The sequence below is a fragment of the Halomonas sp. 111 genome (assembly GCF_052379685.1).
GTDB classification, from domain to species: Bacteria; Pseudomonadota; Gammaproteobacteria; order Pseudomonadales; family Halomonadaceae; genus Vreelandella; species Vreelandella citrativorans.
Window position 1 is genome coordinate 57,672 of sequence record NZ_JBQSYV010000009.1, and the last position, 57,671, is coordinate 115,342.

56 protein-coding genes (2 of these 56 cut by a window edge) are annotated in these 57,671 nt (G+C 50.1%); 13 read left to right on the forward strand and 43 right to left on the reverse strand.

All coding sequences use genetic code 11. The features are described from left to right. The 5 genes in view from ACT3T7_RS08505 to ACT3T7_RS08525 are tightly spaced (at most 30 nt apart) and all read left to right on the forward strand, a layout consistent with a single transcriptional unit that may run on beyond the window. A protein-coding gene (locus ACT3T7_RS08505) for a TonB C-terminal domain-containing protein (RefSeq protein WP_444630697.1) crosses the window boundary here: on the forward strand, window positions 1-1,026 show its 3' portion. 252 nt of this gene lie to the left of the window's left edge; only the last 1,026 of its 1,278 coding nucleotides appear in the window; its start codon lies beyond the left edge, outside the window; the stop codon is at window positions 1,024-1,026. 5 nt (window positions 1,027-1,031) lie between these two features. Continuing rightward, window positions 1,032-1,652, forward strand: coding sequence for a TonB family protein (locus tag ACT3T7_RS08510; RefSeq protein ID WP_444630698.1), 621 nt, complete (start codon window positions 1,032-1,034; stop codon window positions 1,650-1,652). Continuing rightward, window positions 1,652-2,389, forward strand: coding sequence for a TonB C-terminal domain-containing protein (locus ACT3T7_RS08515; RefSeq protein WP_444630699.1), 738 nt, complete (start codon window positions 1,652-1,654; stop codon window positions 2,387-2,389). Before ACT3T7_RS08510 ends, ACT3T7_RS08515 begins: the two co-directional genes overlap by 1 nt. Beyond that, the gene (locus tag ACT3T7_RS08520) at window positions 2,390-4,594 is read left to right on the forward strand and encodes a DNA topoisomerase 3 (protein WP_444630700.1); all 2,205 of its coding nucleotides are present in this window, start codon (window positions 2,390-2,392) and stop codon (window positions 4,592-4,594) included. 30 nt (window positions 4,595-4,624) lie between these two features. Then, a complete protein-coding gene (locus tag ACT3T7_RS08525; protein WP_444630701.1) occupies window positions 4,625-5,656 on the forward strand; it encodes a S49 family peptidase in 1,032 nt (343 codons plus the stop codon). An 82-nt stretch (window positions 5,657-5,738) separates the two neighbouring features. Here ACT3T7_RS08525 and ACT3T7_RS08530 read toward each other — a convergent pair whose 3' ends face one another. From ACT3T7_RS08530 to ACT3T7_RS08565, 8 genes are all read right to left on the reverse strand, one after another. Then, the gene (locus ACT3T7_RS08530; RefSeq protein WP_444630703.1) at window positions 5,739-6,542 is read right to left on the reverse strand and encodes a hypothetical protein; all 804 of its coding nucleotides are present in this window, start codon (window positions 6,540-6,542) and stop codon (window positions 5,739-5,741) included. Window positions 6,543-6,652: 110 nt separating this feature from the next. Next, window positions 6,653-6,934, reverse strand: a complete 282-nt coding sequence (locus tag ACT3T7_RS08535) for a helix-turn-helix domain-containing protein (RefSeq protein ID WP_444630704.1) — start codon at window positions 6,932-6,934, stop codon at window positions 6,653-6,655. A gap of 40 nt (window positions 6,935-6,974) precedes the next feature. Then, complete coding sequence (locus tag ACT3T7_RS08540) at window positions 6,975-8,291, reverse strand: ParB/RepB/Spo0J family partition protein (RefSeq protein WP_444630705.1); 1,317 nt, start codon at window positions 8,289-8,291, stop codon at window positions 6,975-6,977. After that, window positions 8,278-9,060, reverse strand: a complete 783-nt coding sequence (locus ACT3T7_RS08545; protein WP_444630706.1) for a ParA family protein — start codon at window positions 9,058-9,060, stop codon at window positions 8,278-8,280. Before ACT3T7_RS08545 ends, ACT3T7_RS08540 begins: the two co-directional genes overlap by 14 nt. Before the next feature lie 771 nt (window positions 9,061-9,831). Beyond that, complete coding sequence (locus tag ACT3T7_RS08550) at window positions 9,832-10,119, reverse strand: hypothetical protein (RefSeq protein WP_444630707.1); 288 nt, start codon at window positions 10,117-10,119, stop codon at window positions 9,832-9,834. 11 nt (window positions 10,120-10,130) lie between these two features. Further along, the gene (locus ACT3T7_RS08555; RefSeq protein ID WP_444630708.1) at window positions 10,131-13,262 is read right to left on the reverse strand and encodes a helicase-related protein; all 3,132 of its coding nucleotides are present in this window, start codon (window positions 13,260-13,262) and stop codon (window positions 10,131-10,133) included. 113 nt (window positions 13,263-13,375) lie between these two features. After that, window positions 13,376-14,269 carry a hypothetical protein gene (locus tag ACT3T7_RS08560; RefSeq protein WP_444630709.1) on the reverse strand — a complete coding sequence of 298 codons (894 nt, stop codon included), beginning with the start codon at window positions 14,267-14,269 and terminating at the stop codon, window positions 13,376-13,378. A 628-nt stretch (window positions 14,270-14,897) separates the two neighbouring features. Beyond that, entirely contained in the window at window positions 14,898-15,323 is a 426-nt protein-coding gene (locus ACT3T7_RS08565) for a hypothetical protein (protein WP_444630710.1), read from the reverse strand. A gap of 1,431 nt (window positions 15,324-16,754) precedes the next feature. Here ACT3T7_RS08565 and ACT3T7_RS08570 point away from each other — a divergent pair. Beyond that, window positions 16,755-17,858, forward strand: a complete 1,104-nt coding sequence (locus ACT3T7_RS08570; RefSeq protein WP_444630712.1) for a replication protein RepA — start codon at window positions 16,755-16,757, stop codon at window positions 17,856-17,858. 1,588 nt (window positions 17,859-19,446) lie between these two features. Further along, window positions 19,447-20,562, forward strand: coding sequence for a hypothetical protein (locus tag ACT3T7_RS08575; RefSeq protein ID WP_444630713.1), 1,116 nt, complete (start codon window positions 19,447-19,449; stop codon window positions 20,560-20,562). A gap of 790 nt (window positions 20,563-21,352) precedes the next feature. On the opposite strand, the gene ACT3T7_RS08580 is transcribed toward ACT3T7_RS08575, so the two are convergent. Continuing rightward, the gene (locus ACT3T7_RS08580) at window positions 21,353-22,813 is read right to left on the reverse strand and encodes a DNA cytosine methyltransferase (protein ID WP_444630714.1); all 1,461 of its coding nucleotides are present in this window, start codon (window positions 22,811-22,813) and stop codon (window positions 21,353-21,355) included. Window positions 22,814-23,121: 308 nt separating this feature from the next. Further along, window positions 23,122-23,895, reverse strand: coding sequence for a hypothetical protein (locus tag ACT3T7_RS08585; protein WP_444630715.1), 774 nt, complete (start codon window positions 23,893-23,895; stop codon window positions 23,122-23,124). Between the two features lie 136 nt (window positions 23,896-24,031). Between ACT3T7_RS08585 and ACT3T7_RS08590 the strand changes: the two genes are divergently transcribed. Beyond that, on the forward strand, window positions 24,032-24,391 hold the full coding sequence (locus ACT3T7_RS08590) for a hypothetical protein (protein ID WP_444630716.1): 360 nt from the start codon (window positions 24,032-24,034) through the stop codon (window positions 24,389-24,391). A 13-nt stretch (window positions 24,392-24,404) separates the two neighbouring features. On the opposite strand, the gene ACT3T7_RS08595 is transcribed toward ACT3T7_RS08590, so the two are convergent. Next, window positions 24,405-24,908, reverse strand: coding sequence for a M48 family metalloprotease (locus tag ACT3T7_RS08595; RefSeq protein ID WP_444630805.1), 504 nt, complete (start codon window positions 24,906-24,908; stop codon window positions 24,405-24,407). Between ACT3T7_RS08595 and ACT3T7_RS08600 the strand changes: the two genes are divergently transcribed. Then, window positions 24,813-25,133: a hypothetical protein gene (locus tag ACT3T7_RS08600; RefSeq protein ID WP_444630806.1), complete on the forward strand. Its 321-nt coding sequence runs from the start codon at window positions 24,813-24,815 to the stop codon at window positions 25,131-25,133. The genes ACT3T7_RS08595 and ACT3T7_RS08600 overlap by 96 nt on opposite strands. 19 nt (window positions 25,134-25,152) lie before the next feature. Here the strand turns inward: ACT3T7_RS08600 and ACT3T7_RS08605 are convergent, their stop codons facing one another. Next, on the reverse strand, window positions 25,153-25,308 hold the full coding sequence (locus tag ACT3T7_RS08605; RefSeq protein WP_444630807.1) for a hypothetical protein: 156 nt from the start codon (window positions 25,306-25,308) through the stop codon (window positions 25,153-25,155). Window positions 25,309-25,488: 180 nt separating this feature from the next. Between ACT3T7_RS08605 and ACT3T7_RS08610 the strand changes: the two genes are divergently transcribed. Together ACT3T7_RS08610 and ACT3T7_RS08615 are read left to right on the forward strand one after the other, a co-directional pair. Further along, on the forward strand, window positions 25,489-25,947 hold the full coding sequence (locus ACT3T7_RS08610) for a hypothetical protein (RefSeq protein WP_444630717.1): 459 nt from the start codon (window positions 25,489-25,491) through the stop codon (window positions 25,945-25,947). A gap of 71 nt (window positions 25,948-26,018) precedes the next feature. After that, entirely contained in the window at window positions 26,019-26,453 is a 435-nt protein-coding gene (locus tag ACT3T7_RS08615; RefSeq protein ID WP_444630718.1) for a hypothetical protein, read from the forward strand. An 82-nt stretch (window positions 26,454-26,535) separates the two neighbouring features. On the opposite strand, the gene ACT3T7_RS08620 is transcribed toward ACT3T7_RS08615, so the two are convergent. The 11 genes from ACT3T7_RS08620 to ACT3T7_RS08670 form a co-directional block, all read right to left on the reverse strand. Then, on the reverse strand, window positions 26,536-27,276 hold the full coding sequence (locus tag ACT3T7_RS08620; RefSeq protein WP_444630719.1) for a hypothetical protein: 741 nt from the start codon (window positions 27,274-27,276) through the stop codon (window positions 26,536-26,538). 306 nt (window positions 27,277-27,582) lie between these two features. Continuing rightward, a complete protein-coding gene (locus tag ACT3T7_RS08625) occupies window positions 27,583-27,936 on the reverse strand; it encodes a hypothetical protein (protein WP_444630720.1) in 354 nt (117 codons plus the stop codon). 52 nt (window positions 27,937-27,988) lie between these two features. Then, window positions 27,989-28,183 (reverse strand): hypothetical protein, encoded by a 195-nt coding sequence (locus ACT3T7_RS08630; RefSeq protein ID WP_444630721.1) that lies wholly within the window; start codon window positions 28,181-28,183, stop codon window positions 27,989-27,991. Between the two features lie 158 nt (window positions 28,184-28,341). After that, window positions 28,342-28,665: a hypothetical protein gene (locus ACT3T7_RS08635; RefSeq protein WP_444630722.1), complete on the reverse strand. Its 324-nt coding sequence runs from the start codon at window positions 28,663-28,665 to the stop codon at window positions 28,342-28,344. A gap of 18 nt (window positions 28,666-28,683) precedes the next feature. After that, window positions 28,684-30,003 carry a hypothetical protein gene (locus ACT3T7_RS08640; RefSeq protein WP_444630723.1) on the reverse strand — a complete coding sequence of 440 codons (1,320 nt, stop codon included), beginning with the start codon at window positions 30,001-30,003 and terminating at the stop codon, window positions 28,684-28,686. A gap of 7 nt (window positions 30,004-30,010) precedes the next feature. Next, window positions 30,011-30,409: a hypothetical protein gene (locus tag ACT3T7_RS08645; protein WP_444630724.1), complete on the reverse strand. Its 399-nt coding sequence runs from the start codon at window positions 30,407-30,409 to the stop codon at window positions 30,011-30,013. Further along, complete coding sequence (locus ACT3T7_RS08650; RefSeq protein ID WP_444630725.1) at window positions 30,406-31,059, reverse strand: hypothetical protein; 654 nt, start codon at window positions 31,057-31,059, stop codon at window positions 30,406-30,408. The genes ACT3T7_RS08645 and ACT3T7_RS08650 overlap by 4 nt, the downstream gene beginning before the upstream one ends. Window positions 31,060-31,077: 18 nt before the next feature. After that, a complete protein-coding gene (locus ACT3T7_RS08655; RefSeq protein ID WP_444630726.1) occupies window positions 31,078-31,281 on the reverse strand; it encodes a hypothetical protein in 204 nt (67 codons plus the stop codon). A 300-nt stretch (window positions 31,282-31,581) separates the two neighbouring features. Then, complete coding sequence (locus ACT3T7_RS08660) at window positions 31,582-31,881, reverse strand: hypothetical protein (RefSeq protein WP_444630727.1); 300 nt, start codon at window positions 31,879-31,881, stop codon at window positions 31,582-31,584. 229 nt (window positions 31,882-32,110) lie between these two features. Further along, window positions 32,111-33,031, reverse strand: coding sequence for a hypothetical protein (locus tag ACT3T7_RS08665; protein WP_444630729.1), 921 nt, complete (start codon window positions 33,029-33,031; stop codon window positions 32,111-32,113). A gap of 252 nt (window positions 33,032-33,283) precedes the next feature. After that, window positions 33,284-33,796, reverse strand: coding sequence for a hypothetical protein (locus ACT3T7_RS08670; protein ID WP_444630730.1), 513 nt, complete (start codon window positions 33,794-33,796; stop codon window positions 33,284-33,286). A gap of 620 nt (window positions 33,797-34,416) precedes the next feature. On the opposite strand from ACT3T7_RS08670, the gene ACT3T7_RS08675 reads away from it, so the two are divergent. Beyond that, entirely contained in the window at window positions 34,417-35,391 is a 975-nt protein-coding gene (locus ACT3T7_RS08675) for a ParB/RepB/Spo0J family partition protein (protein ID WP_444630732.1), read from the forward strand. A 316-nt stretch (window positions 35,392-35,707) separates the two neighbouring features. Here ACT3T7_RS08675 and ACT3T7_RS08680 read toward each other — a convergent pair whose 3' ends face one another. The 18 genes from ACT3T7_RS08680 to ACT3T7_RS08765 all read right to left on the reverse strand — a co-directional run bounded on the left by ACT3T7_RS08680 (window position 35,708) and on the right by ACT3T7_RS08765 (window position 52,032). Beyond that, complete coding sequence (locus tag ACT3T7_RS08680; protein ID WP_444630733.1) at window positions 35,708-36,181, reverse strand: hypothetical protein; 474 nt, start codon at window positions 36,179-36,181, stop codon at window positions 35,708-35,710. 430 nt (window positions 36,182-36,611) lie between these two features. After that, window positions 36,612-36,833, reverse strand: coding sequence for a hypothetical protein (locus ACT3T7_RS08685; protein ID WP_444630735.1), 222 nt, complete (start codon window positions 36,831-36,833; stop codon window positions 36,612-36,614). Between the two features lie 186 nt (window positions 36,834-37,019). Then, a complete protein-coding gene (locus tag ACT3T7_RS08690; RefSeq protein ID WP_444630736.1) occupies window positions 37,020-37,982 on the reverse strand; it encodes a hypothetical protein in 963 nt (320 codons plus the stop codon). A gap of 29 nt (window positions 37,983-38,011) precedes the next feature. Further along, window positions 38,012-38,968 (reverse strand): hypothetical protein, encoded by a 957-nt coding sequence (locus ACT3T7_RS08695; protein WP_444630737.1) that lies wholly within the window; start codon window positions 38,966-38,968, stop codon window positions 38,012-38,014. Between the two features lie 77 nt (window positions 38,969-39,045). Further along, window positions 39,046-40,242: a toxic anion resistance protein gene (locus ACT3T7_RS08700; RefSeq protein WP_444630738.1), complete on the reverse strand. Its 1,197-nt coding sequence runs from the start codon at window positions 40,240-40,242 to the stop codon at window positions 39,046-39,048. Between the two features lie 39 nt (window positions 40,243-40,281). Further along, window positions 40,282-41,091 (reverse strand): toxic anion resistance protein, encoded by an 810-nt coding sequence (locus ACT3T7_RS08705; protein WP_444630739.1) that lies wholly within the window; start codon window positions 41,089-41,091, stop codon window positions 40,282-40,284. Between the two features lie 479 nt (window positions 41,092-41,570). Next, window positions 41,571-41,999: a DUF350 domain-containing protein gene (locus ACT3T7_RS08710; RefSeq protein WP_444630740.1), complete on the reverse strand. Its 429-nt coding sequence runs from the start codon at window positions 41,997-41,999 to the stop codon at window positions 41,571-41,573. Between the two features lie 127 nt (window positions 42,000-42,126). Further along, complete coding sequence (locus ACT3T7_RS08715) at window positions 42,127-42,870, reverse strand: DUF2726 domain-containing protein (protein ID WP_444630741.1); 744 nt, start codon at window positions 42,868-42,870, stop codon at window positions 42,127-42,129. Between the two features lie 280 nt (window positions 42,871-43,150). Next, on the reverse strand, window positions 43,151-44,422 hold the full coding sequence (locus ACT3T7_RS08720; protein ID WP_444630742.1) for a Y-family DNA polymerase: 1,272 nt from the start codon (window positions 44,420-44,422) through the stop codon (window positions 43,151-43,153). Further along, the gene (gene umuD / locus ACT3T7_RS08725) at window positions 44,419-44,865 is read right to left on the reverse strand and encodes a translesion error-prone DNA polymerase V autoproteolytic subunit (RefSeq protein WP_444630743.1); all 447 of its coding nucleotides are present in this window, start codon (window positions 44,863-44,865) and stop codon (window positions 44,419-44,421) included. The genes ACT3T7_RS08720 and umuD overlap by 4 nt, the downstream gene beginning before the upstream one ends. A gap of 74 nt (window positions 44,866-44,939) precedes the next feature. Then, window positions 44,940-45,461: a hypothetical protein gene (locus tag ACT3T7_RS08730; RefSeq protein ID WP_444630744.1), complete on the reverse strand. Its 522-nt coding sequence runs from the start codon at window positions 45,459-45,461 to the stop codon at window positions 44,940-44,942. A gap of 344 nt (window positions 45,462-45,805) precedes the next feature. Then, window positions 45,806-46,618, reverse strand: a complete 813-nt coding sequence (locus ACT3T7_RS08735) for a DsbA family protein (RefSeq protein WP_444630745.1) — start codon at window positions 46,616-46,618, stop codon at window positions 45,806-45,808. 272 nt (window positions 46,619-46,890) lie between these two features. Beyond that, a complete protein-coding gene (locus ACT3T7_RS08740; protein ID WP_444630746.1) occupies window positions 46,891-47,292 on the reverse strand; it encodes a hypothetical protein in 402 nt (133 codons plus the stop codon). Between the two features lie 92 nt (window positions 47,293-47,384). Beyond that, on the reverse strand, window positions 47,385-47,996 hold the full coding sequence (locus ACT3T7_RS08745; protein ID WP_444630747.1) for a hypothetical protein: 612 nt from the start codon (window positions 47,994-47,996) through the stop codon (window positions 47,385-47,387). Beyond that, the gene (gene mobI, locus ACT3T7_RS08750) at window positions 47,963-48,469 is read right to left on the reverse strand and encodes a conjugative transfer protein MobI(A/C) (protein WP_444630748.1); all 507 of its coding nucleotides are present in this window, start codon (window positions 48,467-48,469) and stop codon (window positions 47,963-47,965) included. Before mobI ends, ACT3T7_RS08745 begins: the two co-directional genes overlap by 34 nt. A 211-nt stretch (window positions 48,470-48,680) precedes the next feature. After that, complete coding sequence (locus ACT3T7_RS08755; RefSeq protein WP_444630749.1) at window positions 48,681-49,367, reverse strand: hypothetical protein; 687 nt, start codon at window positions 49,365-49,367, stop codon at window positions 48,681-48,683. Window positions 49,368-49,421: 54 nt separating this feature from the next. After that, a complete protein-coding gene (locus ACT3T7_RS08760; protein WP_444630750.1) occupies window positions 49,422-50,492 on the reverse strand; it encodes a ParM/StbA family protein in 1,071 nt (356 codons plus the stop codon). A gap of 997 nt (window positions 50,493-51,489) precedes the next feature. Further along, the gene (locus tag ACT3T7_RS08765) at window positions 51,490-52,032 is read right to left on the reverse strand and encodes a hypothetical protein (protein WP_444630751.1); all 543 of its coding nucleotides are present in this window, start codon (window positions 52,030-52,032) and stop codon (window positions 51,490-51,492) included. A gap of 777 nt (window positions 52,033-52,809) precedes the next feature. Here ACT3T7_RS08765 and ACT3T7_RS08770 point away from each other — a divergent pair. Continuing rightward, window positions 52,810-53,340, forward strand: a complete 531-nt coding sequence (locus tag ACT3T7_RS08770) for a hypothetical protein (protein ID WP_444630752.1) — start codon at window positions 52,810-52,812, stop codon at window positions 53,338-53,340. Window positions 53,341-53,393: 53 nt separating this feature from the next. Here the strand turns inward: ACT3T7_RS08770 and ACT3T7_RS08775 are convergent, their stop codons facing one another. Further along, the gene (locus ACT3T7_RS08775) at window positions 53,394-57,467 is read right to left on the reverse strand and encodes a conjugal transfer protein TraG N-terminal domain-containing protein (protein WP_444630753.1); all 4,074 of its coding nucleotides are present in this window, start codon (window positions 57,465-57,467) and stop codon (window positions 53,394-53,396) included. After that, a protein-coding gene (locus tag ACT3T7_RS08780) for a conjugal transfer protein TraH (RefSeq protein WP_444630754.1) crosses the window boundary here: on the reverse strand, window positions 57,467-57,671 show its end. Its footprint extends 1,229 nt past the window's final position; the window shows 205 of its 1,434 coding nt (coding positions 1,230-1,434); its start codon lies beyond the right edge, outside the window; the stop codon is at window positions 57,467-57,469. The genes ACT3T7_RS08775 and ACT3T7_RS08780 overlap by 1 nt, the downstream gene beginning before the upstream one ends.

The following is a 57,671-nucleotide window of genomic DNA, read 5'->3' on the forward strand; positions in this document are numbered from 1 at the left end:
GCGAATACCTCCCTTGATGATTACAACCCCTCACAGTTATGGATGAATGAAACGGCTTCCACCGCATCAGAAAGCCCCCAAGACGACAGCGGAAGCAACCAGGAGCACGGCGAGCAAGGGGCCTATCCTCTCCCTCCTTCCACGCAGCCGGACAATCCACCCGGCTCTGAAACAGCGCTGGGTAATGACCCATGGCCGAGCACCGGCTCAGCTAACCGCACAGAAGCGCTGGGTTCAGTGCTCGATGAGGATTTCTCCGATCAAGTTAAGCAGCTCGCCAAAACGCGCCAACGTCTTGAGCAGCAAGTTCGTCGTGGTCAAATCCCCCCCTCAGAACGGGATCAAATACTGAGTTCGAAAGATTTCAATGCTGTCATTCAATCCATCGGACGTCGTGTGGGTGAGGCCTGGCACTACGAAGGCGATGACTACGCAGAGCAAGGGGCTATACTTCGCATTGAGCTACTTGATAACGGCGATATCAAGCAGTCTCGCATTGATCGCTCCTCTGGAAATGAACTTTTCAACCAAAGCGTACTTCAAGCGGCCAGTGCAAGCGCTCCCTTCTTGGAAGTCATGGACCTCTCAACCAGTGCACAAGTTCTACTCAACCCCTTCTCCTTAACGTTTGGGAATATGGAGGCTATAGAGAACTACGAGGCTACATGGGAGCCGGCACAACCCATCGACGCTCCAGATACAGATACAGATATTCAGACCAGTAATACGGCTGCAGCGGGCACCCTGTCAGGTATCAAGAGACAGATGCGCCAGCACTGGCCTGAGGATTTAGGAACGGGTCTGGAGCATGACATCACTTTACAGATCACGCTGGCGGTACCTATGGGTAACGTGGCAGATATAGTGTTCCTACGTCCCAGCAATGACGTAGATTTGAACGATCGTATCTATCGGCACATACGCGACATGCCCCCTTTCTCCGGTATTAGTGAGCTCCCATTACGAGATCAAGACGAAGTGCGCCAATTCAACCTGTACATTACGCCAGACGGCAGGTTGAGGTAACCGTAATGTCGAGCATACGCACATTGTTAATTGGGTCCTTCGTCATTGGCGGTTTCTGGCTTGCCTACTTGCTGTTCAGTATGACCTTCCTACGCGAAGCCGTAACGCCACAACCCATAAAAGAAACGGCTAAACATCAGATACCAGCTGAATATGGATGCATAACCGTGGACTGCTGGGGCTACCTGGAAGAAGTACTTCTCTGCGCCAGCGGAGAACACAATAACCGCTACCTCAATGATGACAAAACCGCGCATTGCCGTCTCGAAACGTATGTGTGCATGGCTCAAGACTGTACCGCAGAAAGGGACATACGCGCTCGCCAAGAGTACCAGGAGATCATTCAAAGCATCGGTCAGCGTGTTTGGCATAGCTGGTCAAATAGGTCACCGGATGACCTGAGCGCGCAAATCATGGTTCACATTAAAGATAACGGTAGCGTCGCTCATGCCGATGTACTGGAATCTTCTGGAAGTTCTGAATTCGACTCCCAAGCAACTGAAGCGATTTATGAGGCACAGCCATTCAATGAAATTCGTGCGGCAGAGCCAGAAATCAGGGCGCTTCTATCAAGAGTTGTGCTTAGTTTTGGCGGTGTGAACGTGCAATCTATGGGGGCACGGTAGTGGCGAGCGAATCCAGTAATGTACCGGTAACGACCTTTATTGCTCTGGGACTCATTGCTGGGTTGTTTATCGTTTTTCAGTCAACGCGTGATCCCGATCAGCCTGATCAAGACACAACACCAGATAACGACGTTCGCCCCCATGTCGAGCTGAGAGAAACTGACCTCCCGGTCCCACGCCGGCTGCAGAGTAAAAGCGCTGAGCAATCGGTCGGACGCTCGCCTCAGGGCGAACCTGAGCGCACCACGCACAAGGATGACGGCGTTTGGCGATCCCCTCGCGAAGGGGTGTACTGCTTGACCGAGGACTGTACCAGTCAGCGAATCAGTGCTGGCGCTACGCTGCCATGCCAAGACGACGATTGCCATCAGGCTCGTGATGGCCACATTTGTATCGAAGATGACTGTCGCACCTTTGAGGAGATCCAGGGCAGCCCCGATTTTGCGCCGGCCTCTCGACGGCTTTCGCAACGTGTCCAAGACCACATCACCTATGAGGGGGCTTTGCCGACCGAGACCATCACTATTGAGCTGATGATGAATGGCGCCGGGCGCGTGGGTCGCTTCCGTACGGTGAAGAGCTCTGGAAGTGAATCCTACGATGAAGCTGTACGCCAGGCCGTTTACGTCGCCTCACCGTTTTTGGAGCTTGCTGGCACCCTCCCGCATACCCAACGCCTTTTGCAGCTCGTGCATTTGCGCATAGATCCCACTACCAACTCGAACAGGGGATATTGAATGGAGCTTTATATTTGCGAAAAACCTAACCAGGCCAATGACCTTGCGGCGGTTATGGGCGTATCGGGGCGCGGAAACGGGTATATCGGAGAAGGTGAACGCATCGTGACGTGGGCGTTTGGGCACCTGCTTGAGCTCTATATGCCCCATGAATATGACGAGAAGTATAAAAGCTGGAATATGGACCTCTTACCCATTGCGCCGGATACATGGCGATTGAAGGTAAAAAAGTCAGCTTCCAAGCAGTTCAACATTATCAAAGGCCTTATTAAAAAAGCAAAAACAGTAGTAATATCAACAGATTGGGATCGCGAAGGTGAGGCTATCGCTCGCAATATACTGGAGCATGCAGGTTATCGCGGCGATATCAAACGCCTGAGGCTGTCTTCGCTTGACCCGGTCAGCATAAAAAAGGCGTTAGCCGATGTGCGGCCGGGGCCGGAGTCCATTCCCTACTTCCATGCGTCACTGGCCAGACAGCGAGCCGACTGGTTGATAGGCATGAACATGTCGAGGCTTTACTCCAAACTGGCGGAGAAAGCCGGGTACCGCCAAACTCTTCACGTAGGCCGTGTACTGACCCCCACCGTGAACCTGGTGTGCCTTCGAGATCAGGCAATCGCCAATTTCAAAGCCTCGCCCTATTACGTGCTCACCGCCAGTGCGGTCGTTCAACAAGGCTCCTTCGAAGCTAAATGGGTACCGCCTGAGGAGGTTTGTGACGAGCAAGGCCGGTGTTTGAATAAAGCCTATGCTGACCAAGTCGCCCGACAGATCAGAGGTAAGTATGGGGTAATTGAACACGCCGAAACGAAGCGGGGTAAGGAGTCTCCCCCTTTGCCGTTCTCAATCACCAGCTTACAGCAATATGCCAACCGTCAATGGGGATACTCCGCCCAGCAGGTTCTTGATAGTGCTCAGGCCCTTTATGAAACACATAAGGCGACAACCTATCCGCGCGCGGACACCGGCTATCTTCCAGTTTCTCAACAGAGTGAGGTTTCCCAGGTACTGCAGTGCCTGGTGCTGTCCGATCAGTCGATCAGTGGGCTTGTGGCTGGCGCAGACCCCGAACGAAAGTGTCGGGCTTTCAACGACAAGAAAGTAAAAGCTCACCACGCGATCATTCCTACTCTGGTGCAGACGGACATCAGCAAAATGTCCGAGATCGAGTTCAATCTTTACGATGCGATACGCCGGCGCTATATCGCAAATTTTTATGCCCCTTACGAGTTCGATAAAACGAACGTCACCCTTTTGGTCGAAGGCCACACCTTCAACACATCAGGGGCGGTGCCGGTCCGGCAGGGGTGGAAAATAATCATGGATAGCCACCAGACAACCACCGACGAACAACCGGATACTGAAGACGAGGAGAAAGAAAACAAGCAGCTTCCCCCGATCCATCAAGGCGAGCCCGCTGGAATTTCTAGCGCTACCCTAGCTGACAAGCAGACCCGACCGCCCTCTCACTTCACCGAAGACCTTTTATTGGGCGCCATGGAACATATTGCCCAGTACGTCGATGAGCCCAAATTCAAGGAGATTCTAAAGGACTCTGAGGGAATAGGCACTGGCGCTACTCGTGCCGGCATCATTGAGGGCGCAGTAGAGCGCGGTTACTTGAAGCGTAAAGTCCTTCGCAAGAGGAAGGTGCTTGTGGCCACTGACAAGGCCTTTGCACTGGTGGCCATACTACCCCCGGCGCTAAAATCTGCTGGTCTCACCGCCATGTGGGAGCAACAGCTTGAGGCTATCGTCGATGGCCGACTTGAGCTTGAGACGTTCATGGGACACATGGAGAATTGGGTCATTAAAATAGTGAACCAAGTACGCGAGAACAGCGAGCAAATAGCCAACTCCAGTCCGGCCTTGGCCGAAGCTTTGGAAAAGGCAAAAGAACCGGTTCATGGCTGCTTTACGTGTGGTAGCCCTCTCAAGCGTATTAAAGGGAAGCATGGCTTTTTTTGGCCCTGCACCAGCACCACCTGCAATGCATCATTCTCCGATAAGAGCGGAAAGCCCGTCCCTAGCCAAGCGCACATCGATGCCAGTGCCCCCACGTGCCCAGAATGTGGTAAGCCTATGCGCGAAAAAATGGGGCTCAAACCAGGAGCGAAACGTAAAACCAAATTTTTTGCATGCTCAGATCGCGCTAACTGTAGTGTCACCCTCTCACCCGCCGAAGCCAAAAAACGAATGTAGGTTAAACTTGTGATCAAGAAAATTTTAAGAATGTTCAGTACAAAACCGAGCCCGGACCGCCCTACCGGAGCGCCGCGACCAATCACTACGGCGGATAACTCCGATACTGAGCAGCGAGAGTGGGAAAGAGGGATGTTTCATTGGTGGCTAAACGAGACGTTCAAAGAACAGCGCCGCTCTCGGCGTTGGAAAGTCTTCTTTCGTTTTGGGTTTCTGTCACTGTTGGCTCTCTCACTGGGACACACTATCTACATCTTCAACTTTGCTGGAGGGCCCGAGGAGAAAACCGCTCCCCACTTGGCAGTAGTGGACGTCAAAGGTGTTATCGATGCGAACGAAGAAGCCTCAGCCTCACGCATAAACGCGGGGCTACGTGCTGCATATGAAGGTATAAACGTCGAGGCGGTAGTGCTTCGAATCAACTCGCCGGGCGGAAGCCCAGTCCAGTCTCAGGCTGTATACGAGGAAATACGGCACCTGTCTCAGGAACATCCCGATATTCCAGTTTATAGCTGGGTTGAGGATATCGGCGCCAGCGGTGCTTACTACATTGCAGCAGCTACCAACGAAATTTACGCCGCGCCGGCTAGTCTAGTGGGGTCGATCGGTGTAATCAGCTCAGGCTTCGGCTTCAGTGAAGCCATGGATCGGGTGGGAGTCGAGCGAAGAACGTTCACCTCGGGAGAAAACAAGGCTTTCCTGGACCCATTTAGCAAAGTCAGTGATCAGCAGCGAGCGTTTTGGGAATCAGTGCTCGGTAGTACACACGAACAGTTCATCGAAGCTGTCCGCAACGGACGGGGTGATCGGCTGATTGAAAACGATATGACTTTCTCGGGTCTCGTATGGACAGGGGAGCAGGCAGTAGAACTAGGCTTGATTGATGGCGTTATGACGCTCGAACAGCTATCACGCGAGCTCGTTGGCGACGTTGAAATGGAAAACTACACCCCGCGGCTCTCTGCGCTTGAAAGACTAACCGGCAAGCTAGGGCCGCGTGTAGCTAGCACGCTGGGAATCGATCTCAGTACTGGTATTCGCTACCAACTGCCAGGCTTCTGATACCCTCCCACCTAACGAAAGCCCCCAAAAAGGTAATTGGGGGGTTTCGTATAGGCTATTCGCATCAAGCCGCCTCAAACATTCAGTCACGAAGTAAATTCCCACATTCTTCGCTCATTGGTCCTACTTGATCATCACGCTTATACTGAACCAGTGTGCCGTGCTCCGTGCCCGGTGGGCGATGATTGAACTCCAGCGCCAGCCTCACTTGATCTGATGTCAAACAGTGCCAAAAACGCCACAGGGACCACGTTGGTATGGCTTTTAATTGGTCAATGTCCTCAGCCCGACGCAAGTGGATTCGTAGCATGACATCAGAGGTGATAATCCCCGACTCTTCGATAGCGTTGAAGATTAACGACGCCTCATAGGGGCTCACCACACCATCTTTAGAGTACTGAATTAACGCGTGCGCTAGGGGTTCGTTGTTGCTTACCATCGCCTCCACCACACACCGGGCAATTGCCTCTTGGTTGACCAAGTTCTGGACTAGTGAGCGCAGATATGACTTGACGCTAGCTGGCGCTACTTCTTGGTCGCGATCGTAAATCGGGATGTTTAACCACAGTAAGGCCTGCAGCCCTACCCATAGCTTACTGCCGTTACGTGAATTTCTAATGTGGAACGCAAACCTGAGCTTTTCTTTACTCAAAGCACATACCGCGATACGGCTTTCCATATTTTGACAGAGGCCATCATGTCTCCATTCATGCAATGCGTGACGGAATTCATCGCTTACCGAATTTGAAACCAGCTCCTCTCTCGCTTCTTTACATGACTTCACACGCAATACCTCATCAAAATTCCCTACTTTTTTATAGCTTGAGAGACTGGTGGCTTCTACAGTGTGGCCCCTTTTTGAGTTGTCTCTTTCTGCCTTCCCCAAGGTTATAACCTCGGGGTAAGCGTGCTCATCGGCTCTATTTTACCTCCTGCTAAGGGAATATTGTGAAGGAGATAGCTACTACTTATGTAAAATCTCCCAACAATTTTGTACTAGGTGGGCCGGCTATTTTGAAGCGGGGCACATTTCGCAATGTTACCCTTGAAAAACACCTGATCCAGGACGCCCCAGCGCTCAATTTTGTAATAGCCTTTGCTCGTTTTGGACGTTGAAACGACCGTTTTAACGTAACAAATATCCATGCCAAACTCGACCCTTAAACTCTTCATCAGTCGTGCCAATGTCGGCTTGGGTATGCCAGTCGTGGCCGATAGCTGAGACAGGTCCAGCTTTTGATACGCGATCGCGGTGATCACGGTATATCGACGTCGCATAAGCGGGCTCAGCTTCTTCCACTCAAAATCGCCCATGCGGCTACCTCTCAACTACCGGCTGCATGCACGAAAATGTAATGGCTGAAATCGAAACTCGTTGAGGTTTCTCCTCATTGTCAAGTTTCACCCATACAATATCGGGGTCATCATCCAGATGCGTTGTTAGTAACGACCCTTCTCGTCCTTCAACGCTCAATCGCAAGTCAAGTTGACCATGACGATAAACCTGGTAACCCTCATGATTTACGGGACCTTCATCTGGGAGGGCTCTTTCATCAGGTGAGGTCTTAGGCGCTTCTGTCTCTAGTGCACCATTTGAACCTTCCTGTTGCGGCATGTGCTCCAGAAGGTCTTTTTGCTCTTCGTCCCTTTTTTCGGGTTTCGGCGTTGAGGGCTTTTTCTCGGATGACTTACCAGTACTTTCCTCCACGGCGGTGTTCGTGTCCGCTGTAGCCTCCTCATAGCCAGGGCTTTGGTGGGTATCCAGCATCGTGCCGACGCCAACCCCTTTACCAGGACGATCACTCCCTTGGTGCTCTTCCCTTTCGCTTTTGGGGTTATCTCCAGCCATACCCTTGGTAGCAGGTAGGGATTGTGGTTCTATATCGCTCACGCCAGGCTGATAGCTCAAAATGCTCTGACCCTTGGGAACGGCCACTTTCGCCCACTTATACCAACGGGCAAGCTGGGAACGCGACATCCCCTCTTGCTCGCGTATTTGCGCCAGCAGACCAGACTCGCTAGAGGGGTCTAACTCCACCAGCTGAGTGATTATTTTTAACGAAACTGACTCTGTCACCAAGCCATCATAGCTAAGCGAGCGCGCATCTTCAGAAAGTTTGTTCAGCGCCAAGTGTTTATGGACGTAGTCTTTGTTCTTACCCAGCTGTTTGGCTATTGGCCGGATCGTCCAACCCTCGTCTATAAAACGCTTTAGAGCCTCGGCAATTTCCAGAGGCTCCAATTCATCACGCTGAATATTCTCAACCAGCTGGCTCGCGTGAAGATCCATTGCAGAGCCATGCTTGTTATTGACTACCGCCGCAACCTTGGTACCCAGTAATTTGCAGGCTTCCAGTCGTCGCTGGCCCTTCTCAAGGGTGTACTGATTACGTCCCGTTAGGCGCACGATGATAGGTTGCTGCTGCGAATTCGCGCTAATACTATCGGCCAGTTCCTGTATGTTCTTTAATTTCTTTCTGACCTGAGGAAGGACCTCAATGGTATTGGGGTCAAGCGCCAGCACTGCCTGACCATTTAACAGCGAGTCATCACTTTGCAGTGACTGGGAGATGGCCGAAAGGCTCTTTCGCTGCCTTGAATTCTGGTTTTTTCTCTTCTGATCAATCGTTGTCATATAGCCTCTCCACCAATTCAGTTACAAATGCCTTCACTTCCTTATCCGCTACGTGGGCATAGCCTAGATCGGCCAAGGTACCGCCAATATCCTGGACAGTATCAATGGGCAGTCTTCGATATATCATGCTTGTGAATACCAGGTTACCTAACTCACGGCGTATTTCTTGGGCGTTCATATCCAAGCGATCGGACCGTTCCATCAGATTGATGAAACACCCAAGGAACTTCAGATTTGGATTGTCACGCGAGCGTACTTCAGCGATGGTTTTCAGAATTCCGTTCAAACCACCCAAACCATGGCCATTAATCTTGATAGGACATAGCACGTAATCGGCCATCATCAGCGCAGCCGTTGTCGTAACCGAGTAGTTCGGGGGGCAGTCGATCAGGACGATATCGTACTTGGCGCAAAGATCCTTAAGGTTATCCGCGAAGATCCAGCGATCTTCAAGAGACACGATCAGCTGCCTAAAAATATCGCAATTTGGGGGGGTAGGTATCAAGTCGATGCCGGAATGGCAATGCAATGGTTCGATGTCCGCAATCGAGCAATGCGGGCTATAAAGGCGCGCGGTAATCGTGTCACTAATTTCTACTTCAGTGCCATCGGCATTAAGTGTTAATGCACTCGAAGCATTTCCCTGAGGATCATTATCGATCACACAGGTCTTAAATCCTCTCTTTGAAAGTTCGGCCGCGGTCATAACGGTCGAACTGGTTTTACCGACTCCCCCTTTATGAGCCGCAACAGCAATGATTTTTGTCACGTAGGACTCCATTTTGTTTGGAGTCGACTGCCATTCACCGACCCCCATGGTCAATTTTTATGTACCCTATCATGCAAAGTCGCGTTATCACATAGCGATTTATTAACATCATTATATGAGGTTAGCAGATACTTGAAAAGGACATGAATAACGAAGAGGGAATGTTCGTTATCATGTGCAGAATGTAGCCGATCCTGCACATGGTGGGGGGCGTTGATGAATTGATGGGGTACTGCGGTGCTTGGCTAAATAGATAACAGTGTGGCTGTATCGTTGCTTGCCGATTTCAGGGCATACAAAGTCGGCCAGGCAGCAAGGGCTGTGCCATGACGCGCTTAAGCTGCTCGATCTTGATAAAGAACGTCATTCTCACGCCAAATCAGTGCCCTGCTGGCCAGATGAGGGACCACCAACCCCACCCCCATGCTCTCGTGGGTCTGACGATAGAGCAGAGTGACTTGGCGATCAGATAGTTGGTACGTCTCAGTTTCTCCGCCAGGCTTCCTAAACTCCAATATCAAACATGTACCGTTAGCACCGTCGGCAACTAGAACATCACACGTCACATTCATTTTGGTCATTCGCGAGACGGTGTGTTTCTTCACCTCCTGAGTAAAGGGTTGGTGAGAAAAGGTGAATCCTGCAATCATGCTGTACATTCAAACCCCTAATTGATTTCATCGTAGGCGTGCCCCTCAGATCGGGGCCACGGCATTTCCTTTTGGCTCGGCAATTGGTAATTGTTTGCCGACTTCCAGTAACTGGCAAGCGTTAGAGGTCACCAAACGTCATTTCAGTTGCAAAACAGCCCACCAGAGCAACATATCCCCTATCAACAGTCTGCCCCGCTACGTCCAGCTTCAGGTTGAAAGAATTTTCGTGATCACGATGGATTAACCGGTCCAGACAAACGTAGGTGATTCGTCCTTCATCATCACGCTTAACATCCAGCGCCTTCGCTATTATTCGTTGCGAGGTTCCCTGCATCCGCAGGGTGACATCGTTGGTATCTGAAAGATTAAACTGCCGGATGGTCCGATTCGTTACAGGTGTAGTCACTTTTTGCTCTCCTATGCCGCTACAGCTGACGGTAGATTATTTCGTAGTGCTTCAAGGCGTGCTTTCAGGTCGGGCACAGTATTAATGAAGCGCTGCAAAATGGCATCGAAATGGACAAACTCCGTATCGTCGTCAACACCCTCCCCGTAATCTAGCCCGGATTCGCTCGCTAGCTCTTTCCACTCGACCAACTGGCCCATATAGTCGTCCAGGCTCCCCGCCAAGTGCAGAAAGTAGCCGTGCACTTCAGCTTTCTGTAGGGCCCTGAGTAATCGGTAGATCGCCTGGAACTCTTCACGCGACTTAAAGCTACGGTTATAGAAAATGAAGGTATTCAGCTCAGGTAAGTTTAGTCCGTCCTGCGTCACCCCCAAAGACGCCAACATTACCTGAGTATGCCCATCACGGATTTGATCGTTAAGTCGCTTGGTCCGTTTCTTGATCGGCTCCCTGCCGGTAAATACCAGTGAACTGATACCCCGGTCGGTAAGCATCTTGTGCAAACGATCCAGAACAGAAGGGTTTCGCGCAAATACAACGGGGCGCCGTCCGGCTTCTACTTCTCGGATCACAAGCTCAATGCACCGGACCTGTTTACTAGTGGTGTTCGTGTAAGGATCGACAACTCCGCTCAGCGTATGGGGGGCGTTAGTCGCCTTGAAACAGGCTTCCAGCCGCTGAAGTATGATGGTTAGGTTTAGGCTTTTCCCTTGTTCGTACTGGTCCGCGTAGTAATTTCTGTACCAATCGGCGAAGTCTTCAACGGTCCTCACGTAGGTAGACAAGTGATCAATATCCCACTCGATATTCTCGGGCGGGTGAATCACCGGTACCGGAAACGTTACGTTTTTGGCCACGGCCGGTTCTTGCTGTACCCGGCGCTTGACTAACGGGCTCAACCACTGGCGGAACAGAGGTAGACTGGCAGAGGGTATCTTGGGAATCTCACGCTTGGCCCCTACTCCGGTATCGTTAAATTCGTTCGTCGCCCACTTGATGGTTACAAATCGGTCAAAGAAGGCCTGGCGCCCCGTTGGTTGCTCTTTCGCACTATTGAACAACTCCGGATACACGTACCCGCCCCCGCTATGGGCACTATAGGGCTGATAGCTGCGCTCAGCACCAACACACCATGCCACTACGGGGAGTAAATCGCGGGGATAGTTAGCCATAGGCGTTCCGTCAAAGACAAAGCGCCTGTCTCCACCGAGCATATTAATGGCCTGTGACTGCTGGGTATGGCTGTTCGATAACAAGCCCCCTTCATCGCAAAAGATATTCTTAAAGCGTTTTTTCATGCGCTTGGCCATCGTTACCTTTGGCCATCGGGCATCGAGTGGGCGCCGGATAGCCTCGTAACTGACGATGTTAATTTTAGTCAGGGCGTCGAGCGAAGCGGTGCTGGTGATGCACTGATGATACTCACAGCCTAGCGCCAACGAGGTTAATTCGCGCTGCAGCTCATCAACAAGACGGGCTTTAACAACGATTAGCGAGGGCCCCGGTAACAGAAGTGAAAGGGCCAGAATGAGCCGGGTTTTGCCCAGCGCCATTTGCCAGCCACACACTCCCCCTTTGGGGCGGAAGGCGAGCTCCAGGAGATCTTCCATCTGGAAGTCCCAGGAGAGCCATTTGTTGAGCCCTAGCTCAATTGCCTGGTTCTCCAACTGAGCAATTCGCTGAGGATAGCTATCCCGTATTGGAGGGTAAACGTCCTGCCAGTAGCCCGCCTGCGCTGCTGACTCCTCAATATCGAAACGTCCAAAAAAGTCGTCGTGTGGCATCGTGAACACACCACGCGACGTTGTAATCTCGAACCCATTCTCCACGCGCAGGGCTTTGACCTCCTCGCCCATTGCCACGACAGATCGCGGTTGCGAACGATCAATCATACCCATGTTTCGGGCAGTCGCAGAAAAGCTTGGCGTTCCTTTTCGGTAGACGGTGCGGCCGTACGGAACCGTCATTTGTTGATGCTCTTTTATTAGCGACCTGAGGCCATCGTGTAGTTGGCGGGTAACCTCGGGGAGCCCTCCTGCAGCTGCTATCGTTTGGACTACCTCTTTCAAGGCAGCGAAGGGGTCAGCTTGAAGTACGATGGCATCAAGTGATAGCTGATATTGACCAGCGAAATTCGTCTTGCTTGGGTATCGGTGCAGGGTGTTTGAACGCAGCCGCTGACGCCATAGTGCGTTTTTAACCTTCACCTCTGTTGCCGCATCGAAGAAACGAAGCGCTATGTTACGGCCGGCTCGGGTCAGTATAACGCGGCGATCCTGAGTAACTGGAAGCGTTACAGCCGGCTTGCTATGGCTGATATGCAACGCCCGGAGTGGCCGAGTGCCTAGCTCGCGCTCAGAGCGACACATAAGGCCAAGATCGGGTAAGGGGGTTAGCGTATCACTCTGTTTAATGGTTTTCTCGTAGACGGTTCGACATACCGTCTGGCGATTGCCGAAGACAAGAAGATCAGTACTGACTGACACGACATTCTCTTGTGCGAATGTGTTTGCTGGTAGCTTTAATACCGCCACGAGCCGTTGCTTGAGCCTCTGGCCCAATATTCCAGCCTGCAGGCGTTTAGTAGTGGAATTGGGCAACACTGCGGCCACCAAGTCGGCCTTCTCCAGTGCCTGGGCCAGGGCATACTCATGGGACAAGGCCGAGGTATCGGGACCATGCTTACCGTAGCAAGTGATACCCTCGTAAGGGGTCAGGTGAGGACTTGATAAGGTAATCGAAAATGGGGGATTTATAAGGGCTGCTGAATACTCGCCTAAAATAGCCTCTTCCATCCCCATAGCTTGCAAGTCACATTCAAAGCCAGCGTCATCTAGCTTCTCAGTGATATTTGTAATCAGCTCTTTATCAATATCGAAACCGTGTAATGTATGCCGTGTTGGGTCAGCAAAACGAAACATACTTGCCGCACCAACGGAGTTATCCAGTAGCCGGTAGTGGTCGTTGTGATCAAATGCTCTACTAACCAAACTCCAGGCTAACTTCACCACCCAAGAAGGTGTAAAAAATTGGGAAAGCGTTTCCCCGCGTTTTTGATGTAAATCAGCCATCCGGACTACTTTAGTCGCTTTACTCCCCCGAGAGTTTAAGCTATCCAGTGCAGACCAGTCAAAAGAGCTCATATCGCTTCCTAAATATTACTTTAAAGGTTTGATTGTTATTATACGTACCAAATAAAAAGACCCTAATTAATTAAGGGTCTATGAATAAAGTCGCCCGTTCGCTCTTTTACAAATTAAGCTGCGTTTTTCTTATCATAACAACGCATAATATCATCAACTTGCTTCTCGGTACCGTAAAGCATGGTTGCTGCCTGAATAGCTTCTAATACATCATGGCTAACAATTATCTTTATTTTATCTGTAAAGACTGTTAGATCAATGGCTTTACCTTTACCAAATCGAGTTCGTACCGGCACCCTTTCAAAAACGCCTACTTCTCTAAGTGCCTCTGCTAATTGTGGCAGGGCGTCACCAGTTTCGACCGCGGCTTCATTCGCGATTGGTGATAAGGCCTCCATGAATTTGATCACGTCGTCACTGGTCTCCCGAGCCCTAATGGAGCAGCTGGGGTAGTAAGCTTCCGTCATCAGCCCCTTATTGGTGACCTTGGGTTCGCCATATCCGCCCAACCTTAAGAACTTATGGGCGCACGCTACAGCCTGCTTCATACCTGCATCTTTAATATTGATACACTGGCTATCGAAATCGGCCTTGATATCCTCCCAAGGCATACCGTGGATAAATTGTTCCAAGCGTTGCGTTATTTTTTGAGGGGAACTTGTTTGCTCCCCAAACCGCAAAATTTCAAAGTAGTGATCGTGATTCAAATAACTATCAGTCTGTTCACTTTTGTAGCGGCTATATTCAAATGTGTAGAACTCTTCTTTGGTCGTCACTTCAACCGGGTATTCGTTGGCATATTGGGCAGTTAATTTCTTCTCGACCTGATTAAACCGATTACGAAGTAGAGATTCAAGGCTTCTTGGCAGACAGTCCAAGGAGCTGTAGGAAATACGGCTGCCGAGATAACTTAAGGTGTCAACTGCTGCCTTGTACTCAGCACGCGCTAACGTTAGACGTGCTACATCGTCAAGAAGCGAAACCTTAAAGGACTGAATATCAAACATTCTTAACTCTCCTAATCGTTTGTGTCGATTATAAATGAAGAGTTTAAACATCAAAATTTAATACCTAGAAAGGTTGCTCTATCTAGGGCGCATAGAATTTGTAATGTCAGTACAAACTGAGTTTCCATCTAGTTTACATTCTTACTCTAAAAAATTTATGGAATGTTCGAAAATGTGCTATAACTGTCTATGTGATATTAAAGCGATGATGTGATAACCAAGGAATCAGGACATTATGAAATTACCCAAGCTACTATCTCATTATTCGGTAGATAACTACCCATTCTGCTCATTGCCTCAATTTATTATGTCCCTTTCCGGGGCAATTATTACCGTATTGGCCGCCGTAACATTATCGTTCTCTTTGCTCGTGCCCGCTATATTCCTATTAGGTTTTACCTACCTATCAGCTTTACCCCAAATGAAGAACCAGCTAACTAAATGAACCTATCGTACTATCTGTTTTCTCGACACCTACCAGCACCATTCCCACAGCCTGCAGCGGCTGATCTCTAACGAGCCAAACTTCTTGCCAAAGGCCTAAGCGCCTTCAATTTAATATAGCTAATAGCTATTGGTGGCTAACCAGCTCTGTTTTCTACAAGCCGGCAGCCCCACAAGCTTTATATTAGTGACCTAGCGGGTCAAAATTCACTATCTGGCCAATTATTGCTTCCTTGTCAAGATAAGTAGCGGGGAGCTCAGAGGTAGCCCGGACATTCCATTGATTGACTGTTGCGCACCACTGGACCTGGGCAATACTCACGGATTCGGAGCTTTCTACTACCAGGACAATATCACCATCATTGAAGGTTCCCACTTTGAGGGCCGAATAATCCCCTAGGCCTTCATAAAGATCTTTTTCCTGGTCTGACACCTCAATAGCGAAATCGTACTGATCCGTAGATCCACTGCCAGCAAACTCGATGACGGGAATTGGTAGCGTGTCTCTCTGTGAGTTAATCCACCAGTTAGCCACCTGTTTACGGCCCAATAGCGGGACGGTGTGAGGCATCTTGATATCAGTTGTTGCCTGATCATAGTCGTTTAGCATGTTAAATCTCCCGGCTTACTTTTTATGTGTAATATCGATAATACGGATATTATCGGTTGATCTTATAGTAGCTATGACATCGGCGTTAGGTCCGCGATCGTGCAGTCAAGCTTCGCGGTCCGGTCCAAACTGATGAGTACTGTGCTGCTGGATTGGAGCAAGTGTTCTTCTGGTGTATGCCTAACGATACAAGGCCTACCTTCATGAGTAGCCTTACTCCCTATGCCAAATTCAACCTGAGACTCGCATAGGCGATGCAGCTTCGCAGCTGAAAAGCAGTTGTACATGGCCTGGCAGTTGAAAGCGGCTGAAAGGGAACCAGGTGTTGTGCCCGTGGCTACGCTATGCCAGCGTTCGCCCTTGATTTTGCTTGGGCCGTAGAAAAAACCTCTATCCATAATGAACGGGTAAGTTGTGAACTCGTAAGGCAACCACCATGGCGACTCCATCCCGGTATGGCTCAAGGGTTTACACAAATAACGCGGTAGCGCTTCTTGTCGCTTGTGTGGTGTCGCTTTGAGTAGTTGTAGCCAAGACTCGGCTTCACCTTCGTCTGTAAACCGGGCGATGGGCCGTTTGTACCGATCTACTAAATGAATCCCTTTACCATCCAGGGTCTTTGTCTCGCTAGGCATTATATTTAACCGAGTATCCGAGACAATTGGCAGCGTCGATGCAATGACCTTCAAACTCCAGAGCTGTATAACCTCTTTGAGTGAGTCGCCATACCACTCAACGCCCGATTGTGTCCCACGATAGGCCCACAAATTTGGGGGCCTATCGTCATGCTGCAGATCCAAAACTACGTTACCCGCTTCAGTGACCAATACTGGATCTATCTCCACGGTTTCTTGATAACCGATTAGGCTTAGGTGCGCCATCAATAACCCTTAATTCAAACCGATATTTTTAAGCATAATACTGTTTGTATTATCGCATTGCTTAATTAGGTTCCCCATGCACTGAGAAGCCCTTAAGAGTACTCAATACGATTCCTGAACATTTAGAGTTCTACCAGTATCAATTACCTATAATAAATTTATAAGATTTCCGTAATTCTACCCGTTATTTATATTCAAAAGAACACATATTCTTATTGTTAATATAACTTTACACAGTCATGTTAAGACATTCCTTTTAGTTGCTATTGAGGTTTGTCCTTATGTGGCAATTTCCCTTATTTAAGTTCCAATTAAATATTATTACTTAATGAACTTGCATTCTTTGAATTGGGTATTAGCATGGCTCCCCCTGCAGATGGCTATGTCGAGGTTTTCAAGCACATAAGAACCTCAGCCAACCCTGAAGATAATCGCGAAAAAGTTCCTGAACATGCCCTTAAGGGCGCCTCCAGCCCCCTAGCTAGGTAAGGGCTGGCGCTTAGAATGGCGTATTTTCAGCTTCACAACCCCTAACCGCGGTGTTCAGTACATGTCTCAAATGTTTGACGCACAGATAGCAGCCAAGGCCCTTGAAATGGACGCGCTGATGCGCGAGAACGGCATTGCTTCCGATCTGGCCCTGGAGCTGGTACGAAAAAGCCTTGGGGATGTCGCAGCAGAGTTGGTGCAAAGTCAGCGTAAGGGAAACTCCCAGCCTCAAGTTACTGAACCTGCATCGCCTGAGGTAAACAAAGAAAACTTACCCTTAGACCCTACTTTGCCAGCCTCGTTGGTTGCGTTTGCTAAGGATATTCGTTCGGGGTTACCTGATGTCGACGATATTGCATTTATGCATACCGTGCTGTGTCAGTTAGGTTTGCCCCGGAGCAAGACTGACGCCTTTAGGCATTCAAGGGTGTGCGATAGCGTTGCGATCCAGGTCGATGCAGGTTCTCTCTGGGACGGTGAGAAGTTTGTAGATCAGCCCCTTCCTTACGGTGCCTTTCCACGGCTCATTCTCGCTCAGCTCAACAGCGAAGCTTTGCGCCAAAAATCACCCTGTGTGAATGTTGGCCCTAGCGCCTCTGCATTTCTCAGAACACTGGGCATCACCCCTACGGGTGGAGTAAATGGCTCTTACACCATGTTCAAGAAGCAGGTCCAAAGCCTGGCTGCATGTCGTCTTACCCTTGGTTATAGTGTTAAAGATAGGGCTTATACGTTGAAGGGCGATATCATCGAAGGGTTCGAAGCATGGACCACCAAGACCACAGGTAGTAGAGAAATGTGGCCTGAAACTGTCATATTCAGTGATCGTTATTATGAAAACCTTTCAGAGCATGCCGTTCCCGTAGATATGAGGGCATTGCATGCCCTGAAAGGGTCCGCTTTATCCCTGGACCTGTATATGATGTTAACTGAGCGTCTGCATCGCCTTAAGGGCTCACATTCCATTTTACGTTGGCATCAACTCCACGCTCAGTTTGGTACTGAATATACCGGGGAGGCTGGTATACGCAATTTTAAGCGGGCATTCCTCAAAGCACTAAGTCGGGTACTGGCTGTCTATCCCAAAGCTGATGTGACTGTAGTGAAAACCGGAGTTAAATTGAAACGCTCTCCCCCACCTGTACCGTACAAGGTGAAATCTTGATCTCACGTGCTATTGATCGAATTACTGAGAAAGGGCTGGACTATCTGGCTCTTGAGTAAAAACCGAAGGATAAAAAGAAAAAGAACAAAAAGAAGGTTGCTCGTAGTCAATTGATTATTAATGGATTAATGGCCTTAAATGTGAGTGATAACAACCACCTAATGCTACCTATAACCACCACTTTATCCTTTATTCTCCTCTGGGCCTTCTTGTAATGCGACCTTGAACCACCACCTTTTTTAGGTAATGTGAGCGGCAACCACCACTAGAAATCGCTGATGTGACCGCGAACCACCACTTAAGACTGTTCTGTCTGTGGATAAGTATCCCATTAACTGGATAGATAACCATGCTTATATGCTATTGCGAGTCATAACCACCACCTAATGCGAGCAATAACCACCACTCCAAATATCTTGACATATCAAAACAGTTTCTAGCGTGGTCTATTAATATCCGTAATTAGGCGCTATCTAGTAAGTCAGCGTTAATCGCCTCCCAACACTACACGCCAGATGGTTGCCCACCAACCCTTAATACTAATGTGAGTGTTAGCCACCACCCTGCAGTGCCTGCTGGGCCTAAAGTGAGTAGCAACCACCACTTTCCCCACGAGTAACTGACCTGAGGTGAGCAACAGCTACCACTGAGCAGTGACAAGCCAGGCCTAAGGTGATTGTTGCCAACCACCACGCCTGGATGGGTCTACCAAGGCTAATGTGAGCGCCAGCTACCAGCTATCGGCGGGCAATCCAGATCTATTGTGACCGTCGACCACCACTCTAGGCAGAACAACCCTTTCTAATGTGAGCGCCAGCTACCACTACTCTGCGGCTGGAAAGGCAGCCTAATGTGAGCGCCAGCTACCACCCCGCGGCTGGAAAAGCAGTCTAATGTGAGCGCCAGCTACCACCCCGCGGCTGGAAAAGCAGTCTAATGTGAGCGCCAGCTACCACCCAGCGGCGGGAAAGTAGCCTAACGTGAGCGCCAGCTACCACCCCGCGGCTGGAAAAAAAAGCAGCCTAACGTGAGCGCCAGCTACCACCCTGCGGCGGGAAAGTAGCCTAATGCGAGCGCCAGCTACCACCCTGCGGCGGGAAAGCAGCCTAATGCGAGCGCCAGCTACCACCCTGCGGCGGGAAAGTAGCCTAATGCGAGCGTCAGCTACCACCCCGCGGCTGGAAAAGCAGCCTAATGTGAGCGCCAGCTACCACCCCTTGGTGGGCGGAGCGGGCCTGATGTGAGTATCAGCTACCACCCCTTGGCGAGCAAAGCAGGTCTAATGTGACCGCCAGCAACCAGTATAACACTGCATGGTTGGGCCTCAGGGTGCTTTGATTACCAGCTGGACCTAGGCTCACGGCCCAAATGTGCGCGTTATCCATCACCTTGATCGTGGCTATTAGCTAATGTGAGCGCCAACCACCACTCTTAAAATAGGATGATCACCACCTACTAGAGGGTTCTCAGGCCACTTTGGAAAAAATACAGAGATTTTTCTATTTTGGGTCTGTAATGTGAGCGCCAGCAACCACCCTTTGCTATCAGTATGCTATACGGTGGTTTGATTCAAATCGGGAGGCTTAGCATGTCTCAAAAACAACGAACGCCTTTATACGGACCAGATGAACAGGTTCTGATACGTGACAATGTACCCAAAGACCAGATAGCCCTGGCAACCTATCAGGCGTTTTTGTACAACCAATCCACCGATCGCATATCCATATCGAACGCCATAGCCTTCTGGGATTGGTTGCCCAAATATGCGAATGAGACCGTCAACAGCGAGAAAAAACTGCCCACCGCTGTTAAGTCAAAATTTAGTTATGGCGGTCAACGTTTCGATTTTACTCAGTTCCCTGGTACTTGCCGGGATCATACGAAACCAGAAGCTCCATGGGTCGTAAGATATCCAGGCATCAAAGAACAGGCCGTAGAGCTCGCGTTGATGAAGCTCTCTGCGGAATCGGGGGGCTTTTGTCAGGTTGAGAAAGGTACACGAGAATACGGCGTTGTATTTTCAATTCGACAATTGCGGCGGGAGCTCGAAGCGATGGGCCACTCGTATAACCATTATCAAGTGGTAGCCTCGCTAGACCTTTTGACTTCTTCGACGTTCCTGCTGGAATCCGAGAGCGGTAACCAAGCAGCTAAAAGCCGTATCATCAGCGAGTATCAAGCGGCCTCAAATGAAGATAACGCGAGGCATGCCCCTGAGGCTCGCTGGCGCGTGTTTTTCCATCGCGTCGTGGCCAACGCAATAGAAAGTGCTCAATATCGTCAGTATGACATGACCCGGCTTTACGCTCGTCGGAGTTGTGGTGTAACACTGGTAAAACGTTTGATCTTTGCGACTAATCTAGCTCCTCACGCACCATTGCGGATCAGGTTTACAGATATCAGGGAGACGACTTCTGGACTGAATTATGCTCGACTAACTGATGGGGTTAACTCATTGGAGAAAGAAATCAAAAGGCTTCAGAAGGACGGGACAATTGACCGGTACGATAAACAATTGATTAAGAAGCGCTCCACAGATACAGGCCGTCTTTTCCTGGAAGATGCTGAGTTTTATCTGTACCCGAGCAATGATCTTATATCGGAAATCAAAGCCGCGAATGTACGGCAGTCGAATGCCGAGCGTGAGCTTAGCTTGTCTCCCCGCACTCGTGAACAACGTCAGATTGCCCTAACGTTGGCCTGAGGCCATTTAAAGCGTTCACCCTACCCTACGTAACTAGAAAAGCCCTTAATTGCCCTGAGCGGGTTTTTAAGGGCTTTTCTGTTGAAGGTCTATGGGGGTGGGTACAACCAAATCCTTATCAATCGAACTAACGCCTATGTGCCTTAGTATTCTACCTGCTCCCCTTCCCGGTTGCTTGGATCACAGGGTAATGACATTTCCACTGACCAATCCGCATAAAGGCAATCTAAACAATATAGCGGTGTGACCTGCTGTTTAACGCTTGTTCTCCCCTGGTCATCCACCAGCATCTTATCTACCAGTGTCGATAACCCAGTAGCTGTATTTTCGTTAATCCAACCCTAGATTGTATTACCCGATTGACCGTTTAGATGTCTATTGAGGCATGACAGCGTCAGATTCCATGGAATGAGAAAACTTATCCCCGTTTCTCTTGGACTCGTACAGGGGAAACCCCGTTTTCATATTTAAAGGTCTTTAACCCCACTTATAGGTTAAGCGTATAGCCTACAGCGTATAGGTTTAGGGGGGGGGCAATTATGCATGGGTTCGATACCGTTTATGCGTATTCCGATCCTGATTATGCGTAGACCGATACCGATTATGCATGCCTTTCCGATACCGATTATGCATGAAAAGCGATACTGATTATGCATGCCAAAATTAGCTTCCACAGGCTTAGTAACAGCCTTATACACAGCTATTGTGGATAACTATCGTCAAAGATGAGCTGGGTACGCTTCCCACCATAGAGATATTGAGAACATCCATGCCCCAGGTTAGGACAAACCTAAGCGGCTAATGTGGCTTGCATTTTACGTTCATGGCCAAAGTTACTCTCGACTATGGCCCGAGCAACTGGAGGGCAAACGCTATTTCCGATTAGCCTGACTTGCTTCTTTTTGGATATTTTTTTGCCATCGAAACCGTCAAAACGGTAATGGGTAGGAAACCCCTGAGCTGCGGCCAGTTCATGAGGTTGGAGCATACGCATCGTGATATCGAAGATGACGTACAGCTCGCCGTCGATAAAGACCGTTGATAGGGGAGCCGGGGCACCCGTCGTTAGTCCAGACTCAAGGCTTTGTTCGGCCGAGTCGTGGTTGAGGTATGGGGCCAGTAACACCCCGACAAGGTAGGCATGCGTCGAGCCTGCACAAATAGTGCTCAACGGGTCCGTAATGTCTCGTGCTTGGCGATTTATGCCCTTCATATTCAGCATAAAACAGCTCACAAGCGCATTGTGATCTGTTGCGGTAACCGTGGGTAGCGGTCTTCTTAGATCGGCTCCAACGACACCTGTGTAATGCTTTGCGAGAAACGACGCTACCAAGACTCGGTTCTCGGGTCGTGGGTGGTTGGTAATACCCGATAACTGTCCGGCCGCCTCTTGTAGGTTGAGAATGAACGGCGTTTCACTTTGCACGACATAGCGAGCGGTACCCTTCGCGATACGCTCCAGGGTAGCAGGCACCAGTGATTTCTTTCGGTTGAATATCGACTTACCTGGTACCGACCAGTCAATGCAGCTAGCAGCCGAAGGATACGGCAGCAGCTTGTTCTGTTTGACCAGCAAGCTCGCGGCAGGCCCATGAGTGGGCTTGGGGAATTTAATAGGACGGCCGTCTCGACGTGCAATGATATAAAGCCGTTTTCTTATAGTTGGAGCCCCAAAATCACACGACTGCAACACTTTCCAGTCGATATCATAGCCATGTCGTTCGAGCGCTCTAATGAAGCCTTTGAACGTTTGCCCCTTACGATCGGGGCATGGGCGTGTCTTGCCGTCGGGGCCCTTCACCAACGGCCCCCACTCCTCCATTTCAGGTACATTTTCTATAACAATACACCGTGGCTTGGTGACCGCGGCCCACCGCACCGCCACCCAAGCTAATCCTCGCACCGACTTTGAGACTGGCCGACTGCCCTTTGCGCGTGAGTGATGCCGACAGTCGGGGCTAAACCACGCTAAACCCACGGTTTGGCCATTGACGGCTTCGCTCGGTTTGACATCCCAGACATCCGCGACGCTATGGGCTGATTCGGGATGATTGAGCTCATGTACCGCCAGGGCGATGGGGTCATGGTTAATAGCCAGATCAATGGGACGCCCGAGGGCTTGCTCCATACCCGCTGAGGCGCCCCCACCTCCGGCGAAATTGTCGATGACCAGCTCATGGCCGAAAAGACCATAGGTGAAGCTTGGCTCTATGACAGCCGCTTTCTCGAAGGATTGGTTGAGGTTTGTCATCGTAGCGCGATCCTGTGCCAGTCCTCGGAGGTTACCTCTCGTAAGAGGCGCCGTTGGGAGATACAGCGCAGTAGGTCATTGCTAGCGTCATTTATCCATTCCCGATACTTGCCGCTGAGACTGAAGCCGGTAATAAGGAGCAGTTTACTGAGCGTGTCTTTGTCGAGAGAACGGAGATACCGCAGCGCTGCTTTACCATCACCGGCCTCTACATGTTGCTTCAGTTGATCAACGGGTGTGACCGTGCATGCTTGAGCCGACACATCTAGGCACACTTGGGGGGCGTCAAATAAGTTCATGGTCTTTCCTTAATGATCCGTTGGCCAGCAGTCCATGCATTTGTGCAGAGGCATGTAGACGGGCTCTTTGCCGCATATTTCGCAAGGTTCCCATAGCTGCCCATTGGGTTTCGGTACAGAGAGCTTCGGTGCTGGCGCTGTGCTGTCCATAGCTTGTTCCAACTCGCCCTTGATCCCGTTTCGGCGCCGGCCTGCCAGTACTTGGGCAACCACTACTTCGTTGCTGTATTGCGGGAATCGAAAGTCGCCCCACCCTTTCAGGCAGTACTCGTCGGTGAATGCTTGAACGCCCAGTTCCTGGCATGATTGCTCGTACTCAGCACGGGAAAGCTTGCATGGATAGGCATAGGCCTCCTGGAAGCGGCGATCAGCCTCATCGTATTGTGCGATGATCGAATCGATAAAGCGCAGGTCAACGTGCTTGAGGGCTTCGTCAATCCACGGCTTTAGATCGTCGACGCCTTCATCGAAACGCTTTGACCAGGCGGTGAGCATGGCGGGATGGCCGCTTTGTCTATGGCCGGCAAAGCCATCAAGGTGCAACGTTGCGTATTTACCCTGCCCCACCTTGCTGCTTTCTGAGTAGGTCAAAATAAAGTGAGGTTTATTCCTCGTTGTTTCACCCTTATCATTAACCGCCACTGGGTACTGACCAACGGAACGAATTAAAACAGGCATTCCGTCTATAACTCGCAGACCTTCTAAATGGTTGTTGTAGTTTTTCTTATTGGGATCGTTTTCGTGTACCCATACCGTAGAATCTGAAACATTTTGGGGGCTCATAATGATGCCTTTTGGTTAACGGTTTAATACCCATATTTTAACCGATATGCTGGCATCACCAAATTTAATTAAATGGTGTTATTGTCTATAAATTAAGTAGGTCAACTATGTATTAACCCAACAAAGGAGAGAGACATTGTTCATATTTAAAAATAATGGTGCAAAGATTGTCGAAACCAACTATTGGACTTCAGGGCATGCCAAGAAAGGATTTATATATCTTTCTTCTAATGCCGGTATCTGGAGATTGCTAATCCCAAGCAGTGTGCATTCCTATGTCGAAGAAATACAGACTGCAATACGCGTTGAGATCGAATCTTCGCAAATCCATCCAGAGGCCTGGGATATCGTATTTGAGGACGGTACCGACCGTCCTTTTGTGATTACGTTGGATAAGCGGCAAGTAGATCGTGCGATGACACCAGGCGACACTCGCTTGACTGTCTGGACCGAGGCTGGCGAGCAGGCTGACTTACCCTGCACCGTTATTCAATGACCCGACCTCGGGCTTATGCGTTCTGCCCTTTGATGTAGGCGCTGTTCTGGATGGCCTCGTAGCGTTTGTCATGCGGCGGGTGAGTTGCGAGTAGATCGAAACTCGGCTCGAAATGACCGACGAGGTGCTCAAACAAAAACAAGCCGGGGCTGGCACCTACCGTTTCCACAGCAAAGAGGTCAGCACGATACTCCATTCGCCGGCTTACCCACCGATCAGCTACCAAAAAAATCAACCGGCCTAACCATCGCCCTATCCGCCCCACCACAACCAGGCCGCGGAATAGCCAGTAAGTTGGGAAGGTTACCAGCCTCAAGACCGGTAGGAAGGCAATCAGTCGTAATATCAGGTTCATCAACATTATCCGTAGCCGGCTAAAAAGGTTGATACTTTTGAACGCGGTTAGCCAGAGTGTTGTGCTGTGCGTATCCCCAAAGTGTATGTGTGCAACTTCGTGCGCCAATACCCACTTGACGACAGCGTCTGGCTGAGACAGCAGTCCATCGGATATAACGATCGCATGGCGATTGCCTGGGGTGCTGAGTGCAAACGCTGCGATGCCTTCGATCGGAAATCGACGGACCTGGATTCCCCCGATGTTGTAGCGTGTACAAAGCCCATCTACGAAGCACTGATGTGGATGTTCTCCCAATGGGTACCCAGCGTGGCCACACACGGTCTTTATGCGATGTCGCAAGGGAAGGAAGAGGGTAAGCACAGAAATCAGGCTGACGGCACCTAAAAGGATCATTACGGCGTATTCAAGAAATGCCACGGTGGTAGGTGGCGCGGGCATCACCTGGCCAGCGAGGCTGAAGGGGGGATATTCCAAAACTGGCCATGGTGGTAAGTCCGCCGCTGGATACTGCCAACCCAACCACTCCCCCAAGTACCACCAGCTTTGTTGTATCAGCCAAAAGGGCAACATAATGACAGTGGTTAGCGCCACCAGAATACCCAGCAATGCCGCAATGGTGCGAATCAGACCTAATGGCATAGAGAAACCTCTGACATAGAACGTGCCTTGGTAGAACACTTAACTTTGAATTCTTCGCTTCAGCTGTAAGATGATCTCCAGACTTGATACCGGAGCCATTATGATCACTACCGTGCGAACCCGTCATATCACAGGTCTACCCCGACCTCGCCAAAGCCTTCTGAATACCCGTGGTCGAATGAGCCGTGATTCCAAACAAGTTTACCTCAAAGAGTCGTGCCAAGCGGTAGCAGCAAAGCTTAAGGTATACGCTGGACAGGATGTTTTTGTGGATCTAAGCGGCGCTGGGATTCTAATCGATACCCATAACTGTCGGATGCAACTAGCTCCCAAGGAAGAGCGAGTGGCGGTTACGGAGCACTTGGTCCAGCAGTGGCGTGAGTTAGGCAATGATGCCTTCGTACTGATTAATACCCCTGAGGGTGAACTTCTTGCCGTTTCCGTTGCAGAATTCGTGGGGTTAGGTGTCCCCGAAGCTGATCCGAGCAGGTCTCCCCCGCCTCTATTGCTGACACTTGGCAGCCTGGTAAATACCTGGTTGATGCGACCTCTTACTTGATACGTCGTAGCGCCGGAATGCCGGGACGCTGCTAAAGAGCTGATCATAGATCCGAATGAGATTACCTGGACATGAATGACGACATTCAGAGACTGAACGATAGTGACCTGAGCGCTCTTATCGTTGCCGCAATGCAAGAATGGCAATCACGCAGAGGCAAAGCCCAGCCCCTTCCTGCCACGAATAAGCCCGAAAGGCAAAAAGCCTCTAGCGCTGGAGCAGCTTCTGCCGAGACCGCTTCCGCGTCCTTGGAAGACAACAATGAACGCTTAAAATCTCTATACCGGGCGCTGAAACTTGATGATGCTTGCATTGCCCGAGCGGCCACCCTGGGGGGCATCGAAACCAGTCGTAACCGTGCCAATAGCTGGATGCGGGCTACCGCCAGCCGACGTGTTAGGGCAGCACAAGTGCAAAAGCGATTCGTATTTATCAGTCAGGCGGAGTTTGATGCGGTTCTGGTGGGCCTTGGGCCGATGCTTGATGAGCTCGATGAGCAAGATTGAGCCCTTTCCCTGATAAAACAAAGGCAGGCGGCTCTTGGACCGCCTGCTTATTCTCCACTCGATAGGCGCAATGCCTCCCTCTTTACCAAGCCGATACGCGCCCTTCGGTCGGTAAGCCCAAGCTTTGCACCCATTCTGGGTACTTACGGGCCACCCGCGCTACGTACCTACGTTCCGACGCCCTTACGAGCTTGCCTTCCTGATACAGCCTTTTAATTCGCTGTAGTTGATCCAAATCTGCCAGAGGCGGCACGCGGTGCCTAGACGCTGGCACCTCTTGTTGGGCCAGACGAATCTGATTCTCTTTCAGTATCGCGAGTACTGATGCAGCTAAGTCAGCGTCAGACATGGCATGCAACGCCTCCTGACTCAGATCGGTCGAACGACGAATTGCCAAGCGATCGCCAAGGCGTGCCAGTGTAAGCGCCCGATATCCCTCCCCGAGTTGGTATTGAAGTGTCCGAGCCAGATCGGCACATCGACCACCGCGCGCTCTACCTTGGTCGGCAAGCTGTCGGTGCTCAATGACCCTGGCAACCGTGACGGGGCATTTTCCGAATACCTCGACGCAAATACCCTCCACCATCTTGTCTTCCACTTCGCGAGTAATCGGGTTATCTGACAGAACGATTGATGTGAGCTTCGGGTGGAACTGGGCCATGGGCAGCCGTTTGCCGGCGTCGGCTTTGCTCCAGTTAAGGGTGGCGGTATAGACCTCTACGTCAAAGCTCCGGGTATCGGCGATGTAAAACCGGACCTGAGTGGTATGGGTCAGGGAATCAGGGTGTGCCTGCGTTGTTATATCAGCGAAACCGGTATACATGCTTCCAACTCCTTCATTGAAGCCGCGGACTACGGCGCTGCCTGTACGGCAGCAATGATTCGGTTGGCCCTTAAGGCCATGCGCATGAGATTACTTTACGGGATGGCCGGTTAACATCCAAAAAAAAGCCGTCCCAATTGGGGCGGCTCATTTCTAAATGCTTACAGCGTTTCGGCTGATCAGCCCTGCTTACGCAGGGAACGTTACTACTACCTAGGCGGTAGCTGATAGATCCCCGCTACCGCAGGGAAGCTTCACTGTCTAACCGGATGTGAAGGCTGTTTATGTAACCTAGCAAATAAATTTCTATTTGCCAACTTCATCAGCCCCTTCTCGCAGCTGTTGGAGGTTGAGTCCCTCTTTTTGAAGGCGTTGGTGATGCTTCTGATTTTGCACGGTAAAGAAAACCAACAATAATGTCAGAATGGGCAGAACACTTGATGGAAGGTTCCACGTTTCAGTGAAAGTACTGAATAGGTGGCACAAACTGACTATGGCCACAAGGATTGCTAGCACGATCAACATCTTTGTTTTAAGTAACGAACGTTCGACGTTCTTGATGTACGTTTCGAGCATTTGCTTGGAATGTTGATTCCTCGCATATTGAGCTGACGCGTCGGAGCGTCCTTCCTGATAATGAGTATTTTCGGCCTTTTCCATGTTGCTTACCTTTTGGATGAATGTCGTTGGCGGCTAAATACGCCACGTTACTCTAATTGCCGCTGAGGCCGTTACGTTTTATACCTAGCCCAAACAGCATATAGCCAAAGCACATGGCGAGTAGGAAACGGCCGACTTCACTACCCATGCCGGCGCCACCATACCCGGCAAGAATTGCACCTAAAATGGAGCAGCCACCCCACAAGAGGGCCATTTTAGTGTTAAGTTTTGAAATTGGATGGCTCATCAATCTGTCTCAATGATAATTTAATAATCCATGCAGCGCTTGCCTGAGCGGATCGTGGCCGCATAGTGGGCAGAAGGTACGCCTGCGTTGTATGCAGCCTACGAATGATGGTCTTCAATATGATGCATGGTTGATCCTCCCCACAACTCTTCCAGTCATCAAAACGAAAAGCTGGCCTGTTTGTGTATATCCCCATCGGTGCTTGCCTCGCCCCTCTCTCTTCGGTCATCTTCCAAGAATACATCCTGTAGGGCGGTGACCGAGTTGTAGAGGGATTCTGCGCTCTCCGGGGTTAGCGTATCAAACCACCGTCGCGCTTGAGCATCGTTGTCATGGTCCCATGACACATCACGACCCTGGATGGTTAAAACGCCATCGGATACCCGTTTGCATTTTTCACACTGGTAGTAGCGAAGCTCTGCTTTGCACTTGCGATTCGTTTGTGTCGTTAGGTCGGCGCTAGCCCCACATGAGCATTGCATTGGTTTGCCTCCTGTTCGTCAGTAATTGTTCCAGTCACCCAATCGTGCCTGGGCCACAATGTAGGGCGGTACCCCACGGTCGGCGTCCAGATGTAAGCGAACTCTTGCATTACCGTCTGGACCCCAACCGTCGGTCTTGGTGTTGGGGTTCCTGGGGGGCGATATCCCCAGAGTCAGGCGTTTGTGAAGGTGCCCGGCATACCCGGTGTTGCTATTCGCGAAGTAATCGGTCAGAGCCAGGTCGTTCGCCAGAGCCGGGCTGAGCTCAACACGAGACGCTGCATCACGACCACCCTGCATTGGCGCATAAAGCATCGTGCCAAATAACAACACAGAGGCGTGATCGTACCGATGATCGAAGTAACCACGGCGAGTCGTTTTTACAAACCCACCCATGCTATCTCGCTCGTGACCGGCTTCAACTTTAAGGTAGAGGGGCAGCATCGCGAGAGTCGGCAACACCTTGCGGAAACGCTCCCGTTCACCGGCCGGCCACTGGCGGTAATCTTCGGGATATAGGAGCCCGTCCTCGCCTAATGGAAACTCCAGAGCTTCGCGTATCAATGCTTGGGCATTAGCCATGCCACTCACTTGAACGTCCAGTTCGAGCCGATCACCAATCACCAACTGATCAATAATCACAACCTGCAGCTGTGATTGGAGTTGGCGCCGCACTTGCTCAAGGCGGTAGAACAAGCGGTCAGAAGCCTCCTGCGGTGTTTCGTTCTGGAACACGATTGCCTCTTGAGCCTTAGCGATACCTTCGAGGTCCACCGAGCGCTGGCGCCAGCGAGCTATATCACGCTGCCACTGTTCGAATGCCCGCGCACGGGCCACTGGATCACCATAGCGGGGCTGGTCCAGCAACACTCCTCTCTGTTGTCGCAGACGCTCGTTCTCGGCGCTGAGCTGGCGAAGCGCAAGTGATTGCTCGTGATTGTGGTGTAAGGCATCGATACGGCGCTGCAAACTATCAGGATCGAGGCTAAGGGTCTCTTCCAAATGGAGAACCCGCCGACCCTGGTCATCCTGGCTGATTGACTCACGGGAGTCGATCACTCGGATGAGGCCACTACTCAGAACGTGAACGCTGCTATCACTGAACCCCTCTGAAGTCAGTACTTGCTGGAGAGCAATATACTGGCCACTTTGCTCAACTGCCCGCTGCTTGATGCGATCCGATAAGAGAGCCCGCGCCAGACTCATGGTGTCCTGACCGTGCAATACGTGGGAATCTGCGATCGTGTACGTATCAGCCTGCGCCCCCAGGGCTAATGTGCCCAACGTGAACAGAGCCGCTAATCGAACCATGCCGCGCGTGGGATTCAGTATGTTCATTACAACCTCAATCACTAAGGGTAGACGGGGCCACACAGGTAACGGGACCATGGTCAGAACTGTTTTCTCTCGACTGAATCAGCTCCCGATCAGTGATGTAGCCGTGTAGCTCGCTGATAGCCCACGTGTGCTCGACGTCTGCCCGCCCCCAAAAAACCACAGTACTTTCAAGTCCGCCAAGCAGGTGGTAGTCCTCTTCGGCGTAGTTCTCTTGCCATCCGGCTAGTGCTTTCAGGGAAGACCGTTGGCCATGACCAAGAACGCAGTACCCCGAGGTGCCAACCACCCATCCGTCCCGGAGATCAAGTTCTGGGGCAGACTCGGGTACCGTTTGGCACCCGACCAGGCTGGCGCCAGCAAGCAAAGCGGCGCCCACTAGCCACTGTTTGGTGTATGCCGTTCTCAAGGGAGCCTATCCTCACCCTGAGGGTGTGCCTGAGCTCTCTGGACGTTCTGATCGGCTGGAGCACCTGGGTCGCTGGCTGCACGCTCCATAAGTCGCTGGTAGGCACTTTCGAGTTGATCACCCTGCCCGAACCCCTGAAGGGCTTGGTTAAAGTCGTCATACGGCAGTTTAACGAGCGTATACACCCTGAAGCCGCGTGGACCCGACTGTACATCGCGCATCACGTCTTCCAGACCTGCGAGATCAACCTGATTAACAAAGCTGTTCACGATATAGCGATACTGGGAGTCCGCGCTTCCGGTGGCAGTCTCTTCTGCTGTCAGCACGTTCTCGATTTCTTTTGCCACATCGTAGCGGGCCTGCAGGTTCGACTTGCGTATCGCATTGGTTAGATCGCGACTTTCACCAATCCCGACCCCAAACATACCGGTTCCATCGGGTCGTGGTTTGTTGATGATCCATGCCGGTAGCGCGTCTAACTGCTCATTCCCCGCTTGAATTTGCCTCTGAGCGCGCTTGGCCTCTTGTGCGGCCATGTGTCGCTCCATGCGTTCTTGATCCTTGATGGCCTGTTGGACGGTGTTCTTGCTGCATCCGGCCATGATTAGACCAGTGACTACCGCCATGGCCAGCCATTGATTCTTTCGCATCGTTTAACCCCTTGGTCACTATGCGCTGCACTTATCTCTATCACCAGTTAAGCGCCAGCGTAAATTTCCGGTTAGCTCTCTCAGCTTTTCAGCGGTATAGCGCGTCCCACCTTCAACGAGATATTCCCGGCCTTTCTCGGTCACTATGGGAAGCCGGCCGTTCACTTGGTAAAACGCTGCCCGGTATTCCCGAATCACCTGTAATGCCTGTTTCTTTTTCATTCGTAATGACTCTTGTGGGTAGTCGCAGAAGGCTTAAGGTACATTTTTGCACACTTCCTGATACGCCAAAATTTAATGGGAGTTTAGCGCCGAGGGTTGGCCACGAAGGGATGTTGAGCGGCGCCTTAATAGCTTTAATCACTATTAGTATCGGGCTATCAAGCTCTTATGCGGGCTAGTCGTGGGGGGCTGTAGACAGAAAACTCATGCTCATTTTTGGAATGGTACGCAGAGCAGTTAGATGCTTTGAGGAGTGAGGGTCAAGACGCACGTCAGATGAAATGCGTCTTAAGTCGTTAGCTACACCCAGACAAGGTGCTTAAGCCGCTTCAACTGCCAAAGTGTCTTAACGCCGAAAAGAGCGATCGTGAGACCTGACCCTGTAACCACTGCAAGGACAGGCGCCAATGTCATGCTGCTACCAACCGGGTAGCCTGACCAACCGCCAATATGAGCGACCGCCGACACCAATAATCCCATGACGCACAGGCTAACCCCAATCCGCGCCAGCATTATGCCTCTACGTCTAAGCGTCGCGTATTTTGGTTCTGATGCAGGCAGATCTTCAAAATCCTCAACTGGCTGTAGTTGCGCTTCCATTATCAGGCCTCACTTATCGAGTGAATGGGTTTCGGTAAGTATTCCACTTGTCTAGCTTTACCTAGGAGCGTCGTGGGGCCCCTTAAGGGTATCTAACAGCGTTTTTAATAAATTTCTGATTGCGGTGTTGGCAGAGGAGGAGTCGGTAGCCGTGTACATGGAGGTATCCGCTTACGCTGTACTAGGCAGAGAGAATGCAGGCGCACATGGTGGGCGCCTGGACCTACTTTCAGGACATCTGTAAGTGGTTAAGGCGTTTGAACCTGCGTCGTATGCTCAAACCCGAATAGCCGATCAACAAGCCCAACAGGCCAATCAATATTGCAACGTAGATCAAGACCTTGCCGACGACTCCTTTTCTGGCCACATCATTCAGGTACGCATGGCTTTCAGGATGGCTGGCGCTCCCGTACGCGGCTATATCCAAGGCAAAAGAACGTTGTGGATCGATTGAAACGGGCTCGGCACTCGTCTTTCTGAGATCCCAGAAGTCACTCGACTCACTCCCCGCCTGCTCTGCGTTAGAGGCTACGGCCGCCTGTGCCACGATGTATCGGGCTTGTGGATCATGCGAATGACTTTCCGTATCTAGCAAATGCTTCAAGGTTGAGTAGTTTGATGTCTTGATAGCGTGTTCTATAACGACACGCTCCGATAGTGCGGCAGTGTTTCTCTCGGGCAAACTTATCATGTCGAACATTGTCGGCATCATGAATGTAGAAAGCCCCACGGCCAAGCCGCCTAGCGCTGGGAGAACATTGCCTTGAATAAACATTAATAGCACTCCAAGAAGTACTGCGACTCCACCGATGAAGGGGGCCATAGTCGAAATACTAACGAACGGATCAACACTCCCTTCCAGATTTCCACCAACTGAATTATCCAAGTTCGCGATAGGCGGCTGGGCCTTCTCTTCCATGGTTGCAATCACACTTGCGATCTCGGACGGCACCTCGATCTTGGTGATGGTGGCGTCTGGGCGCCCAGTCAATCCCGTGGCATGTATGAGTCCCCACACCATTAGCCCCAGCGCGCATAGACCCACCCCCATCAGAAGTAACCGCGTCCCTCTTCGTCCCAGGGCTGAGTATTTATCAGTTGTGTGTGACACCTGCTTTGATACGTTCGGAGATTGTTCCTCGGCTACCATACGACTGGCTCCTTTCGGGCGTTGAATATTGCCAGTAAGTATTCCAGTAGAGAGCCGATCAGGGGGGGCAACGAGAAGCCCTTAAGGGCACTCCCTAGGACTTTTCGTCTGCGTACGTAGCGGACCGGTAACAAAGAGATATTGTGGATGGTGCGGGGAGCCCGTTAGAGGCACCTTGGTGGTCTCAAAATTGCGGACGCTGACTCAAGGTGCCCACTACCCGGACGATAAGGTAGGTTCCGGTGAGGCTTTTTAGGATGAGCTGGCTGTTCGTGACAGTTTCCCAAGGCGTTTGATACGGCGAAGGATGCTGGCGCCGACTAGGCCCACAGCCATACCCACTATCCCCAGTAGGCCGGCGAAGTAGGTCAACCGCTTCCCGATTACTCCTTTACGAGCCGTCTCTATGAGGTATGCCTCACTACCCGCATGGGTAGGTTCACCGTAGGCCGCCAGGTCGAGCGCGTATGAGCGTTGCTGCTCAATGTCTAGGGGGCCTGTACGGGTATTTCTCACTTCCCAGAATCGCCTGGCCTCATGAGCCGCCTGTTCGTCGCCGGATATAACGGCGGCCTGAGCGAGTATATAGCGGGCTTGCTGATCACGAGTGCGGTTAGCCTGCTCGACCCATATGGCCAATTGGGTGTAGTCAGCTTCTTCCACTGCATGTGCCAAGGCCTCTCTAGGCGTATAGTCCCGCTCGCCGGCGCCCACCACCGAAGGTATCAGGCCGGGCAACGTGTAGATCGACAACGATAAGGTCATTCCAACTGCAAAAGACATCAGACTATGTCTGGTAATCGCTATGAGAATAACCGGTATAGATATCAGTATACTGAAGACTTTGCTGATCTTTTCTATCCCGTAGGCGAACTCATTGAATCCTTCGCCAAGTTGACTTTCACCGTCCTCTTGAATAGTAGCTTTTATATCCTGGGGCACCTCGATTGTGCTTATGGACCCACTCGGATATCCGGTCCACCCTCCCATTTGCACGCCCCCCCATAAGAGCAGTGCCAATGCGCATAGACCTGCGCTCCACAACACCAACTTTGTACCTCTACGCTTTAGAGCGGCATAGCGGGAATCTGATCCTAGGTTGTTTCGAGACATTTCACACGGCGGGTGCGTGGCTTCCATGAATTAGGCTCACTCTCTTAAGTGGATCTTACGGACTTGGTAAGTATCACAGGACTCCCAATAAACGAGGGAGCGTCCACATGTCCCTTAAGGGCTCCTCCCAGTACTATTCATTAGGGCTTTTAGGGGTATCGTACCGCTGGGCATTTAATTTTGAGTTTCCGCCGCCGCGTGTAAGCTTCATTCAACAGCGCTAAGAATTGTTCGCAGTTCATAGCGCGTCATCAAACGAAGAGGACCCGACTATGACCATGGCTCAATCAATGGATAAGCTGCACCGCACCAAGCAGGCAGGTATTGGTAAGGGCAACATGTTCAAGGCAATGCCCCAGAACATCCTTGAGAAGGAAGGCTTCAACCCTCGTGATTATAACGATCCCGAGACAGCGGCTCACATCCGCCAACTGGCCGATGCATACAAAGCAGGGCGCCACGTGCCGGCGATCACCGTTAAAGTCGTCGACGGCAAGATCTACGTTGTCGAAGGCCACTGCCGGCGTCGTGGCATGCTGTTGGCGATTGAGGAAGGTGCCGACCTGGGTATGCAGCCCGTCAACGAATTTCACGGTGACGATGAAGAGGCTGAATTTTTTGTTATTACCAGCCAGTCGGGCAAGAAGCTTACCCCAACAGAGCTTGCTCAGATGTACTCGCGCTTGATTAATCGTGGCAAGACCGAGGGTGAGATCGCCGAGTCAGTTGGCAAAACTGCGCAGCATGTTAGTCAGTACCTCACCGTGCACCGTATGCCCACAAATATCAAAAAGCTGATCGACACAAAGGTGGTGTCGATGAGTCTGGCGCTTGAGACTTACAACGAGCTGGGTACCGCCGCAGCTGAAATTCTGGCGGAAGGGGTAGAAACCTCACTGAAAGCTGGCAAGAAAAAACTCACTAAAAAGACCTTGCAGACCCACCAGGAGAAGTCAGGCCACCAGTCCGCGCAGCGCCGGCTGACAAAGAAGGTCATTGCCGAGGTATCCGATCACGTGGCGGGTTGGGGCGGAAAGTTCGATAACATTGAGTACGACGAGTCTGATATGGCCACCGTTCAGCTCTCCAAGGATGAGGTAGAGGCGCTTCAGAAGCTACGTGACCTGTTGGCCTCGCCAACCGAGCAAGAAGACGCTCAAGAGCGCGCTACGGTCACTCTGGGAGCTGCTAACTCGGACCTTCTTCAAGTACAAGAGCCCGTAGCCAGTTCAGATACGGTTCACTAAGCGCCAGCGGGTAACGAGAAGCGCCCCCAGATCGGGGGCGCTTACGTTTGTGGCGACCTGCTAGGGGCCTTTCCGTTAACTATGAATTTTTGTGAAATAAAAGACCCCACCTGCTGAGAACGCGACGAGCAACACTAGTGAAACAATCCATAGCGGAATGTTTAACATAGTCCCAAACGCTGCAAATCCAGCAACAGTTACTACGAAAGCCAAAATAAATTCCACTATTTTCTATCCCTCTTTTCCTATGCTTTTTGCTTCATGTAAATGGCGATAGCTGCAAACCCAAAAGCCGTGACTATATCCTTTTCCTAGATCAGTTAGTGTTGGTAGGCCATAAATCAATTGGGCCGTTGGTATGGCTTTCCCCCAGTGGCGCAGCCAGAACATATGTGTTTACCTCATTCTCACCCCGGCCAATAGATACCGTCGCACCCAATGCTCGCGTGATGATGCCAACCAGGTGCATCGCTTCAACCATATCGGGCACGTCTGCCTCAGCGGCACCGCCTGTAATTTCGGGAAAGTAGCATTCACCTTCGGCGCAGATCGTGATGGGGAATACTGGCTCCCGCTGCTTCTTGATATGCAAATCAGCAGATAAAAACTCTCGGCCTTGTTCTCGATATGCCCACACACCAACATCAACAGCTACATCGTTGCCAAAAATGGAACGAGCTTCGTCTACAACGGCTTTAGCCCAAGCATGTAACTCCGAGCGTGTCTTTGTGAATCCACTAGCTGGGAGGTTGCTGGTTTCTATCTCGCTTATCTCTTGTGATGTACTCATAAAATACCTTTTCTATCCAATGTTTGTTCTGAGCCACCAGCCAAAAGCTACGCACGCAGCCCCGTAAAAGCACCAAACCCACAACGGCAACTTGCGATTTTCATTTGGCATACGGTGTTTACCTCTTCACTTCGACTTGCCGGTCACTACCATCGTATCGCTTTTGGAAAGGTCGGCCAGCTTCTGCCGCTATAAGCATGCCTTCACCGTTTCCTCGTAAATTACATTCCAGGGCTACTACCACCGGCAGCGCGCAACCAATGTCGATGCCGTGCTTCTTTTTCGGCGGACGTTGACCGATCCCTAAGCGTATCAAAGAGGGGCGCTCCGATAAGTACCACGAAATATAGAATCAAAATTGTCATGCCATAAGCCCCGAGGTTGAGTTCAAGACAAACTGTTCTGGTTTGATTGCCATGGACTGCTTATCCTATGACTGCTCGGTGTCAATGCTGGCTAGTCGATCAAGCTCGCGATTGGCAGCTCGGAAGCCGTCAGGGTCATTCCTGGCAACGGCAATCACTTCGATGATGTCCTCGGCAAGCTGATCAAAATCTTGGTCATTTTGGAGCCGAGCTATCAGCTTCTTTTTCACATCTTCGGCTACAGGGCCGCGTGCATAACGGTGTCGACCGTTCGTGTGAGATACCATCGTTCTCTCCTTTGCCCTATTTCACTAATTATTGAAAATGACACTAGCCCCCCCCTTATGCCCTCCCCCCAGCAGGGATTGCAGAACCGAAACACGCCGCAATTTGCTGCTTTTGCCAGCCGACCGCTACAGATCGGCTAATGGATGACCCTGGCAGCCAAGTCACCAGAATTACTGAAAATGACACTAGCCCCCCTTATGCCCTCCCCCCATCAGGGATTGCAGAACCGAAACACGCCGCAATAATGCTGACCCCATCAGTAAAAAAGGAATGGCCAGAACCGCCATCAGTGCCGCTAAACCAAAGGTCAACCCGGCTGCGTTGATCGCCGCAGCGCGGCGTTTGACATACGCGCGCCCAATATCGGTCCGGGCCTCTCCGTAAGCGGCATGCTCAAGGGCGTAAAGATGTTGGGGGATTGGCTCGAACCCTAGATCGTCAGGCTGGCGCAGGTAGTCGGTCAAAAACTGGTCAAGCTTCTCCTGGCGGTTATCCGCGCCTACTCTTTGAGCCGTCTGTGCCAGCAGGTACTTGCCGGCCAGAGTTTCAGATAAGCCAGACTGGGTTAGCCGTGTCTCGATGTAGGGATAACTCAGTGAGCGCCGTGACAGCTCCTTTACATACGGCTTTAGGTTGGTCACCTCGCTTCGTTCTTGAGTGAGCTGGTTAACCATGATGGGGTAGCCGATGAAGAGAAAACCAGTTAACACCACCATCAAACCTAAAAAACCTGCAAATGATCCGAGGGCTACCTGCTTGATGCCTTTACTGTCAGCCGCGTAAATGCCACAGAAGACTGCGAGGCCGCAGAATATGATAAAGGCAACCATAAGCAAGTCACCCCGCATTATCTTGCCCACGAGGCCGCTATGGCCGACGTACAGCGTCACGCGCTGCACAGAGTCGCTGACCCTGTCCGCATCAATACCCAATGCCCCGAACAATGACGTTGCTACTTCCAGGCGCGATATGATGGGGTAAGGTCCCTTCATAGCAGATAGCGCATAACCTACTAATTGCCAAAGCGCGATGAGCGCGCCGATAGCTAACAAAGCTACCCCTAGTCTTGCGAACATTTTGCCCCGCTTGGCAAGCTCGTTTACCCTGGGCTCAAACTCATGCCCTACCCCGTAATGTTGTGATGACATAGTGACTCCTAATGTTGTAACGACCGGTGTCAGTGGCGGATTAGCTGTTTAATGCGACGTATGCGGCGCGAAAAGAAAAAGGTGACGGCAAATAGCCCTGTTGATACACCCAACCCAGTAACGCCCCCTACAAGCAGGTGTTGGCCCCATTCGAACACACGCCACTTCGACATCGCTGGCTTCGCGCGATAGCGTTCAGCGTAAGCCGTTGCCGATTCAGATCGGGCTTCCCCGTATGCCGCATGCTCCATGGCAAAGCGTCTCTGGGGACTTGGTGAGATACCAGGAACCGCTGGCGCCTTTTGGATTTCCTCCAGAAAGAAATGAATCTGTCCTCCAGACACGCTCTCCGCCTCTCTCACGGCCATTTGCGCTAAGACGTAGCCTTGGGCTAACGCCAGCGACTCATCGCTTTCAGAGCGCGTTTTGTCAGCTAGCAGCAACTTAGAAGCTCTATCGGCATCTAGGTTATCTGTCCATTCGGTGATGGCATGTTCATGAGGTAGGCCTAGGTATTCGGTGAGAAGCGCCGGGGTATGTAGGTAATGTCCTACACTCAGCGCCAGCGCGATAACCAGATAGGGGTTCAGGGTCGTACGCCTTATGTAGGCAATCCCGTTGATTACCAACAAACCAACCATACCCGCTTTAGCCACGAACGGATTCAGCAGAAGGCCAACAAGGCCGTTGTAGTTCTCACCCAGTACTAGACTTGGCTCCCCGGTCCAATCCTTGCCATCCAGCGAACCCAGAAGGACCGTGGGGAGCTCAATGGTGCCCAGGTAAGGATAAGGGCCGGCGACCTGCGCCATGATGTAGCCAAGTAAGGGCACAGTGAGCACGGCCGTCGAGGCCAGCAAGGTACTAATCGACACACGGGCAAGAAGCGACTTATGCCGGGTCAGCGTATCCAGCTTGGAAAGGTATTCAGTGATCTTGACGTAGTGGTCGGCTTCTTCAGGGCCGCGCTGGGTCGATAACTGCATTGTGGTTCATTTCACCTCAATAAAACGGGGCCAGCTGGCCCCGTGTGCTTAATCCCGTATCCACGCGCTGGCGGTGTCTATTCACCTGCGGCTGTTACAGTTTCGGTGGCGGTGCTATCAATGACGGTTCCGCTGGTTTGGTGGATCGCCGCTCCTGACTCTGTGCTTTTGACGGACTTTAACCGACGGTGAAGATCGCTACGCATTCCGGCAATTTGTTTTTCTGCTTTGCCGCGTTCGACCTCGCCTTTCTTCTGAATTTCAGAAACCTCATTCACTGTTTTGATCAGGGTATCTTGAACCTGCTTGAGGGTTTCAACGTCGATGACCAGGCGTTGATTGGCTTTGGCCGTGGATACGGAGTTGGAGTACAAAAGATCGGCATTACTGCGCAGCATTGCGTTGGTCGTGTCATCGATTTTTTCAGCCAATTGGACTGCGTCCTGCTGCTCATCGAGCGAAACGGCAAGCATGAACTGGCGCTTCCACGCAGGTACCGTGATCTCGCGAATCGTATGGAACTTGTCGATCAGCATCAGGTTGTTGGATTGAATCATCCGGATGGTCGGCAAGCTTTGGAGTGCGCTGTGTTGCAGGGCGCGAAGATCGCCGATGCGTTTGTCCAGATTGCTCGCCATCGCGTCAAGGTCGGCTAACCGCTGTAGATCACGGGGGCCGTTGCCTACTGTATTACGCAGGTCATCGGCGTTTTCACGTAGAGTTGCCAGTTTTAATTGGCCAGCCGCGATATGCACACCCAGTAGACGGTGCTCACCTTGAACGGCCTCATGCATGTGCTGCAGGCCGTGGTTACGCTCGCCTACCGTTTGCTGGGTAATGCTGACCTCCTCCACCAACCGTTCTACCTGTTCGCGTGTTGATTCAAACTTGGCCGCAAAATTGGACTTGGCGGATTTGCGTTTCACCATGTCAATTACCGGGCCAAGGATTGGAACGCTCGACTTCTCAAGACTGCCCAGGTTGAGTTCTTGAGCCACGCTGACCACTTCCGTCAGTTTTTGGCCAGCCACTTTCAGATCGGTATTGCGTACCTGTTCGAGCAGCTCGTCAACATACTCCGATGTGTGGTCCGCGGCGTCACGACCAAATTGCGATACTGTCAGTGGGTTATCTGGATTAATGCTCTCCGCCACTGAGTGAATCTCTTCTACATCCGTATCCTGCAGGCCCAGGTCCTTGAGCGTTTGGTTGTTCAGTTCAAAGGGGGTGGCCACGCTCTTAGCCGAATCCTTGGTGAATGAAAGTGAGCTCATGTTGTCTCCTAAAATGGGTGGTATGGCCGTAGATCGTGACTATTTGTTTTCTGTCGCGTTGAGGCTCATCGATAGACTTTTCATGAGCGCTTCGTGGGCGTGGTTGGCTCGCGCCATCATTTCTGGCGTCATGTGCTCGGTCGTAACCAGCGAAAGTGTGTGCTGGCGCCATACAGGAATAAGCACGGTCGAGGTCTGTTGGAAGCGGTCCAGCATGTCCACCGCTTGAGCGCGCGTGAGCTTAAGCTGATAGAGACCCATTTCGTGCGAGCTCTGCAACGCTGCTAGATTGGTGAGCTTGCGTTGGAAGCGTTCCCGCGGACGATCAAAGTTCATTCCACCTGACGGATCAGGGTGTGTGTTCTCTGTTTCCTTGAGATAACGCTTTCCGGCCTCGATATGCACCTTCAGGTGTTCTGCCTGCACATCATGCTGGCCTATTAAAGTATCGATCTTGTCCAACACCTCTTCGACGCGATCAGCCACTACCCTGGCATCCTTCAAGGCGTCTTCTAACGAGGTTTGTGCTTTCTCGTAGCGCAGCTGTTTTTCCATATCGCGCCCCAAAAAACCGTTGAACCATCCAACCAGTGGTCGCGATGGTTTAGCGATCTTTTTGGGATCGGCATCTGAGAGCATGCTTACCATTTGCTGGATGGCGGCGGACAGCTTGCCGACGCTACCTTCCTGCATCAAATCGGATATGTCGTTCGTGGCGTTTGAGTTATCGTCGCTGACCCCGTAGGTGCCCATACGGATGGGATTCTCAAACAGAGCGGGAATGACCTGGTGTCTTAATTCTTCTAGCCGCACGGTATATGCATCCGTGCTTTCGTATGTGCTGCTCATGAGCGTTCCTCAGTCGTTCGACTATGCAGTGCCAGACGCCTGCTAATGACCTATATCGCCTATTATGAGGGATGCCCCTTCAACGAATAAGCGCCGTGAAGCCCTTAAGGGTACGTTCGGGTATTTTTAAGACGTGGGGGCATTATTGATTAGGTGCTTATTATCATGCCAGAACGCGCGAATCAGCCAAATTAAATCAAGGTAAGTAGAAAAAACTAAGGTAAAAAGGCGGGAAACGTGACGAAGGGTATGGGGCTGTAAGGCCTGATATACAAACCCTGCTAGTGCCGGGCTTGTATATCGTCGTTATGCCAGATCGTTGGGTGAGGTTTGCTATTTGAGTGGACCGAAGGGCAGGTTCAGGTATCCATAGAAAGCAACACACAACCCAAGACCCGCCACCTTGGTCGCTGCGACCGCAAGGTTAAGGTAATAGAGGGTCAGCACCACAGACGTAGTTGCATGTTTAACTTCTCTACCTACCAGACCATTGAGCTCGCATTAAGCAGACCAACCATCAGTGCAATAGCACCGGAGAAGACACCGTAAGCGACGTGGTTATCCTTGATCCGGTCGGAGAGATTTACTCCCTTGACCTTGAGAGAAAGCTTCACACCGTAGAACGCACCGATTTGAACAACAAAGGCGACCACGCTCCAGAGGACAAAATCCAAGTAGCTGACGCTATGTGTCATCGCCACGAACAGAGGAATAGTAAAGCCAAGTCCAGCGCCACTGAATGCGATTGCCGCTGAGAGGTTACCCTCGCGGATAAGTTTCCATTCACTCTGGGGTGTTGCTTTGCTGTAGCAGGACAAGAACAAAAGTAGCATCACTAGTGCAGTAGCTAGGTAGTTGATGAACTCGCCAATGTTGGTAGTCAGAAAATTGAGAAGGTACTGGGTCATAACGCGCTCGCTAAGTGATTTGTAGGAGTGACTATTTTAGTCGTCGCACATTCGTATACCGGAGCGGTTATGAACCCCTTAAAGGACTTTCGAGCAGTATGGGGCGAATCTTTCGTGAGGACCAACCTTAGCGGACAGGCATCTGTGTTTCTGGGTGCTCAGGGTAGACTGGCTTATAGGTCATGGCGGTTCGGGTCATTATTAGCCGAGTGAAGGGCATATGGGCATCACGGCATACACTATCCAGTATCTGGTCTCGCCTAACTCTGTCTGGCAACTGGTGAGATTGATCATCGAGTTCCAGGGCGATAACAATCTTCTGGGTCTCGTCATCACAGATTACAAAGTCGAAGTGCCATTGACTGATTTGTCTGAAGAGTCCAATGAAGCTGGGTGTACCTTCAGCATAGCGTGTGGCATCCGGTAGAACGACATCGACGACCCGTACCTTGCTGTGTATCCGTAGACTGCCGTTTCCGTTGTACCCTGCGTTGATAGCTATCTCTTGGATACGTTCCTGCAAGTATCGGTAACAACGTTCTTCATGACGGGTCATTAAGGTGGGCACTCTTGTGTAGGCTTTACCCTTCCTCAACAGTTCCTGACTGCGCGTAAGGGAAGCTTGATCTTCCCTGTTTGGTTTGTACTTGCGGCGAGTGTTGATCCCTGGGAGCTGGACTAGTTTTAACCACCCGTCTTTCCCAAGCGCTTGTACGATGGCAGCTGCCCATAATGTATAGGCGGCTAGATCGCTGAGCTCGTAGAAGAACACCAGGGCCCCAAAGAGAATGTAGAGGTACCAGGGTAGGCGAAGGAATATACCGATCATCCAGTTAAGGCTTCTCTTACGGGTTCTGTATCGTGATGACATTGTGGGCTATCTACTTTGCTGAGGATTTGCTCATGACGGGAGTGCTACTTATTACCGATCACTGCGATGTACCAAGTATACGGAGAGGCCTCCTCCAGCCTCCAGCCAATGTCAGGTCGTTATGGGCATTAGATGAGGTCCACCTCAAATTTGTATGCAGACGAAAGTGTCGAACATGGCGGACACTTTGAGTGTCGCTGCACAGGAGTTTGTCATGGCGGAATTGGGTATCGGGTGTCGAACATGGCGGACACTTTGAGCCAATATGGACAGTTGTGTCTCAGGCTTTCACCACGAGTAGTTCGTTCCAACGGGTCGTAAATCGATTCGTACGCTTATGCAGGCTATCTACTGTCGGGTGATGGCTTTTTTCCCAACCCAAAGTAACAGTGCCCTTCCCCATGGTCCCATTTAGCTTGTCCAGTACGGACATTAGGTTTTCCCGTTTAGCGTCTTCGAGGGGGGCCAATGTCTCATCAAGGGTCATTTGTCGGTACTGTTTAGGTTCGAGGTGCATCAGCAGTATTCCAGCTTTTTGATAGGCATAGCCTCGCCGGTAGAGCCTACGCAGCCCTTCTTGTGCAGCCTTGTTTATGGTTAACGTATCGTCCGTAGGCTGGTTGAAAGGGATTAGAACGCGATTGCTATGCTGGGGTGATTGAACGTGCCGCGGGTTAGTCTGAATGAATACGATCACGGCGGAAGCAACACTCTCTTGGCGCCGTAGTTTTTCGCCAGCGCGTACCACATGACCGCGGACTGATTGCGCTATGTCACGTTTATTAGAGGTTGCTCGATTGAACGTTCGTGACAACATGACTTGATGGCGGGGCTGGTTCATATCTTCGAGCGTAATGGCACGATGCCCTCGTAGTTCCCAAACAATGCGTTCCACCACCACGCCAAGATGACGGCGTATGAGCTTGGGGTCGGCATCACGTAGTCCGAGCGCGGTAGTAATACCTAAGCGTTCCAGCTTCTCCGCTGTTCGCCTAGCGATGCCCCATATATCAGCGCAAGCCAGTGTGCTGAGGAGCCGTTGTGTTTCAACTGCCTCTGCTCGAAGCATACAAACGCCCTCCCGCCACGCTTGGTTCTTGGCAACACGAGTAGCAATCTTGGCCAGTACCTTGGTGGGGGCCAGCCCTACCGATACTCCAATCCCAGTCCACTTTCGTACGGTGTGACGAAGCTCTATCCCTCGATCGAGTAAGGTTTCGGTAGGGAATCCATCAAACGACAGAAAAGACTCGTCAATGGAATAACAGGTCAAGTCAGGAGTGAACATTTTTAGTACGTCGGTGACTCTTCGGGACATATCTCCGTACAGCTCAAGATTTACCGGGAGCATAATGGTTTGGCGTTTTATATGGGGAGGAAGTAAGTGACGCGGTGTGCCCATTTCAACGCCCAAGGCTTTCAGTTCCGGGCTACGCGCAATAATACAACCACCGGCTGAAGTACATATGCCTACCGGTTTACCTTGTAGCGATGGTGCAAAGGCCTGTTCAACGCTGTAATAGAAGTTGTCACAATCCACCAATGCAATCATTGCTGGGCCTTTGCACCAGGCAAGGCGTGGACTACGTGTGTGACGACGCCCCAACACTGAACGTCACCGTTATCCAACAGAATGGGAGGGTAAGAAGGGCTGCTTGAAACAAGGCGTGGTACGGGGAATTTCTCAAAGCATTTGACCGTCAGATCGCCATCAACACAGAAAATCGCAACGCGGCCATGACGAAGGTTCAAGCTTCGGTCCACAATCAGGAGGTCGCCATCACTAATGCCATAACCCTCCATCGAATCGCCTTCAGCATGAGCGAAGAACGTTGCAGCCGGCCTTCTAACGAGATGTTCGTTTAGATCAATAGGCTGCTCCAACCAGTCATCTGCGGGACTTGGAAAGCCGGCTCTAACGGAGCTTGTAAAAAGTGGACACGGCAAGGGGCCGTTCGCACAGGTTGCTTCACTAAAAGCGGTTACGTTGTTCATGGGTGACAATCTTCATATAGTGTATATGCGTACAGTATATACTCGTTGTCAGTCCCCGCAATGTTTCCCAGCCGTTAGGTGGGCATGCTTAATAAACGACATACCTGAGCCATTCTCCGCTCGTCGGCTTCTTCCCGTGTTTGTCGTACTAGATATGGAAGAACGGATTCAGCTGGTGCAGGTGAATGGGTAACTGAAGACTGGTTATCCCGCAAGTAGTTAATGTGCGATACCGACACATCATACTTTGTGGCCAAGCCCAGAAGGGACTCAGCTTTGTCTGGAACTACTACCTCGGACAGTTCTTCAATGGCCGATCCCGGAACGCTTTGACGCATAGCGATAAGCTCAAGCTTAATAAGCGTATCGCGGCGTTCGGGAGTTAGTTCAGAGGCGCGCAAGGGTACATTACCTGTACCTAGTGCGAATAAGGCAAACTCACCCAGATCGCCGGCATTGGCGGTCCTGAGCGAGGAAATACATTCGACAACTTCTTCGGTGTCATATTGGGAATTTAATGGAATGATTTCATGGGCTAGCTCTAAATCAGTAGCCATTTGAAATTTATGCCACAGTTGGATACGGGTTGTACTCATGCGTTCAGTTAGTACCTGAAAGCATCTCTCCGCCAAGAAGGAATATGGGTCCATAGCAAGTTCTCGCCTATTATAGTCCTTTTACGCAGCCGACCAAACATTAGGTATCGTTAGAAGTCGCTACACCTCCATTATCCACGTTTTTAAACGAATGGATACGCTTCCTACAATGTTTTATGCAGTTCCTGTCTTGGACGGAACGAGCAAACATCATTTGGAGGGGCAGAGAGAAGAGGTTATGTAACGACCAGCTACGCGGGCTGTGATCTTTTCTGAATCGAAAGGTTCAAAAAAACCGCCCTTAAAGAGGGCGGTTAATGGGCAATCAATGCTAACTAGGGAAGCTAGGACTCGTCTTGCATCATCCGACGCATAGTTTGTACGAAAGCATCTGCCGGCTGCGCTCCCCCGAGAAGTTGGGTATTGCCGGTTTGGTTGTCAACCACAATAGTTGCTGGAGTGCCGGTGATGCCACGATCAATATTGGCTTCTTTCTCGGCCTGGATTTCGGCAACATGGCGGCCACTAGAAATACAAGAATCAAATTCAGAGACATCGGCTCCAACATCAGCCGCCAGGCGGCGCGTGAATTGATTCCCCGTTCCACCATTGCCGGACTGTTCGAATATCGCGTCCAGATATACCCAGAACGCTTGATTACCTAGTTGCTCTCCGATGCATTCAGCTGCTTGTGCCTGAGCAACGGATCGCTGGCCCAGTACCGGATGGTGATGGTATTCCCACTGAACATTTCCCTTGCTCGCATCCACAATACCTTTTGGAGTCGAGTGGAAGCTCTTGCAATATCCGCATTGGGTATCAGCATACTGAACCAATGTGAATCTAGCTTCAGGACTACCATAAATCCATTGATCCCCGGAATAATCATTACTCGCTAATCTGTATGGATGGAACATCTGTTCACGACGATCTTGCGCCTCGCGCTCTTCCATTAGCTCTAGCGAGCGTTGAACAGAAGCGTCAAGGTCGCCTTGGTGCATGCCACCAGAGTTTTGAATTTCGTTGATAGATGAAGCCAGAGTGCTTATCGCGTCCTGTTGTTGGTTAAGCATGGAATAGGTCTTTATCCCGAGTATTCCAAGCCCACAGATACCCAGAGCTCCGGCTACGCTAGCGGCTAAGTAAATCTTTTTCATATCATTCCTTAAAGTGCGTTAATACCAAACATGGCAAGTGTTAAAAAGTGGATTAGAAGACTTCCCAGTGAAATAAGTAATACCCAGATGAGGCCTGAGGAGAGCTGTTTCATTACCAGACGGTAAGTATTTAAGGCCGAAAAAGCATTAATAGTCACTATTGACGCAGTAGGACCTAGATCCATAAATAACAGAGTCTGTATATGTACTACGATAAGCAAGAGTACAGTGAAAAGGTATGGCGACTCAGTCACACTAGGTGAATGGGACATCTAGGTGTTCCTTACCATAAGTTTTAAATCAGAAGGGAGGTGTTTAACTATCTGAAGCAGTATTGATTCATCGGTAAATGAGATACCACCTCGTGAAGCCTCTTGTAGCGCTAGCTCTGGATATGCCGTACCACCGTTCAACATTATCCAACCACTCTGGGAATATTCTACAGGAAGAGAGGTGCTAACAATCGTGCAATAGGGCTTCTCAGAAGATAGCTGTAATTCGAGATTGTGTATTTTAAGAACATCACCAACTAAGTCGATTTCGGTAGCAGACACACCATATAAGGGAATCAGCAAGAATCTTTTCTCTGAAATCATTAAAGGGTTATCCAAGGCGTCAGCAATCAGATTATTTGCCGGCGCAGATAACAGGTAACGCAGAAAAGTCACAATCACGGGTAACATCCATCTTCAAGAACACGGTGACTTTAGCACCAAATGAATGTACCCGGTAGCGTGGAAGATGCCCTTAAGGGAGTTATGGGCGACTATTGCTTAAATTTTACGGGTAGGTAACGGGTAACAGAAGGGGTAACACACCGAATATAACCAATAGATGATATAGGTGCTCCTAGAGAAATTTCAAGTTCGAGACTATACCTGGCGAGTTGCTCGACATCAGACCGAAGGACTTTAAGCTTACTCCGGGTTTTCGTATCCACAATAACTACTTCAAACGAACTGTTCTGGAAAAGCTGATCAGGTACATACGTTGAATCTCCAAAATTAGATTTAAAACGCTTCTCCGATGCTAGCAGATCACAGCGCAACAGCTTATCGGGAAGTTCGTTGATATATTCCATTTCAGCTTTTGTGAACAGATATTTTTTAAGAAACTGATCTATGGTATATCCGAAAAGCGCAATACAAAAAACTGTTACTAGGTATAGTACTACACCAGAGGGAGTGTTCACTATAGAGTTTTTGTAAGGATTAAATATATAAGCGATGAAAATTGGAATGCCTATTATGGCAATAGTTGATACGACATTACTATAAATACAGTAGCGTCGCCGTACTTGATTATGGTTGGTAATGACTAGGGAGTGAAAGCGATCATGCTCTGCTAATCCACGCTGCTTTGCAATTGGGTTTCCCATGGTATCCCTACTCTTTCAAAAGCCTGACCAGCAAGGCTTGTAATTTTATCTATTTCAGCTATGCACCTGCAAACAAGAGCATACCTTTCTCGTAGTAATGCATAATTGTTTTCGGTTTCATCAATTATCTCACGTTCCCATTGTTCAGCCTTATTAAATGCAGACGTCTTGTAACGCGGGTTGTTGCGAGCAGTTCCTTTTCGTATGTATGTAGCCTGGAACTTTCTACCTTCTGCCGGAGGCCTAGAGCCGGCTTTCATCCATTGGCATTGAAGCGACCCTTTGCTTGTTCTAATTCGAGTAATATATTTGAAACTACGATCACGCTTTTCATCGTCCAGGTTCTCCCAATGAAGATCGCAAATCATCTGTGCATGCTCCTGAATGCGCACAAGCTCTGATTCCAGCTCGGCCTTAACGCGCTCCAAAGAGACACAGGACAACCTAGCATGTACTTCCAGATCAACGGCCATTTTTTCCTCTTCTATCGGTGTGTGTACCAATTAATATCTATTGGAACACGCTCACATATTACAACTATTGGAACAGGGATTGGCAGTTTGCCTGGAAGCCCTGACCCAAGTATGGAACAACTGAATCAACTTGGCTTGCATGTTCCAATTGTCTGGCATACCAGTTCTGCACTATCGAAGACTGGATGCTACGTGGGTTATAGGACCTCAACTAATCACGTCTCGAAATAAACGCACCTAAAGAACCCGCGCCTTGTTCGGCAGCACTTTTAGGCTCCTTTTTAGGCGTTTTAGAAGTATCTTCTGGCTTGGCTGATTCTATAGTTGCTTGTCCCACACGTTCTTCCCTATTGTCTTTTACCGTATCAGGTATGCTGTCCAATTCAGCTCTAGGACTGGTACTTACACTACGTTCTACGTCTTCACCTTTATTTTCCGGCGTAGTAGACCTTTGTGCCTTACCAACGTCAGAAACAAGGCTATAGCGACGCCGATTATTTAAGTAGTCACTAAGAAGGCTCTTGATAGGGTTTTCTTTGTAGATAGCTAATCCAAAACTAATTACCCATAGGTCATGTATTCGTACAAGCTCATCAAAAATTTCTTCGTTGCTACCTAGCTCTTTTAGCGCTTGGTATAGAAAGCTATGCTGTTCTGAGTCAATCACCGCCTGAAGGGTATATGGCTTATCTACTAAAGAGGCCATACCGACTCTATCGAGAACGTCATTGATGTCTCTTTCGATTGGTCTGTAACCTAGGGCAATAAATCGAAGAATATTTTCTGCATTAGAGACCATAGCTTTTGGAAAGTTACGTGAACCACGGGACGACCATAGGAAAGAGAGCGAATTATTTTCCGGCTTAATTTTGCCACGCAAATGTAAAGTATCTGACATTATCTAAACCTCGCTGTGATTTAACGAGGGAGTTAAAACTCCCTCGCATGTTGTTTATTTGTCCTCTTGTTCACTTTCTTTTAATGCTTCGTATAAATAACCAAATACGTTGAGGTAAATACCATACACGCTCGTTAGCAACTTATTTGCGCCTGATTCTGCTAATGCAATTTCTTTGAAAATGTCAGCGCCACCCGCCGTAAGTATGCATAGTTGTGGTTCGACATTACTAGCTGTTAACGATGTGCGAAGTCTTTTAAATCCAGACTTTCCAACATTATCAGCAGCTTTCACGAAGAATGGTTTGATATTAATAATATCCCCATTAACGAAGACTTCCCAATCATCACTTCGAATACAACCCTCAACCTCATTAACAGCGATGTTGTACTTGGAGTTTTCTTCTAAAAGTAGTCGCTCTGTTTCACGACAGACTGCTCTTACACTATCGCCTGAAGAGCCCGCACTTTGATGGAGCACATGCGCCCCTTTCTTTATAACAACCCAATCAAATGTCCCGTATCCGAAATCACAGACAACAGTTATTGCTTTTTGGAGTAAGCCTCTTGTCTTTTCATCATCTACAGATAAATAATAACCATGAAATGATCCAAGAGGTTGTGGAACAACAATTACTTTTTTAACCTCTACCTCAGTATTGTCATCAATTTTATGAGTACCTTTGGCAAGCTTTACTATATCGTCAATGGCGTCATCGGTTTCATAGTACTCGCTGCAGGGCAATCCCATTACCAAACAGTCGATAACTGAAGTATTAAGACGTTTTAGGCCTGTCAATAGCAGTGCTTTCCATTCTGAAGTATGTTTGTAACCTTCAGAGTAATCCTTATTGATATTGGGAGTTAGGCCAAAATCAATGCCACCACGCCATTTCTCACCGTTTAGTGTTATTTCTTCACCACCGACATCTTCATTTAGTGAGTGCGGTAACGTCCTAGAGGGACATGCACCTGCTGGTAATAGGAATAGCTCTAATTCTGCATCGGATTCGTTGGGATTCACGATTTTGTTTCGTAATTCCGCAATGCTTTTAGCAGTCGTCTTTGAGCCTTTCAAATTATGATAGCCAATATCTAATGCTGCTATATTCATAGTCTTCGTCATGATGTTTACGCCTTCTCGTCGTCGTTTTTTTTCGGATACCCGTCCCTGGGTATGCCCTCAATTCTACCATTGCATCCCACGTTTGTGAACATTCATTCCTTGTAGATCATGATTAACCGAATACCCGTTACCTAAAATATCTTGTTGAAAGAGTCTTGTGGGAATAGCCGTTCACGGGCATGATTCACTGTGTAAATAGCTTTTCTTGTAGCTATCTGTGTTATTGGAAGACTCCTTCATCATTAACGCCTATCACTTGTGGCAAGGACTATTGGGAAAGGGTGTTCACCGATATGGCAGATGGAATAGCTATACATTCGTGTTGGCAAGCTCGGTGACCATGACTTCTGTAGAGAGCTAGGTGATCTAGTGTACGTTTAGGCAGGCAAAAAAAAGCCCGTTCATAAAACGGGCCGAAACGAGGGACGGATTCAGGAGGCTATTGACTGACACTCTAAGACACGTTCAGCGCTTTCACGATTGATACAGAAAGGGCACCGGTAACTCGTCTCCTGTGAGAAAGAAACGAAGAAACTCACTTCACAGCTATGACAGGTTTCAAATTCAGCTTCAGCTGATCGAAGATCGACAGCTAAGGTGTAACAATCATTGATATTAGCTATTTCAGTCAGTGGGGATATTTCCTTTTTGATCTCCAGGTAGGTGTCGAAGGCTTGGGTCAGGGCATTTAGGTTGACCCTTTGAAAGATCTCGTCATACCCATACCGACGGTAGGCTAGCATGATGATACTGAAATCTTGACGATGGCAAATCTTCTTAATGATTGACTGTGCTTGCCGTGTACCCCTAGGGGTAGCAGGGAGGATAGCACCTTCCTCCTTAAGGCTTGAGCGAACCTTATTGAGTGTTTTCATCGTTAAGCCAGTCTCTAGCTCTACAATCTTATTAACAAATCCCCTCAGTACCATTGCCCTGGCCAGATTGATTCTTTCTATGGTCTCAACTCCGAGCTGCATATTCCCCCCGTTTCCTATGGTTATGTAAGAGCCGCCGCGGCACGCTTCATTAAGGCAGTGGATGTCGATGCGTGCTGTACTTCATGAATAATGCTGGCTGTACCGCGCAACATGAAGTCTGTGTCTAAGTAAGCGCAGATGTCATGAACGGAGAAGGGCGAGAGCCCTGCCATAAGTCGCGAGGTCTCAATTGATAAACCGAACCTCGCAGAAGCCAATTCAGGAGAGTAGTGAGCTGAGCGGGCTACCAGCTCCCAGTATATTCGCTCGATAAAGTTAGAGCTGTTTTCAGTTGTCGCCGATAGATCGCCGCTAGCGGTGGCAATAATTAATTCGAGATCGGAATTAGAGAAAACTGGAATGAATGAACAAAAAACCCCTGAAGCCAGTTGTTCACACTGCCGGGGCGATAGTTCCGTAATGGCGTCAACAGCTCGTTCATCAATCCCAAAGGCATCTGAAGCCACGTCCGGCTTCTGAGAGGCCACCTGATGGAGTAGCCGCCATACATTAAGATCCCATTTATAAAGCGACTCAGAGAAGTGGGGTATAGCAATAGCCATGTCTGCTAATTCACCTATCGAAGCGCGGCGCGCAGGTTATTATAAATAGCTAATATTCGAGCGCCGTAGGACCTGGCGCGTACCTCATCTGCCCAATGATGGTATCTCCCTATGCCAAGCTCTAGGTCACCTGGGGCGGAATCGATTGTTTCTCTCAAAATCTCAGCGCCAACTCGGAGGTTAATGACGGGGTCCAGTAGGTCGATAAGATTCTCTACCCGGTGTCCATGGTAGTACGAGTTAACTTGAAGGAAGCCTATGTCGATAGAGGAATATTTGGCAAGGTAACTCGTTAACTGGGCAGTAGCCGTATCCAAGTCGTCGGTGTAATACCCAGGAAGACTGGCAACCCGAAGTGTGTAAGGGTTTGGCTGAACGTCACCCTTTTTCTCCGCTATCCATGATGATTCAGCCAAAGCTACTGAGTAGAGAAGGAGTGGGTCGAGATCTACAGCAATGGCGGGGGCTGTATAAATGGTTCCGTTTAAGGGGCCAGAAGCCCCGTAATGGCCATTCTGTGAGGCATGACCCGCAATAGGACTGAGCGTTAGTAGGGTAGAAACCCCTAACGAGAGAATGATTTTTTTCATATATTTCCTAAGGGCTGTTAGCTGACAGCGACAGTTTCGGCAATTATCGACTCCTTATTCTTTTCATCAATAGCCGTTTTGTAACTTGATGTTACAAACAGGAGCTAACGAGATCAGAAATTTCTATTTTTTTTTATATTTCTAGCCCAGCTGTATAATGGATGTATCAAATACAAAGGATGAGAACATGAAAAGTCAGTTTTCAATCACGTATCTTCTATCGGCGTCCTTGATAATACTGAGCGGCATTCTAGGCTTTGTTCAACTGGGGCTGCTCGATATCCCTGGTAGAACAGCTCATAACGTTTACCTGGTTTGTTGGGCACTTTCAGCAAACATGCTTATTACCAACCTTATCAAGCGTTCTAGGCTGGCAGTAATTACCTTGATTTGTGGGTGGCTAGGGGCGACAGTTTATATGCTTACTAGTGGGGGATCTGAGGGTAGCTATGGAATGACCATTGTTTTTGGCCTGCTACTCATTTCAAGTTTTACCATGCTGAATTTCGATAATATTCATATTAGTGCTGCCGGGGGAAGCTATAGACGTGATAAGGATGACATTACCTTAAAAAACTCGTGGCCGCGAAGCAGTCATAAAACATCAGAAACAAAAGGTAGGGATACTACTTACGACGATGCTCATCGTATACTCCCCGGTGATACCTTCCGGTTTGAAGAGGGGCCGCGATGGCAGCGTACGTATGGTGAATGGTAACCGCAACTCATCCTGCAATCGTAAAAAAGGCAACCCGTAGGTTGCCTTTTTCTTTATGAGAGATTCTCTGGTTTCGAGGGAGCTCTCCGTTTTGGGGCTTTGTCAGATTCTACGCTCGATTCATGGGGATTCCCTTTCGGCTTAGCAGGTGGAGGTTGAGAGTCTTGTGCAAAAGGATCATCCCCGTAGGTAGGTTCTGTCGAAGCCATAAGGGGAGCGTTCGTTAGAGGAGACGATTCATCCGGTTTCGTAAGTGGTCCAGATATTGGGGCTGTGGTTTCAACCGAGCTCATAAACCCACCTGACGGAGGGACAGTTAGTGGTTCTGGAGCAGAACTAGCCCTATCGGGAGCCTGATGCTCCGAGGATGGAGGCACTGCCAATGGGGCAGGGGGTATAGACCCTTGAGTAGGTGCCCTATCGGGTGCCTGGTGATCCGAGGGAGGAGGCACTTCCAATGGGACAGGGGGCATAGACCCGTGAGTAGGTGCATCGTTGTTCGATTGAGGTATAGGCTCGTTAGTAGTTCTGGGTTCAGCTACACCTGAATGAGAGTTCGGCACTTGGTAATTAAGGTTACGGTATTCAGCGGGGCCGGCGCCTTCAACTTCACGTTCGCCAGTGTCCATCCGAACAGCATTATCGTAATAGTTCTGTGTATGGGCGAGGCCAATGTCCGGGCCATTGGGGTTTATAGCGGTATCAATCGCTATTGCTTCCATATTGTGAACGCGCTGAGTGATATCTGCAGGTGAGCTGTCGGGTTCAATCTGTCTCACCTCCTCGGCTAACTCTTCACGGTGCTGATTCATATAGAAATCACGCTCACTCCCCTCCTGCATGTATGATGCAGCCATGATGCCGACCATTGGAGCTGGTGCGTCGGGGTTCTCATTTGCAAAACGTTCGAAATTGGCCTGGTAAATTTTTTCACCAGAAGGAGGCTCGAAAGCTGCTCCATATGTTCCAGTCGACGATGAACCATGCTGCAGGTGATTTCGATTCGAAAGAATGTCACTTACAGCTTGTCGAACTCCAGGTTCAGCGGTATTTAGGTGCTCTGTGTCTCCAGTTTCAAGCCGCAGAATTGCCTCTGCGACCTCGGGATTCGCATCTTGTGGCCCGCCACCGAACATGGACCAACCGGAGTAATCGCCTAAAACATCAGACATGGTCATTTCATTGTTGTCGATGGCGTCAACATAGGCTTGTCGTTGTTCAGGAGTTAAATCTCTGGCCATCCATAGATCGGCTTGGTAGTCCTGCTCATCAACAGGAAATGCTTTCCCGGTAAACGAATTAAGCATATTGTTTGCCGCACTAGGTTCCCCTTGAGTAAGTTCTTGTCCAATATTGTTTATATTCTGACCAGCCTGGTCACGTGCAGCACGAGCTGTATCAGAAACAGCCTTTTGGTCTGCAGCAGTAACATTACCTTGTTGAGTAGAATGATGGCTTCCTAATTCCGCTGAAGGGGGAGCGGATGCAAACGCAGCCACCTGTCCTCTATCTGCATCAATACCCCGTTGTGATCCAGCTTGCAATTCACTAAAGCTGCGCTCGCCATTTTGGCCTGCGGGAGCAGGAGGAGTTATCCGGCTACCAACTTCGGAGGTTAATTCACCGTTGATCTGAGGCGCTTGTTCAGCCAACTCAGCGTTCTGGTGCGGATTGTAAGAAGAGGCTTCTGCGTCAAAATAGCTTTTACCGACGGCCTTACCGACAATTTCCATAACTTGGGAGGTACTACGCAGATAGTCGTCGTCATTAGAAAAGTTATTTCGGTTCGACATTACTTCTAACCGGGCGATTTGCTCTGCCTGTTCCTCTTCGAAATTGAGGCTTTCCGTCAGCTCGCTAACACGATTAGTAACAGCCTCTTTTTGATCAGAACTGAACCATTGAGAGGACTCCTCAAGCATAGCTCTAGCTTCTCGTCGACCTTCTGTGCGGGTGTCGGTAAGGTTATTACCCAACGTTGCCAGAGAGAAGTTATCGTTAACGCTAAATCCTTGAGATAGAGAGCTTACTTTGGCATACGTTTCTGTAGTTTGGGTAAGTTCCGAGGCTGCCTGGCTTAGGTCTTCGCTATTAGAAACTCCCCAACCAGAGCGTATTTCATCGGAGCTGCGAGACTGTATATCTTCAGCCAGCGAGTTACGCATTTCCGCAACGTTAGAGGAAGAAATGCCATTACTCTGCAAAAACGACTGCGCTTGAGCTTCACTCATTTCGAAGGTTTTAGTATTCCCTTCGGCAGAGGATGATTTCACCTCACCACCAAACTGACCTCCCAATGAGGCGCCTTTGCCAGCCCTGAGTGAAAGCCCACCACCACCCATCAACTGGGCCTGAATACTCTCAGCGGCAGATACCTGTTCTGAGCCACTGTAACCCAGGTTCGAAGCCAACTGCATGGACGCTGAGGACATAGCCGAAGATCCAGATGCGCCTGAGCTGGCCACCGAAGCTGCTATACCATGGTTGAAACTTTGTGCTGAAGACGTACCTGCAGTGCTCTGAATAGCTGACCGAAGACTTTTTTGGAAAGACTGCGAAGCACTTTGCATGTTCTGTTCAGATGAACTTACTGCCTGTTGGGCTTGCGTCCCCATGGCTAAAGAACCTATGGCTTGCTCTGCACCAAACCCGCGTTGACCCATGGTAGGGTCATTAACGTTTTGAGGCATATTTTTCAGCACTTCACTATTGGCTGCGCTATCTGGAGTCGCCATCTTCTCGTTAAGATGTTCGCCACCTTGCATCCTGCCTGCCAGAGAAGTTAATGCATAGGTCGATCCAGTCACAAGCACCAGGGTAAGAATGGGGGTAGCGGCCGCTAGCATGCCGCCTGTGCCAATCCAGTTTTCAAGAATGTCACTGGAACGTGAGAGGGCATAGAAAGAGTTAATACCCCCGGCATTCATCGTGTAAGACGCAAGCTCCCTTGTTGCTCCCATGTGAATAAACAGGTTTATGATCGCGAGAACTGGCATCCAAAGCTGCGTCCATAGCAATATCTGGCCGTACTTAGAGGCCAGCTGAATACCAAAGCCTCCAAGAACGATGAGAAAGCCCATAAAGGGTGTAATAGCGTAAACGAACCCCTCAATGAACGTCAGCATGGGCCGGACAATTGACATGAACATCGAAGCTTCAGCAGCCCATTGTGTGTTTCGCTGTTGGATAGCCTGATTAACCATCATGGAGCTAGTGAAGTCACGAAAATCGCTGTACTTACCAGAAACAGCCTCGTGGTAGACCGGTTCAATGATAGACAACTTGACGAAGTCTTGAGCATGGGTCATCCCCATACCAAGGGCATGGGTCGCATCGCTAATGTTTGCCATGACATTAGTCGGTAGACCATTCGCTTTAGTGACCGCGGCAATAGCGTCTTGGACGCCCGGTAAGGTTACCTGGTTGAGCATGCCACTCAGAAGGTTGAATGCTTCGGAACAGTTGACGTGCATCCCGCCCGGAGTACCGTCGAAAATCTGAGTACCAAACACGGGGCTATCAAACCGTAGCTCTTGAATCGTGTTGCCGGTAAAGAGTCTGTCCGCCGATACTTCGCCACGGTCCATCTTAACCAGCGTGCACTCCTTAATGTAATTGTCCAGGCTGGCCCGTAAGTCCGCTGCAGGTCCAATAGCATCATTCATCGCTTTAAACACAGCCGCATCGGAGGCGCTTTTACGTACTTCGTTGAGTAGTTTGAGGCTGTCCGCGAAGTAGGTCGAAGTAACGCTTGGCGTAATGACCCCGTAGCCGGTTTCAAACAAGACGGTGATGTGGTAACCGACGTTTGAGATAATACTCCCGGCGCCAGCAATTCCCAGCGGTACGTTGGCAACAATACGAGCCTCTCCCGTGTACGCATCCTCAATCATGAGATCAGCGCTTGGCCCGAAAAAGCATGCGTAAATGATCCAGCACACCAGGATCTGCTGGAAGGGTATGGTTTGCCCCCCTCTAAAGAGAGATTGGAAGGCTATAAGCAGAAATCCTAAAAGGAGTCCCGACTTCACCATGCCCGAAAAGCTGCCGGTACCAGTAACCATTGAGACTGCTATTAAGATTTGTTCCAGAAAGGCAGAGTCACCAATTGAGTAAATTGTATACATTAGTTTGCCCTGCTGGCTGACATGTCTTGGAGCATGTAGCGATTCAAACTGATGCTCTCAAGGGTGTTCTGGTAGTCCCCGATAATGTTGCTAAGGTCTGGGTAGAGCATTGACAAAGAGGTCAGCTGCGTATCAAGAGTTGCCCGCGCATTCATCAGATTTTGGTTTACTTGTGGAGCCCAAGGGTTATTGCTATTGCTGACG

Excerpts from the sequence above, each read along its gene's own strand:
- ACT3T7_RS08510 (WP_444630698.1), top strand. The coding sequence starts at position 1,032 with ATGTCGAGCATACGCACATTGTTAATTGGGTCCTTCGTCATTGGCGGT.
- ACT3T7_RS08520 (WP_444630700.1), top strand. The coding sequence starts at position 2,390 with ATGGAGCTTTATATTTGCGAAAAACCTAACCAGGCCAATGACCTTGCG.
- ACT3T7_RS08525 (WP_444630701.1), top strand. The coding sequence starts at position 4,625 with ATGTTCAGTACAAAACCGAGCCCGGACCGCCCTACCGGAGCGCCGCGA.
- ACT3T7_RS08535 (WP_444630704.1), bottom strand. The coding sequence starts at position 6,934 with ATGCGACGTCGATATACCGTGATCACCGCGATCGCGTATCAAAAGCTG.
- ACT3T7_RS08540 (WP_444630705.1), bottom strand. The coding sequence starts at position 8,291 with ATGACAACGATTGATCAGAAGAGAAAAAACCAGAATTCAAGGCAGCGA.
- ACT3T7_RS08555 (WP_444630708.1), bottom strand. The coding sequence starts at position 13,262 with ATGAGCTCTTTTGACTGGTCTGCACTGGATAGCTTAAACTCTCGGGGG.
- ACT3T7_RS08560 (WP_444630709.1), bottom strand. The coding sequence starts at position 14,269 with ATGTTTGATATTCAGTCCTTTAAGGTTTCGCTTCTTGACGATGTAGCA.
- ACT3T7_RS08565 (WP_444630710.1), bottom strand. The coding sequence starts at position 15,323 with ATGCTAAACGACTATGATCAGGCAACAACTGATATCAAGATGCCTCAC.
- ACT3T7_RS08570 (WP_444630712.1), top strand. The coding sequence starts at position 16,755 with ATGTCTCAAATGTTTGACGCACAGATAGCAGCCAAGGCCCTTGAAATG.
- ACT3T7_RS08575 (WP_444630713.1), top strand. The coding sequence starts at position 19,447 with ATGTCTCAAAAACAACGAACGCCTTTATACGGACCAGATGAACAGGTT.
- ACT3T7_RS08580 (WP_444630714.1), bottom strand. The coding sequence starts at position 22,813 with ATGACAAACCTCAACCAATCCTTCGAGAAAGCGGCTGTCATAGAGCCA.
- ACT3T7_RS08585 (WP_444630715.1), bottom strand. The coding sequence starts at position 23,895 with ATGAGCCCCCAAAATGTTTCAGATTCTACGGTATGGGTACACGAAAAC.
- ACT3T7_RS08610 (WP_444630717.1), top strand. The coding sequence starts at position 25,489 with ATGATCACTACCGTGCGAACCCGTCATATCACAGGTCTACCCCGACCT.
- ACT3T7_RS08615 (WP_444630718.1), top strand. The coding sequence starts at position 26,019 with ATGAATGACGACATTCAGAGACTGAACGATAGTGACCTGAGCGCTCTT.
- ACT3T7_RS08620 (WP_444630719.1), bottom strand. The coding sequence starts at position 27,276 with ATGTATACCGGTTTCGCTGATATAACAACGCAGGCACACCCTGATTCC.
- ACT3T7_RS08625 (WP_444630720.1), bottom strand. The coding sequence starts at position 27,936 with ATGGAAAAGGCCGAAAATACTCATTATCAGGAAGGACGCTCCGACGCG.
- ACT3T7_RS08630 (WP_444630721.1), bottom strand. The coding sequence starts at position 28,183 with ATGAGCCATCCAATTTCAAAACTTAACACTAAAATGGCCCTCTTGTGG.
- ACT3T7_RS08635 (WP_444630722.1), bottom strand. The coding sequence starts at position 28,665 with ATGCAATGCTCATGTGGGGCTAGCGCCGACCTAACGACACAAACGAAT.
- ACT3T7_RS08640 (WP_444630723.1), bottom strand. The coding sequence starts at position 30,003 with ATGAACATACTGAATCCCACGCGCGGCATGGTTCGATTAGCGGCTCTG.
- ACT3T7_RS08650 (WP_444630725.1), bottom strand. The coding sequence starts at position 31,059 with ATGCGAAAGAATCAATGGCTGGCCATGGCGGTAGTCACTGGTCTAATC.
- ACT3T7_RS08655 (WP_444630726.1), bottom strand. The coding sequence starts at position 31,281 with ATGAAAAAGAAACAGGCATTACAGGTGATTCGGGAATACCGGGCAGCG.
- ACT3T7_RS08660 (WP_444630727.1), bottom strand. The coding sequence starts at position 31,881 with ATGGAAGCGCAACTACAGCCAGTTGAGGATTTTGAAGATCTGCCTGCA.
- ACT3T7_RS08665 (WP_444630729.1), bottom strand. The coding sequence starts at position 33,031 with ATGGTAGCCGAGGAACAATCTCCGAACGTATCAAAGCAGGTGTCACAC.
- ACT3T7_RS08670 (WP_444630730.1), bottom strand. The coding sequence starts at position 33,796 with ATGACCTTATCGTTGTCGATCTACACGTTGCCCGGCCTGATACCTTCG.
- ACT3T7_RS08675 (WP_444630732.1), top strand. The coding sequence starts at position 34,417 with ATGACCATGGCTCAATCAATGGATAAGCTGCACCGCACCAAGCAGGCA.
- ACT3T7_RS08680 (WP_444630733.1), bottom strand. The coding sequence starts at position 36,181 with ATGAGTACATCACAAGAGATAAGCGAGATAGAAACCAGCAACCTCCCA.
- ACT3T7_RS08685 (WP_444630735.1), bottom strand. The coding sequence starts at position 36,833 with ATGGTATCTCACACGAACGGTCGACACCGTTATGCACGCGGCCCTGTA.
- ACT3T7_RS08690 (WP_444630736.1), bottom strand. The coding sequence starts at position 37,982 with ATGTCATCACAACATTACGGGGTAGGGCATGAGTTTGAGCCCAGGGTA.
- ACT3T7_RS08695 (WP_444630737.1), bottom strand. The coding sequence starts at position 38,968 with ATGCAGTTATCGACCCAGCGCGGCCCTGAAGAAGCCGACCACTACGTC.
- ACT3T7_RS08700 (WP_444630738.1), bottom strand. The coding sequence starts at position 40,242 with ATGAGCTCACTTTCATTCACCAAGGATTCGGCTAAGAGCGTGGCCACC.
- ACT3T7_RS08705 (WP_444630739.1), bottom strand. The coding sequence starts at position 41,091 with ATGAGCAGCACATACGAAAGCACGGATGCATATACCGTGCGGCTAGAA.
- ACT3T7_RS08710 (WP_444630740.1), bottom strand. The coding sequence starts at position 41,999 with ATGACCCAGTACCTTCTCAATTTTCTGACTACCAACATTGGCGAGTTC.
- ACT3T7_RS08715 (WP_444630741.1), bottom strand. The coding sequence starts at position 42,870 with ATGTCATCACGATACAGAACCCGTAAGAGAAGCCTTAACTGGATGATC.
- ACT3T7_RS08720 (WP_444630742.1), bottom strand. The coding sequence starts at position 44,422 with ATGATTGCATTGGTGGATTGTGACAACTTCTATTACAGCGTTGAACAG.
- umuD (WP_444630743.1), bottom strand. The coding sequence starts at position 44,865 with ATGAACAACGTAACCGCTTTTAGTGAAGCAACCTGTGCGAACGGCCCC.
- ACT3T7_RS08730 (WP_444630744.1), bottom strand. The coding sequence starts at position 45,461 with ATGAGTACAACCCGTATCCAACTGTGGCATAAATTTCAAATGGCTACT.
- ACT3T7_RS08735 (WP_444630745.1), bottom strand. The coding sequence starts at position 46,618 with ATGAAAAAGATTTACTTAGCCGCTAGCGTAGCCGGAGCTCTGGGTATC.
- ACT3T7_RS08745 (WP_444630747.1), bottom strand. The coding sequence starts at position 47,996 with ATGGGAAACCCAATTGCAAAGCAGCGTGGATTAGCAGAGCATGATCGC.
- mobI (WP_444630748.1), bottom strand. The coding sequence starts at position 48,469 with ATGGCCGTTGATCTGGAAGTACATGCTAGGTTGTCCTGTGTCTCTTTG.
- ACT3T7_RS08755 (WP_444630749.1), bottom strand. The coding sequence starts at position 49,367 with ATGTCAGATACTTTACATTTGCGTGGCAAAATTAAGCCGGAAAATAAT.
- ACT3T7_RS08760 (WP_444630750.1), bottom strand. The coding sequence starts at position 50,492 with ATGACGAAGACTATGAATATAGCAGCATTAGATATTGGCTATCATAAT.
- ACT3T7_RS08765 (WP_444630751.1), bottom strand. The coding sequence starts at position 52,032 with ATGGCTATTGCTATACCCCACTTCTCTGAGTCGCTTTATAAATGGGAT.
- ACT3T7_RS08770 (WP_444630752.1), top strand. The coding sequence starts at position 52,810 with ATGAAAAGTCAGTTTTCAATCACGTATCTTCTATCGGCGTCCTTGATA.
- ACT3T7_RS08775 (WP_444630753.1), bottom strand. The coding sequence starts at position 57,467 with ATGTATACAATTTACTCAATTGGTGACTCTGCCTTTCTGGAACAAATC.